Origin of the sequence: Lentzea sp. NPDC058436 (assembly GCF_042721515.1) — a bacterium.
Lineage (GTDB): Bacteria > Actinomycetota > Actinomycetes > Mycobacteriales > Pseudonocardiaceae > Lentzea.
On sequence record NZ_JBHXLF010000013.1, the window covers coordinates 109,973 to 167,203 of the forward strand.

Here is a 57,231-nt window from a genome sequence, read left to right on the forward strand (position 1 = left end):
GCCCGGTCTGTCCGCGGCCGAACTGCCCGCGTTGCTGCCGCAGGCGGACGTGGATCCCGGCACGCCGGGGCCGTACGCCACGACCAGCGGTGAGTACGCGCTCGACCCGATCCGGCTGCCCGAGTACGCGGCGCCGGTCGAGATGGAGGCCGTCGTGGTCGCGCCGCAGGGTGCGCCCGGTCCGCGGCCGCTCGTGCTCTTCCTGCACGGCAGGCACTTCACGTGCTACAGCAAGTCGGATCCGAACCGGATCGCGATGGAGTGGCCGTGCTCCAGCGGGTTGACGGCCGTGCCGAGCCACAAGGGGTACCTGAAGGCGCAGCGGTTGCTGGCGTCGCAGGGATATCTGACGGTGTCGATCTCCGCCAACGGTGTCAACGCGCAGGACGCGCTGACCGCCGACGCCGGTGCGCAGGGGCGTTCGTCGCTGGTGCGCCACCACCTGGCGAAGTGGGCTGACTGGTCCGCTGGCCAGGGTTCCGTGCCCGGTGGGGTGCCGGCCGACATGACGAACGTGCTGCTGGTGGGCCACTCCCGCGGTGGTGAGGGTGTCAACCGCGCCGCGACCGACAGCCTCGCGCCGCCGCCCGGTGACACCGGGTTCAGCGGGCCCGTGCGCTGGAACATCCGCGGTGACGTACTGATCGGCCCCACGATCTTCGGTCACAACCCGGCGCCGGACGTGCCCTCGGTGACGTTCCTGCCCGGCTGCGACGGGGATGTGTCCGACCTGCAGGGGCAGATGTTCGTGGACCAGACGCGCGGCCTGAGCCGCGGCGAGGCGTTGCACAGCGCGCTGTACATGATCGGTGCGAACCACAACTACTTCAACAGCGAGTGGACGCCCGGCCAGGCGGAGGCGCCGGCGTCCGACGACTTCTGGCCCGGCCAGCAGCCCGACCCGGTGTGCACGCCCGGCACGGCGACCCGGCTGACCGCCGACCAGCAGCAGACCATGGGCGCCACGTACGTCGCCGCGTCCGCCCGGCTGTTCCTCGGACGTGACGAGTCCGTGCTGCCGTTGCTCGACGGCTCCGGCGTGCGCGCGCCGTCCGCCGACCCCGCCCGCGTTCTCTCGCACGCCATCGGTGGCGCCCGCAAGTCGTTCGTCGTGCCCGGCGGTTCCACTGCCGTGTCCGGCAGCGCGCGCGTCTGCCAGCAGACGTCCCGTGACGTCGCGGTCGGGTGCAGCACCGCGCGGTCGCCGCACTTCGTCGGCTTCCGCGGTGCGGTGGCGCAGCCCGAACGCCTCGCGGTCGCGCTGAAGTGGTCGGCCGCGGGGCAGGCCGGTGTGGTCACGCCGGCCGAACCGGTGTCGCTGAACGGTTCGCGCGAACTGGCGTTGCGCCTGGCCGTTCCGGCGAACGCGGCGGCGTCCAAGTTCGGCGTCGCGCTGACCGACCACAACGGACAGAAGCACTCGCTCGGGTCGGTGTCGGTGACCGGGCTTCCCGGTACCGATCGCACGACTTCTTTGTGGGCGCAGGAAGTCCGTGTGCCGCTTCCATCCGGTGTGGACAGCTTCGCCTCGCTCGAACTGGTTCCCGAGGCCGCGTCCGGTGAGGCGTGGTTGATCGACGCCCACGGCTGGGACAAGGGCCTCGTTCCGCTGAACCCGACGCAGCTGCCCAGGGTCGACGCCGTCGTCAACGCCGTGGACGAGGGCGATTCCGGCACCCAGACCCACAACATGGTCGTCACCGCGACCGGTGACGGGACCCGTGTGATCCGGCTCTTCTACACCGACCCGGTGACCAAGCAGCCCACGACGAAGCTCGTGACGTTGCAGACGGGCCAGGACCGCGCCGAGGTCCCGGTGACCTACACCGCCAACACCAGGTGGAGCGGGGACGTCCGCTACCCCGTGTCGGTGCAGGCGATCTCCAACGCGGTGGTCGGGTCCGCGACCGGCGGACTGCTGGTGCGCAACGACGACCCGGCGCCGAAGGTCACGGTCACGCCCGTCGCCGACAGCGTCAAGGAGGGCGGCGCGCTGAAGTGGAGGCTGACGCTGTCCGAGACCGCCGACTCGGCGTTCGCCGTCCTGGGCGCACCGGTGGCACCGGCCTCCGGCACCGAACTGTCCACAACGGACGTCAACGCCCAGTGGCTGCTGCGCAACTCGGGTGAGGAGGCGTTGCCGTCGCGGCCGTTGTCCGCGACCGGGCTCACGCTCTACACCTTCGTCCCGGCGGGCCAGACCTCCGTCGAGTTCGAGGTGCCGACCATCACCGACACCGAGGCGGAGGGCGAGGAGCAGGTCAGGCTGAAGTTCGAGGGGCAGTCGCCGACCGGCGTCAGCTTCGAGGTGACCGGCAAGGTCACTGAGGCGGTGTGACCGCGCGCGGGTGGTCGTCGTTCTGACGGCCACCCGCCGTCCAACTGCTGAGCAGGCGCAGCTTCTCCTCCGACGGCGATCCGGTGTCGGCGCTGTAGACGACGATGGTCTGCCCCTGGGCGTCCGGCAGGCGCAACGTCTGCCAGTTGAGCCGCAGGTCGCCGACGGCCTCGTGGAAGAAGCGCTTGACGCCGTGCTGGTGCTCGGACAGCCGGTACGTCGCCCACATGCCCGCGAACTCCTCCGACCGCGTGCTCAGGTCGCCGACGATCCGGGACAGGGCGTCGTTGTCGCGGCCGGGGATGACCGACGCGCGCAACGTGGCCACGATGTCCGAGGCGATCTCGGTCCAGTCGCGGTAGACGACGCGGGCGCGGGGGTTCAGGAACATCCACCTGGCCAGGTTGCGGTCCTCGACCGGCATGGCCTCGAAGTCGTCCAGCAACGCCCTGCCCGCGTGGTTGATGCCGAGGATCTCCAGGTACGGCCCGTGGATGACGGCGGGCACCTCCATGGCGCGGATCATCGACTGCAGCGCGGGCCTGGCTCGCGGAATGCCGGCCGGGCGGGACGGCTCGGACTGCAGCAGCGAGGCGAAGTAGCGGCTCTCGACGTCGTTGAGCCGCAACGCCCGCGCGACCGCGGAGGCCACCTGCTCGGAGACGTTCCTCGCGCGGCCCTGTTCGAGCTTCACGTAGTAGTCGACGCTGACCCCGGCGAGGATCGCGACCTCCGCCCGGCGCAGGCCCTTGACCCGGCGGGCCGTGGTGGCGGCGGGCAGGCCGACCTCCTCCGGCGACAACGCCGCGCGGCGTGAGGTGAGGAAGTCGCCGAGTTCGTCACCGCTGGTCATGAGATCGAGTATGGCCGTGGTGGCGGCGGGTCGGCAGCTCCTGGGTGGTACTGCCGGAGCCACGACGAGAGGTACCAGTTCTCCCCTTCGAATCGGGGTCGCGGTGGGACGTAATGGAAAGCGTCAACCACGTCCTGATGAGGAGAACACCGTGTCCGTTTGGTTCGTCACCGGAGCGTCCCGAGGCCTGGGTCTGGAGATCGTGAAGGCCGCGCTGACGCGGGGTGACTCGGTGGTGGCCACCGCCCGCGATCCCCGTGCGATCGAAGAGGCGCTCGGCCACTCCGACACCCTGCTCGCGCTGCCCCTCGACGTCACGTCCCAGGAGCAGGCCGACGCTGCCGTGCGGGCGGCGGTCGCCCGGTTCGGCGGCATCGACGTCCTCGTGAACAACGCCGGCCGCGGCCTGGTCGGCGCCGTCGAGGAGACCAGCGACGCCGAGGCCCGCGCGGTCTTCGACATCAACGTCTTCGGCCTGCTGACCGTCCTGCGCGCCGTCACGCCGGTCATGCGCGCCGCCCGGAACGGCCGCATCCTCAACATCAGCTCGACCGGCGGCGTCGTCGCGTGGGCGGGCTGGGGCGTCTACAGCGCAACGAAGTTCGCGCTCGAAGGCATCACCGAGGCCCTGCGCCTCGAACTCGCGCCCCTCGGCATCCAGGTCACCTCGGTGCAGCCGGGCCCGCTGCGCACGGACTTCCTCGCCTCGTCGTCGCTCGGCCAGGTGGAGCGGGTGATCGACGACTACGCCACGACGGGCGGCGCGTCCAGGGAGTGGGCCGGGGAGAACCACGGCCTGCAGGAGGGCGACCCGGTGAAGGCAGCGGAGGCGGTCCTGACGGTCGCGGGGCTGCCCGAGATGCCCGCGCGGCTCCCGTTGGGCACCTCCACGCTGACCGACATCCGCACGAAGATCGCGGCCGTCGGCGCAGACCTGGAGACCTGGCAGGAGCTCTCGCGCTCGACCGACGTCGTGCCCGCCTGACCACACCCGCCGCCTATGCTCCACGCGAGCAAGGGCGGCGTTGTGGAACCGGGGGCGGCACATGGGCAGGGGCGTCTTCCTGCTGGTCGTCGCGGCCCTGCTCGTCTACCTCGTGACGCCGGACCCGTCCCCGCGGAGCTGGACGACGCAGGCCGCCGAGATCCACCAGACCGAGGCCGCGCTCACCTCGGACGGCGTCACGCTGCCCCACCGCGAGTGCGCCACGCCGCAACCGGTCGCCGCACACCCGGCCCCGGTCGCCGCACCCCGCCCCGCGGAACGCAGCCGCCCCGCGGCCCACCGTTGCCCCCTGAGCCTCCTGCAGGTCCTACGACGCTGATCGGTCGCGCCCACGACCCCAGCCCCTCAAGACCTGAAGGAAACCTCGTGAACCTGGGCACCATCGGCCAGGCGGCAGGCCTGTTCGCCGTCACCAACATCGACGACATCGTGATCCTGGCGCTCTTCTTCGCCCAGGGAGCAGGCCACGCGGCCACGACCCGCAACGTCCTGCTGGGCCAGTACCTCGGCTTCGCCGGCATCCTCGGCGCCGCGGTGGCAGCGGCGTTCGGCGCCACCTTCCTGCCCGCCGCGGCCCTGCCGTACCTCGGCCTGCTGCCCCTGGCCCTCGGCATCAGGGCGGGCGTCCAGGCGTGGCGGCACCGCGACGACACCGAGGAGGAACGGTCGGCGGAGGGCGGCGCTCCGGGGATCCTCGCGGTCGCCTCCGTCACCTTCGCCAACGGAGGCGACAACATCGGCGTGTACGTGCCGGTCTTCGCCACCGCGGGCACCGGCGGCATGGCCGTCTACGTGGTCGTGTTCCTGCTGCTGGTCGCCGTGTGGGTGGCGGCGGGCCGCTTCTTCGCCACGCGCCCGGCCGTCGCGCGGGCGTTGTCGAAGTGGGGCCACGTGCTGCTGCCCGTGGTGCTGATCGGCATCGGCGTGCTCATCCTCGTCGAGGGTGGCGCGTTCGGGCTGTAGAACGACGAACGGCGCCGCCCCCTGCCCAGGGGAGCGGCGCCGTTCGAGACCTGAGAAGGGCTCAGCCCTGCTTGGTCTCCCAGAAGATCTTGTCGATCTGGGCGATCAGGTCGAGAAGAGCCTGACCCGAAGCCGGGTCCATCGAACCCTTGGTGCCCGACGCACCCGCGGCCTTGGTGGCGCGGTTGAACAGGTCGTGCAGCTCGGGGTACTTCTCGAAGTGCGGCGGCTTGAAGTAGTCCGTCCACAGCACCCACAGGTGGTGCTTGACGAGCTCGCTGCGCTGCTCCTTGATCAGGACGGCGCGCTCCCGGAACTCCGGGTCCTCGTTGGCCTGGTACTTCTCCTGGACCGCCTTGACCGACTCGGCCTCGATGCGGGCCTGCGCGGGGTCGTAGACACCGCACGGCAGGTCGCAGTGCGCGGTGGCTTCGACGCGCGGGCGGAGAATGCGCGACACGAGTCGCATCGTTCCTCCCAGAAATGAAAAGACAGTGGATGCTCCGACAGGTAGGACCCTACTCCGGCGGACCGAAGGGTGATCGTTGAGACCGCGTCTCTCCACCGTGCTCGTCAAGGGGCCGTCGATGGTCCCTGCCCTGCGCGACGACGACATCGTGCTGGTCAGGTGGGGTGCGACGCCCCGGCCGGGGCAGGTCGTGCTCGTGAAGTGGGCCAGCCGGCCGGACCAGCTGTCGGTCAAACGTGTCTCTCATCAAGTGGACGGCGGGTGGCACGTGGTGGGCGACAACCCGTTCGCCAGCACGGACTCCGAGCACCTCGGACCTGCGGAGGTGCTCGGAGTCGTCAAAGCTCGACTATGGCCGAGGCCTGCTTTCAGGCTTTGAGGGACGCGTACAGCGCGAGGCAGTCCTCGTAGCGCGGCAGGACGCCGGCCTCGTAGGCCTCGGCCAGGGTGGGGGCGGAGGTGTCCTTCTCCGACAGCTGGAACTCGAGCTCGCGCGGCCACGGGAGGTCCAGCGCCGGGTCGAGCGGGGTGAGGCCGTGTTCGCCGGTCGGGTTGTAGACGGTGGAGCAGAGGTAGTTCATCGTCGTGTCGTCTTCGAGGGCGATCATCGCATGGCCCAGGCCCTCGGAGAGGTAGACGGCGTTGCACTTCGTCGAGTTGACGAGCACGGCCTCCCACTGGCCGAAGGTGGGGGAGCCGACGCGGATGTCGACGATCACGTCGATGAACGAGCCGCGCGGGCAGAAGACGTACTTCGCCTGGGACGGCGGGACGTCCGCGTAGTGGATGCCCCGGATCGTCCCCGCGCGGGAGACGCTGTGGTTGGTCTGGGCGACGCGGAGGGGGTGCCCGACCGCCTCGACGAAGGCCGCCTCCTGGTACGGCGAGACGAACACGCCTCGGTCGTCGGGAAATGTCCGAGGGGTGAACTCGAACGCGCCGTCAATTTTCAGCGAACTCGCCAGCATGTCCGTCACTCTAAGGCGTCAATCTTCTTGAACGATTGGGTGCTTCCTGCCTGCAGAAACTGACCGGTCGGTTCAGAAAACCGGACGGACGTCTTGCTACATGCCCTCTGACCTGCGGAAAAAGTGTGATCCCCGCCGCAGACAGCGCCGCGCGACCCTGCCACACTTCCGTCACCCGCAGCACTCGGGCGGTTCAACGGTGGAAAACTCACTGGTGAAGTCGACCGAGTTTCAAGGCCCCGTGTACCCGGCGTGACAACGCTGGGCCGGTGCGCCGTTTGGTGATGAGCCCAAGTTGGGGCAAATACGCCGCCCGCACCGCAGGAGGGACCCCGTGACAGCAGTGAACGAAGCCCGTACCGAGAACTCGGATCCGACTCAGTTGACGGATGACGAGATCTTCAACGCGCACCTGGGCGGGAAGCTCGAGGTCGGTGCGACCGCCTCGCTCGCTGACCCGAAGGCGCTGTCCATCGCCTACACGCCCGGTGTCGCCCGAGTGAGCAAGGCCATCGCGGAGGACGCGTCGCTGGCCGCGAAGTACACGTGGGCGCACCGCCTGGTCGCCGTCGTCAGCGACGGCACGGCGGTGCTCGGTCTCGGCGACATCGGCCCGAGCGCGTCGCTGCCCGTCATGGAGGGCAAGTCGGCTCTGTTCAAGACTTTCGGCGGCCTCGACTCCATCCCGCTCGTGCTCAACACGACGGACGTGGACGAGATCGTCGAGACGCTCGTCCGGCTGCGCCCGTCGTTCGGCGCGGTCAACCTCGAGGACGTCTCCGCGCCGCGCTGCTTCGAGCTGGAGCGGAAGCTGATCGAGGCGCTCGACTGCCCGGTCATGCACGACGACCAGCACGGCACGGCCGTCGTGTCGCTGGCCGCGCTCAACGGCGCGAACGAGGTGCTCGGCAAGAACATCGGCGACCAGCGGGTGGTCATCTCCGGTGCGGGCGCCGCGGGCATCGCGATCGCCAAGATCCTCATCGCGGCCGGCGCCGGTGACATCACGCTGCTCGACTCGCGCGGCATCGTCCGCACGGGCCGCGCCGGTCTCAACCCGGTCAAGGAAGAGATCGCGGCCGTCACCAACCGGTCGAACCTCGACGGCGGCATCGACGTGGCCCTGCGCGGCGCGGACGTCTTCATCGGCGTGTCGTCGTCCAAGGTGTCCGAGGACCTCATCGCGAGCATGGCGAACGGCTCGATCGTCTTCGCGCTGTCGAACCCGGACCCCGAGGTGCACCCGGAGGTCGCCGCCCGGCACGCCGCGATCGTCGCGACCGGCCGCAGCGACTTCCCGAACCAGATCAACAACGTGCTCGCGTTCCCCGGCATTTTCCGCGGGGCTCTCGACGCGGGTGCGCGACGGATCACGGAAGGCATGAAACTCGCCGCCGCGGATGCCATTCTCGCGGTCGCGAAGGATGATTTGGGCCCAGACCGAATTGTTCCCTCGGCATTGGACCCGCGCGTCGGACCCGAGGTCGCGGCGGCTGTGGCCCTGGCCGCGAAGGCCGACGGCGTCGCCTGATCACGCTCTCCTATTCGCCACCGATTTGCATCTTCACGGAGACCGGAACCACGAACGTGGCTTTTCGTTAACCCGTGCAGGGGTGGGCGATGACGCTCTGAAGCGCTACCGTCCCTCTCCTCGGGTGTTCACCCGAGGAGAGGGTTCGTGTTTGCCGCCGTTCGGGTGCCGTTGTCGTGTCCACCCGAATTGCCGCGGGCGGTGAATGCGGGAGAGGGTGGGTCGGTGCCCAAGTGGGTGGGACGGGCGACGGTGGTGAACGGCCGTGCACGGACGGCTGCGAAACCTCCGATGACGCTCGACGGGCTGACGCTGCCCGATGCGCCGTCGTTGCTGGTCGACGTCAAGGGCGTCGTGATGCAGGCGAATCCCGCCGCCGTGGAGCTCGCGGCCGCGCAGGGAGCCGACGACCTCGTCGGGCACCCGCTCGGTGAGCTGCTCCTGGGCAACTCCTCCGACCTGCGGCTGTTGCGCGCGGACGGCTCCGAACTGCCGGTGCGCGTCGCCCGGCACGCCGTACCGGGAACGGGCCTGCAGGCCGTTCTGCTGATCGACGTCTCCGACCTCGCCTCCGCCGCGGACGCGTTGCGCGACGAGCAGCGCCGGCTGCGCAAGGTGCAGCGGGTCGCCGAGCTGGGCTCGTGGGAGTTCGACCCGAGCACCGGCCTGACCGTCTGGTCGGACACGCACTACGGGCTCCTCGGCCTCGAACGCGGCACCGTGGTGCCCGGCGCGCAGGCCGTTCTCGACGTCGTGCACCCGGACGACTACCACATGGTCGAGACGTACTGGCACGGTCGCGAGATCACCGGCGACCCCATCGACATCGAGTACCGGATCGTCCGTCCCGACGGCCAGCTGCGGTGGATCCGCGGCGTCGCCGAGGCGAAGCTCGACGACGCGGGCTCCCTGGACAAGATCACCGGCTACATCCGTGACATCACCGAGGCCAAGCGCGCGGCCAGCGAGCTCGCCCAGGAACGGGCGCGGCTGCTGGAGGCGCAGCGCATCGCCCGCATCGGCAGCTGGGCGTACGAGACGGGCACGCGCGCCGTGCACCGCAGCGAAGTGCTGGTGGAGATGTTCGCCGAGCTCGGCATGACGCCGGACGAGGACCTGCTCAGCGGCGTGCACCCGGACGACCGCGAGGCCGTCAAGGAGCTGCGGCACCGGCTGCTGCACACCTCCGACGACGCCCCGGTCGAGATCGAGGTCCGCAGCGAGATCGGCGACCGCGTCTACATGTGCCGGGCACGCGCGGAGATCTCGCCGTCCGGCCGCATCGAGCGCTACCACGGCACCATCCAGGACGTCACCGAGGCGCGCGCCCTGGAACGTCAGATGCGCGAGGACCGCCGAAGACTGGCCGACGCGCAGCAGGCGGCCCGCCTCGGCATGTGGGAGTGGAACCCCTCGTCCGGTGCCGTCGTGTGGTCGGACATGCTGAGCGAACTCTTCGGCGTCGCGGGCGAGGCCGTGGGCAGCTACGAGGCCTACCTCGAACTGGTGCACCCCGAGGACCGCAACTGGGTCGACGACCTGTGGCGTCAGCTCGCCGTCGACGAGGTCGCCGTGCAGTGCGAACACCGCGTGGTGCGACGCGACGGCTCGATGCGGATCTTCCGCTGCCACGGCATGATCGTGCACGACCCGCACGGCAAGCAGCTGGCCGTCGGCACCGCGCAGGACGTCACCGAGCAACGCGCCGCCGAGGCGCGCATGAAGCGTTCGTCGCAGCGCTTCACCGACCTCGTGTCCGTGACGCCCGTGGGCATCGGCCTGTTCGACGAGGGCGAGCGCCTGGTCGACGCCAACGACGCGTTGTGCGACCTGCTCGGCATGGAGCTGGAACAGCTGCGAGGCATGACCGCCGAGCAGCTCACCCACCCCGAGGACACCTCGCCGGGTCTGCAGTGGGCCGCCGAGCGCACGCAGAAGATCCCGCAGCGCATCCTCGTGCGCCCGGACGGCGAGAAGGTCTACTGCGAGCTGCACATCGCGCTGTCCGTGCAGGACGACGGCCGCAGGTTCTGGCTGATCGTGTTCCTGGACATCACCGAACGCCGCCGCGCCGCCGAGGCGTTGCGCCACCAGGCGACGCACGACGAGCTGACCGGCCTGCCGAACCGCGCGCTGGTGAAGGAGATCCTCGGCAAGCTGCTCGACGGCCCCGGCCGCGCGAAGGTCGCCGTCTTCTTCTGCGACATCGACAACTTCAAGCGCGTCAACGACTCTCTTGGCCACGACGCGGGCGACGAACTGCTCGTGGCGCTGGCAAGGCGGCTGGAGGGCGGCCTGCCGGAAGGCTGCACCGCCGCCCGCCTGTCCGGTGACGAGTACGTGATCATCTGCGACGACATCGACTCGGTCGGCGGCGTCGACGCCCTGGCCACGCGGGTCGCCTCGTTGCTGCGCACCGCCGTTCCGGTGCACGGCCAGCTCGTCCGGGTCTCGGCCTCGATCGGCGCGGCCGTCCCGAACGGCTCGCGCGCCAACGGTGCCGACCTCCTGCGGTTCGCGGACGCCGCGATGTTCGAGGCGAAGCGCGCCGGCGCCGGACGGGTTTCGCTGGCCTCCGCCGCGCTGATCGCGTCCGCAGACCGCCAGGTGCACCTCGAAGGCCAGCTGCGCGAGGCCCTGCAGCACGACGGACTGGCGTTGCACTACCAGCCGGTCGTCGGCGTCGACGGCGCCGTGCTGACCGCCGAGGCCCTGGTGCGCTGGCCGCACCCGGACCGCGGCCTGCTGCCCCCGGACGTGTTCCTGCCGGTCGCCGAACAGGGCGACCTGATGCGCGAACTGGACCGCTGGGTGCTGCGCACGGCGTTGAAGGAGGCCGCGACCTGGCCCGCGCCCGACGGCCGCCCGGTGTCCGTCGCGGTGAACCTGGCCGGCCTGGTGCCGGGCGATCCCGAGTTCGTCGACATCGTGTCGACCGCGATCATGGAGTCCGGCGTCCCGTGGGAACGCGTGGTGCTGGAGCTCGTCGAGACGGCGTTCGTCGACCTGCCGTCCCGCGTCCGCCAGTCGATGGACGAGCTCGTGAAGCGCGGCGTCCAGTTCGCGGTGGACGACTTCGGCACCGGCTACTCGTCGCTGGCCCGCCTGAAGGACCTGCCGGCGCAGATCATCAAGGTGGACCGGCGCTTCGTCTCCGGCGTGGGCAACGACTCCTCGGACTTCGCCGTGGCCCGTGCCGTCGTCGACATGGCGCGTGCGATGGGACGCAAGTGCGTCGCGGAGGGTGTGGAGACCGCGACGCAGTTCCACGTCCTGCGCGGTGTCGGGGTGGACGCGTACCAGGGGTGGCTGTTCTCGCGTCCGGTGCCGCCCAAGGAGTTCCGGGCCGTCCTAGCCCTCGGGCCGCTCCACATACCGCGCGCTGGCTGAGATCTCCGGCAGCAGCGCCGCGATGCGGTGCTTCGGCAGGTCGATCAACCGCAGCTCCAGGTCCTCCGCGGCCGCGGCGGCGTTGTCGATGATCTCCGCCGCCTGCTTCTTGGTGAGCAGGCCCTGGGACGCGGTGATCAACGCTTCGCGCCAGGAGTTGCGGAGCTTGCCGTGCGCCTTCATCAGAACCTCGCGGACCGTGCGCTCGCCCAGCGACAGCGTTCCGGTGAGGACCTGATCGGCGACGACGATCGTGGTCCTGGCATCTGGGTTGTTGCGCAGGAACTTCAACTTGAACCGGGTCCGCACCAGCTCCTGCAGTTCCTTCTGCCCCGCCTCCGACGACACCGCCGGGTGGTTGTTCGGCACGAGGCACGCCAGCCGCGCGGGGGAGGACGCCAGCAACGTCCGCAGCAGCCACGGGCCCGGATCCGCGGACAGGTCGACGGCCAGCGACGCCGCGCCCTTGCCCACCGGTTCGGCCCAGCCGGCGGCGCGCGGCTTCGGCGGCGGTGAGGACTCGGGGCGCGGAGCCAGTTCGGACAACGCGGCGAGAGCCTCCTGCGAAGGCCCGGACGACTCGACGGACTGCGCGCCGTGCGTGTAGATCCGCGTGCCACCCGACACCGCGCGGCGGCCCGTGGGCCGGCAGACGTACAGATCCGCGGCCGAGCCGATGGCCTGCGCGCCGTCGAACCGGTGGAACGCGGGCAGGATCGCCTCGAACACCAGCCCGAGCTTCTGCAGCTCCTGCTGCACCTTCAGGCCGAGAGCGGGCGTGCGGTCGGAAAAGCCGTACGCAAGGAGGATTCGCCCGGACGCGATGTCCTCCAACGCCTCGATGCCGCGTCCGGCGAACAGGCCGATGCCCTCCGGCGTGTAGGGCGGGTCGCTGAAGACGAGGTCCACGGATTCGAGCACGGACTGGGGCAGCCCGAAACGCATGTCGCAGTGCAACGTCCGGATGTCGAGGCCGCGTGTCTCTGCGCGCGAGTCGATGAACTCCAGCAGGCGCTCGTCGAGGTCCACGACCGTGATCGACACGTGCGGGTTGACAGCGGCGACGGCCAGCGACGTCAGGTCGTGGTCGCCCAGGCACAGCAGGCGCTTGCCCTTCAGGTCGTACGTGGAGTTCAGCCACACAGCGCGGTTCAGCGCCGTTTCCGCCGTCGCCTGAACGTGGTCCAACGAGGACAACGGCGGTGGCACGTCCGCGATGTCCACGAGGATCTGCCGCAGCACGTCGGTGTGGTCGCGAACGCCGGAAACGCCGAACTCCGCGCGGTAGGAGGCGACCAGGCCGGGGGCGATGCGGTAACGATCGCCTGAAGATTCCGCGTCGTCACCGAGGGCCTTGAGCAGGTCCTGCACGGTGCGGCGGGGCACGGCGGGCAGGCGCACGAGCTCGGCCAGCGGGTGCCAGTCCTCGCTGAGCAGGGACAACACTTCGCGGAGTTTGCGGGCGTGCACGCCGCGCTCCGCCACCACCTGCCGAACCTGGTCGATCGTCACAAGCGGTAGACCATACGGCCTTCCGGGCGCCTGACCGCCTGAAGGGCCCGGCGGCCGCTCGTCACGGCACGCGACGGCCCCGCTGCGCAACGTTGATCTTTCGGCTCGTTCGGCCACTTTCAAACCTGCGGCCTGTCACATGGTGGAACGCTGTGCCGGGGTACGCCGAACGAGTTAAGGTCTTTGGGATCTACATCCAGGGCGGCCCAATCGGGGTGGTCGTCACGACCGGAGGGATCCGAAGGGTGATCGAGTTCCGGGCCGTAACCAAGCGGTTCGAGGACGGGACCATCGCTGTCGACGAGCTCGACCTCGCGGTCGAGGCGGGCACCATCACGGTGTTCGTCGGTCCTTCCGGCTGTGGCAAGACGACGTCCCTGCGCATGGTCAACCGCATGATCGACCCGACCTCGGGCACGATCCTGGTGGACGGCAAGGACGTCCTCACCGTCGACCCGCCGACGCTGCGACGCGGCATCGGCTACGTGATCCAGCAGGCGGGCCTCTTCCCGCACCGGACCGTGCTGGACAACATCGCGACCGTCCCTCTTCTGTCCGGTTGGGACAAGCGCAAGGCGCGCACGCGTGCGGCCGAGCTGCTGGAGATCGTCGGACTCGACGCGAACTTCGGCAAGCGCTACCCGGCCCAGCTCTCCGGCGGTCAGCAGCAGCGTGTCGGCGTCGCCCGCGCTCTCGCGGCCGACCCGCCCGTGCTGCTGATGGACGAGCCGTTCAGCGCCGTGGACCCGGTGGTCCGCGAGGACCTGCAGAACGAACTCCTTCGCCTGCAAGCGGAACTCGACAAGACGATCGTGTTCGTCACGCACGACATCGACGAGGCGCTGAAGCTCGGCGACCGCGTCGCGGTGTTCCAGACGGGCGGCCACCTCGCGCAGTACGCGAAGCCGACCGAGCTGCTCGCCGCGCCCGCCACCGACTTCGTGGCCTCGTTCGTCGGCCGTGACCGCGGCTACCGCACGCTGACCTTCCTGCACGCCGAGGTGCCCGTGCACCCCGTGACCACGGCGAAGATCGGCGAGCGCATCACCGTCACGGACTGGACGCTCGCCGTCGACGACCAGGGCAGGCCCAAGGGCTGGCTGTCCGGTGTGGACGGTGAGGTCGAGGTCGCCGAGAAGGACCTGATCTCCGGCGGCTCGCTCTACGACGGCTCGACGTTGCGCAGCGCGCTCGACGCGGCTCTCAGCTCGCCGTCGGCGCTCGGCGTGGTGGTCGACGACGCCGGCGCGGTCACCGGCGTGGTCAGGGCCGACGACGTCATCCAGGCGCTCGCGAAGGCCCGCGCGGCGGGTGAGGTCCCGAAGTGACCTGGATTTTCGAGAACTGGGAAAGGTTCTGGGAAGTCACCGCGGTGCACCTCCGGCTCTCCGTCGTGCCGGTGCTGATCGGGTTCGTGCTCGCCATCCCGTTCGGGTGGTGGGCGAGCCGGTCGCAGACGGCGCGCGCGGTGCTCTTCCCGTTCGCCAACGTCCTGTTCACGATCCCGTCCATCGCGCTGATCGTGATCACGCCGGTGCTGATCGGCGTGAAGATCCTCGACGAGATCAACGTCATCGTGCCGCTGACCGTCTACACGGTCGCGCTGATGATCAGGTCGATCGCGGACGCGCTGTCCGCGGTGCCGGGCAACGTGATCGCCGCCGCGAACGCGATGGGCTACCGGCCGTTGCGCCGGTTCCTGACCGTCGACTTCCCGCTGGCGCTGCCCGTCACGATCGCGGGCCTGAGGGTCGCGACCGTGTCGAACATCAGCATGGTGAGCGTCGGCGCGCTCGTCGGGCTCGGCGGGTACGGCCAGCTCTTCACCGAGGGCTACCAGACCGACCACACCGACAAGGTCCTCGCGGGTCTCATCGGGACGGTCGTGCTGGCGGTGCTCGCGGACGGACTGCTGTTGCTGATCGGACGGCTGCTCACGCCGTGGGCACGGGCGGGGAGGTGAGCTGAGTGTTCGGTTGGCTCTTCGATCCCGCGCACTGGTCCGGCACGACCGGGATTCCGGTGCGGTTGCTGGAACACCTCGGCTACACGTTGCTGACCCTGCTGATCGCCGCGGCGATCGCGGTCCCGCTCGGCGCGTTCGTCGGGCACACCGGCAAGGGCGGCTTCGTGATCGTCGGACTCTCCAACGCGCTGAGGGCGCTGCCGACCACGGCGGTGCTGATCCTCGTGGTGCTGTGGGCGGGTCTCGGCGACTTCCCGGTGTACGTCGCGCTGGTGCTGCTGGCGATCCCGCCGATCATGGCGGGCACGTACGCCGGCGTCCGCGCGGTGGACCCCGTGACCGTCGACGCCGCGAGGGGCGTCGGCATGCGCGAGTCGGGCGTGCTGCTCCAGGTGGAGATCCCGAACGCACTCCCGTTGATCTTCGGCGGTTTCCGCGGCGCCGCACTGCAAGTGGTCGCGACCGCCACCATCGCCGCCTACACGGGCGCCGGTGGCCTGGGCAGGCTCGTCTTCGACGGCCTCGCCCTGCAGGATTTCGGACAGATGCTCGCCGGCGCGGTGCTCGTGGCACTGCTCGCCGTTCTCGTCGACCTGGGGTTCGCCGGCCTGCAACGGCTGACGGTCTCGCCAGGGCTGCGTCCAGTGGGAACCGGAGGAACGAAATGAAGCGCATCGCGACAGCCGTCGCTGCGGTCATGCTTCTGTCGGCGTGCGGTGGCGATCCGCTCACCGGAGACGGCAAGAACGAGCCGGCCCCGACGGACACCATCGTCGTGGGCTCCGCGAACTTCCCCGAGTCGCGCCTGCTCTCGGAGATCTACGCGGAAGCGTTGTCCGCCAAGGGCGTCAAGGTCTCGAAGAAGCCGAACATCGGCAACCGCGAGCTGTACTTCAAGGGTGTGCAGGACGGCTCGATCGACCTGATCCCCGAGTACACCGGCGTGCTCCTCAAGCACGTCAACAAGGAAGCCCCCGAGGTCGGCGCGGACGAGGTCTACGCGGCGTTGCAGAAGGCGCTGCCCAAGGGCCTCATCGTGCTCGACAAGTCGTCCGCCGAGGACAAGGACGCGGTCGTCGTCACGAAGCAGATCGCGGCCCAGTACAGCCTGAAGTCGCTCGACGACCTCGTGCCGTACTGCAAGGACCTGGTCTTCGGCGGCCCGCCGGAGTTCCAGAACCGCCCCGACGGCCTGCCGGGCCTCAAGGCCAAGTACAGCTGCGAGTTCAAGGAGTTCAAGGCCCTCGACGTCGGCGGCCCGCTGACCGTCGCAGGCCTGAAGGACAACACCGTCCAGGCGGCCGACCTCTTCACGACGGACGCGGCCATCAAGGCCAACGAGTTCGTGGTGCTCGAAGACCCGAAGAACGTCTTCGCCGCGCAGAACGTGTTGCCTCTCATCAACGAGAAGAAGGCGACGCAGCAGGTCCGCGACACCCTCAACGCCATCTCGAAGAAGCTCGACACGAAGACGCTTCTGGAGCTGAACGAGAAGCTGTCGTCGCCGGACAAGCCGGAGCCGGAGAAGGTCGCCAAGGAGTGGCTGGCCTCCGCGGGCATCTGACCCGCTCTTGAGAACCGCCGATCCGCAGGCCTCACGCCTGCAGGTCGGCGGTTTTCGCTTGGACGGCCATGTACGTGTACTGGTCTTCGTAGCCCAGGGCGTGGTTCACGCGCAGCATGTGCACGTTCTCGCTGCTGGTGCGCGTGAACACGGTCTCGACGCCGTCCAGTTCGTGCAGCATGCGCGACTTGATCAGCAGGCCCAGCCCCTTGCCGCGGTGAGCAGGAAGCACGACGGTGTGCAGTTGCTCGGCGTACTCGGGCCTGGCGGACTTCCGTTCCACCACCGTGACTCCGGCTGCCGAGCCCTCGTGCAGCAAGAGCACGACCCACCGGTCCGAGAGCGCTTCGGCCTCGTCCTCCCGGATGCTCTCGACCGTGTTGTGCGCGTGGTCGAGCGCCGTCTCGCCGAACGGCGCGCCGGCGATCGCGTTGAGTCCTTCGACGTAGGCCTCGACGAACTCCTCCGGCGCCGCGCCCTTCCACGTCACCAGTTCGTACCCCGCCGGCAATTCGGCGACGTCCGGTGGACCGGTGAGCCGCAGCCGTTGCCTCGTCATGGACGTGACGACCCGGAACCCGAGTGCGGCGGCGAAGTGGTCGCCCGGTTCGCCGGGGCCGACGCTCCACGACTCGATGACGGTCTGCCGGTCCAGCAACGACGGGGTGGCGCGGAGCAGCGCGGTGCCGATGCCGCGGCGGCGGTGTCGGGGCCGCACCACGACGGTGACGAGCGCGAGGTGCGAGTTGGCCTCGGCCTCGGAGACCTCGGCCTGCGCGTAGCCGACGATCTTCCCGTTCTCGCGTGCGACGACGAAGCGCGCGGGCTCGAAACCGAGGTCGTTGCGGGACTCCCACATCGCGATGTACGCCTCGACGGGCGCCTGCTCGCGGTCAGGAGCGTCCTCAGCCGCCCATGCCGTCGCCACCTCGTACAGCCCGTGCCGGTCCACCTGCGCCGCGGCCGCGAAGTCCAGCTTTTCGACTACAACCCCCATGCACCCGATCTAAGCAAGGTCGTGCCGGCCTGCCCAGTCCGCGATGGCGGCGGCGATCTCCTTCGGCTTGTCCTCCGGCGCGTGGTGCCCGGCCTCGCCCACCGCCACGACCTCCAGCGAGCCGATGTTCTCGCGACACCACCCGGCCAGTTCGGGAGTGATGGCCAACGTCGGCGAGCCCTCGAAGGTGAGCAACAGCTTCGGAACCGGCGAGGCGGCAAGCCAAGCGGCATAAGCCTCCATGCGAGGCACCAAAGCAGGCGGGTCACCATCAACCGGAAGCTGCTGCACCCAAGCCAGCAACGGCCGCCGGCTCTCCCGGTCGGGATAAGGCGCGAGGTACGCGGCCATGTCCGCCTCCGAGACCGGCTTCAGCACACCGCCGGTGAACGCCTGACGCACCAACGTGTCCTGGTCCAGCACCAGTTCCTCGGCCAGGCCGGGGGTGCGGAGCCGACGAGTGCGCTCACGAGCCGCAGGTGGTAGGTCCGCACTCCGCATGGGCTTCAGCATGGCCTCGAAGAACACGAGACCCGCGACGCGGTCGGGATGCCTTGCCGCCCAGTCGAACGCGAGCGTGGCGCCCCAGTCGTGGCCCACCAGCACCACGCGCTCCGCACCCACGGCGTCGAACCACGCGTCGAGGTAGCGGGAGTGGTCGTCGAACGAGTAGCCGATGGCCGGCTTGCCGGATCTGCCCATGCCGATGAGGTCGGGGGCGAGACCGCCCAGCTCCGGGAGCACGTTGCGCCAGATGTGCGACGAGGCCGGGTTGCCGTGCAGGAACACGAACGGCGCGGTGCCGTGCTCCTGGTGGTGGATGGTCGAGCCGAGTACGGGGACGACGGGCATCGAGTGCTCCTCAGTCGAGGGGAACGGCGAGCAGCGCGCGGAGTTCGTCGGAGAAGGCCGAGGTGCGGTCGCCCAGCGGCTCCAGCAGGCGGTCCAGCAGTGACCGGACCACCTTGATGGCGGGCTCGACCGTCGATCGGCCGTGCGGGGTCAGCAGAAGTCGCATGGTCCGGGTGTCGACCGCGTCACGAGTGCGCGAGATGAAGCCGGCGGCCTCCAGGGAGCGCGCCAGCTTCGACACGTACAGCGGTTCGAGGCCGGTGTGGTCGGCCAGTTCGCGTTGTGAGGGGCGGTCGAGGGCGACCAACGACGACAGGACGACGTACTGCGCGTGCGTCAGGCCGAGGGGGTCCAACGCGCGGTCAACGGCTACTCGCCACTTCATCGCCAGACGCCACACGAGGTGCCCAGGCGTCGGTCCCGCACTGCTCATGGCAGATACGGTACATGGCTACTATGTACATGGCTACTAACCCGAGGCCGCGTGACCACCGATCCGCACGGTCAGTTCCTCGGCCGCTTTGCGCACCTCTTTGGCCAGGTCGGGCCACGCCTGCCCGCACGGCGTGTCGCACAGGTGCCGGAACGTCAGCGTGATCGCCGCGATCGGCCGCTCGCCGTGGTCGAACACCGGCGCGGCCACCGAGGCGAACCCCGCCGTCACGAACCCGTCCTCGACCGACCAGCCTTGACGGCGTTCCAGCGTCAGCAGCCGCCGCAACGCAGGCAAGTTGTGCGGGCCGCGTCCGGTCCGGTCGACGAAAGAGGACACCGACGGCAGCAGCGCCCTGACCTGCGCCGGAGGCAGGTGGGCCAGCATCGCGCGGCCGGAGGCGGTCAGGTGGGCCGGCAGGCGGACGCCGACGTCGGACACGATCGACTGCGGCTGCCTGGGTTGCTCGCGCACGAGGTACAGGGCCTCGGGGCCGTGCAGGACGCCCAGGTGCGCGACCTTCTCCATGCGGTCGGCGAGCTTGCGCAGCAGCGGGCGGGCCAGCCGTTCCAGCGGGTCGTGGCGCAGGTAGGCGGAGCCGAGTTCGAACGCGGCGACGCCCAGGCCGTAGCGCTTCTCCTCCGGGAAGTGCGTCGCGAAGCCCGCCTCGGTGAGTTCGGAGAGCAGGTGATAGGTCGTTGACCTGGGCAGATTCAGCTCACGGGCCACCGACGCCGCGGAGACGGGCCCCGGTCTGCCCGCCAGCAGCCGGAGGACCGCCAGCCCTCGCCGCAGCGCGGGAACGTCACTGCTGCTGCCCACAAAAGTGATTTTCCCACGTGATCCAGCCCACGCCGTTACGACATCAGGGCACACTCAACAGAACAGGCCCGAGCTGCGTCATAGGGGTGTGACGGTTTTGAAGGGGGTCGGGATTGACACCGAGTTTCGATGACTTCGTGGCAGAACAGGTGACCCCGTTGCTGCGCTACGCCACCGTGCTCACGTGCGACCCGCACCTGGCCCAGGACGTGGTCCAGGAAGTGCTGCTGCGCGCGCAGCAGAAGTGGGATCGCATCGGTTCAGTCGACCTCCCTCACGCCTACGTCAAGCGCATGGTGACCAACGAGTTCCTCTCGTGGCGCAGACGCAGGGCCGCCAAGGACGTCGCGCTGTGCATGACGACCCTGGAGTCCGTCACTCCGCCCGTCGCGGACAAGACGCACCACTACGACGAGCGGGAAGCCATGTTGCAGCGCATCGCGAAGCTGCCCCGCAAACAGCGGGCGGCCGTCGTGCTGCGCTACTACGAGAACTACGACGACTCGGAGATCGCACAGATGCTCGGTTGTGCCGAGGGAACCGTGCGCAGCCACATCTCACGTGCGCTGGCCACACTCCGCATGGATCACACGCCGGAACCCGCTGGTGTCGGGTCCCGGCTCGGGGAGGGCCTGTCGTGAACGACACCGAACAGCGGATCAAGGAGGCACTCGGCCTGCTGGCCGAACGCACTCCTCACCCGGGACCGACGCTGAACGCGCTCCGGCGCAAGCGGAAGCGGCAGCGGAACAACATCTTCCTGATCGCCACGGCGGGCGTGGCCGCGGTCGCGGTCCTGATCTTCGCGGGCGTCGTCGCCAGCGACAGGTACGCACCGCCGAACCCGAACGACGCCGGCGCGGCGCTCGTGGTCGAGCAGCCCTCACGCCTGCCGCTCAAGTACTCGCCGCACTGGCTGCCGGAGGGCTACGTCGAGGTCTACCGGGGCCTCCTGGACGGCGAGCGCGCCTACGTGCCCGCCGGGGCCCAGGGCTACCCGTTCACCGACGGCGGGCCGCTGACCAGGATCTTCAAGAGCAAGGCCAAGCCGGACACCGCGGGCTGGGACGAGATCTCCGTGCGCGGCCTCAGGGCGTGGGTGCAGACCAGGCAGGGCCAGTCGGCCGGTCTGACCGCCGAGGTGGTCTGGGACGCGCAGGACTGGCTGCACGTCACGGTGCGCGGCACCAGCGACGTGAAGCAGACGGCGATGCAGGTCGCCGAGTCGGTGCGCACGGACGCGAAGGTCGAGAACAGGCCGCTGTTCACGCTCGACGGCCAGGAGGCCACCGAGGTGTGGGGCAGCTCGCCCGGCGACTGGGGCGCGCAGTTCAAGAAGGACCCGCTCGTGATCCAGGTGTCGACCCGCTCGCCCGGCCTCACCGGGGGTGCTCCGGTCACCGTGCGCGGCAAGCAGGGCGTGCAGATCGACGGTGCCGTCGCGGTGCTGGACGGCTCCGTGTGGGTGACGGTCCGGGGCGCGGCGCCGCTGGAACAGCTGGTGAAGACCGCGAACGACGTCCAGCTCGCGTCCTCGCCCGACACGAACTGGATCGGCAAGGGCATCTAGTCCGTCTGGCATCTCAGACACCATCACCCGCTCCGGGGTCGCTGAGTCGGCCCCGGAGCGGTCTGATGTCTGCATGCGACAACCGGTGGAGCTGGGTCCGAAGCCTCTGACCCTCGAGGACGTTCATGCCGTCGCCCGCGACGGCGCTCCGGTGGAGATCACCGCGGCGGCCCGTGAGGCGGTCACCACCGCCCGCGGCCACATCGAACAGCTCGCCACGGCCGAACGCCCCACCTACGGCGTCTCGACCGGGTTCGGCGCGCTCGCCGTCCGGCACATCCCGCCGGACCGCCGTGCCCAGCTGCAGCGGTCGCTGATCCGCTCGCACGCCGCCGGTTCCGGGCCCGAGGTCGAACGCGAGGTCGTGCGGGCGCTGATGCTGCTGCGCCTGCGCACGCTCTCGACCGGCCACACCGGCGTTCGGCTGTCCACTGTGGACGCGATGGCCGGGATGCTGAACGCCGGCATCACGCCGATCGTGCACGAGTTCGGCTCGCTGGGCTGTTCCGGTGACCTCGCGCCGTTGTCGGCCAACGCTCTCGCGCTGATGGGCGAGGGCATGGTCCGCAACTCGCGCGACGAGCTGGTGCCCGCAGCCGAGGCACTCGCCGAAGCCGGTATCGAACCCGTGCAGCTGGCCGAGAAGGAAGGCCTCGCGCTGATCAACGGCACCGACGGCATGCTCGGCATGCTGTCGCTGGCGATCGCCGACCTGACCAGGCTGCTGGACATCGCCGACCTCACCGCCGCGATGAGCGTCGAGGCGTTGCTCGGCACCGACCGCGTCTTCGAGCCGGAGCTGCACGCGCTGCGCCCGCACCCCGGCCAGAACCTGTCCGCCGCCCGGATGCTCGCGTTCCTCAAGAACTCCGAGATCGTCGCCTCGCACCGCGGCCCGGACTGCACCCGCGTCCAGGACGCGTACTCGCTGCGCTGCTCACCGCAGGTGCACGGCGCGGCCCGCGACACCGTGGCGTACGCGGCGACGGTGGCCGACCGCGAACTGGCGTCCGTGATCGACAACCCCGTCGTGCTCGCGGACGGACGGGTCGAGTCCAACGGCAACTTCCACGGCGCTCCGGTCGCCTACGCGCTCGACTTCCTGGCCATCCCGCTCGCGGACGTGGCCTCGATCGCCGAGCGCCGCACCGACCGCATGCTCGACGTCTCGCGTTCGCACGGCCTGCCGCCGTTCCTCGCGGACGACCCCGGCGTCGACTCCGGCCACATGATCGCCCAGTACACGCAGGCGGCGATCGTGTCCGAGCTCAAGCGCCTCGCGGTGCCGGCGTCCGTCGACTCGATCCCGTCCTCCGCGATGCAGGAGGACCACGTGTCGATGGGCTGGTCTGCTGCTCGCAAGCTGCGCAAGGCCGTGGACGGTCTCACGACCGTGCTGGCCATCGAACTGCTCACCGCCGCACGGGCTCTCGACCTGCGCGCGCCCCTCAAGCCCGCCCCCGCGACGGCCGCCGCCGTGGCGAAGTTGCGCGAGACCGTCCAGGGCCCCGGCCCGGACCGCCACCTCGCCCCCGAGATCGCCGCCGCTGAGGCCCTCATTCGAAGTGGAGCTCTGTGATGACCACCGTTCGCGCTGACCGCGGCACCGAACTGTCCGCGAAGAACTGGTCGACCGAGGCCGCACTGCGGATGTTCCACAACAACCTCGACCCCGACGTCGCCGAGCGCCCCGAGGACCTCGTCGTCTACGGCGGCACCGGCAAGGCCGCGCGCGACTGGCCGTCGTTCGACGCCATCACCCGTGAGCTCAAGAACCTCGAAGCCGACGAGACGCTGCTCGTGCAGTCCGGCCGTCCGGTCGGTGTGATGCGCACGAACGAGTGGGCGCCGCGCGTGCTCATCGCGAACTCGAACCTCGTGCCGGACTGGGCGAACTGGCCCGAGTTCCGCCGCTTGGAGGCCGAGGGCCTCACGATGTACGGGCAGATGACCGCCGGGTCGTGGATCTACATCGGCACCCAGGGCATCCTCCAGGGCACCTTCGAGACGTTCGCCGCCGTCGCCACCAAGCGCTTCAACGGCACGCTCCGCGGCACGCTCACGGTCACTGCGGGTCTCGGTGGCATGGGCGGTGCGCAGCCTCTCGCCGTGACGATGAACGAGGGCGTCGCGCTGTGCATCGAGGTCGACCCGCACCGCGCCCAGCGTCGCCTGGAGACCCGCTACCTCGACGAGGTGGCCGAGGACCTGGACTCCGCGATCGAGCGCGTGCTCGCGGCCAAGGCCGCCGGTGAGGCCGTTTCGGTCGGTGTCGTGGGCAACGCGGCGGAGATCCTGCCCGAACTGCTGCGCCGCGACGTCGCCGTCGACATCGTCACGGACCAGACGTCGGCGCACGACCCGTTGGCGTACCTGCCCGTCGGTGTCTCGCTGGACGAGTGGCAGGACTACGCCGCCGCGAAGCCGGAGGAGTTCACCGACCGCGCCCGCAAGTCGATGGCGGACCACGTCGAGGCGATGGTCGGGTTCATGGACCGCGGCGCCGAGGTGTTCGACTACGGCAACTCGATCCGCGGTGAGGCGCAGCTCGGCGGCTACGACCGCGCGTTCGCGTTTCCCGGTTTCGTGCCCGCCTACATCCGCCCGCTGTTCTGCGAGGGCAAAGGCCCGTTCCGCTGGGCCGCGCTGTCCGGCAACCCCGAGGACATCGCCAAGACCGACAAGGCGATCCTGGAGCTGTTCCCGGACAACGAGCAGCTGCACCGCTGGATCAAGATGGCCGGTGAGCGCGTCGAGTTCCAGGGCCTGCCCGCCCGCATCTGCTGGCTCGGTTACGGCGAACGGCACCTCGCCGGCCTCAAGTTCAACGAGATGGTGGCGTCCGGCGAGCTGTCCGCGCCCATCGTCATCGGCCGCGACCACCTCGACTGCGGCTCGGTGGCCTCCCCGTACCGCGAGACCGAGGCGATGGCCGACGGTTCCGACGCGATCGCGGACTGGCCCCTGCTCAACGCCCTGGTCAACACGGCAAGTGGTGCGACCTGGGTGTCGATCCACCACGGTGGTGGCGTCGGCATCGGCCGCTCGATCCACGCCGGTCAGGTGACGGTCGCGGATGGCACCGAACTGGCCGCGCAGAAGATCGAGCGCGTGCTGACGAACGACCCCGGCATGGGCGTCATCCGGCACGTGGACGCCGGGTACGACGAGGCGAAGACCGTGGCAGCGGACAAGGGCGTCCGCATTCCTATGGAGGGCTGATGCTCGACCAGATCGCGGACGTCGGCAAGGACACCAAGCGCGGGGGCTACTCGCGCCACGGTTACAACAAGCCCGAACTCGAACTGCGGCACTGGTTCGTGGAGCAGGCGGTCCGGCGCGGTCTCAACGTGGAGACCGACCAGAACGGCAACCTCTGGGCGTGGTGGGGCGAGCGCGGCGACAACGCGCTCATCACCGGCAGCCATCTCGACTCCGTTCCTGGTGGTGGTGCGTTCGACGGGCCGCTCGGGGTGACGTCGGCGCTTGAGGCCGTGGACCTGTTGCAGGCCAAGGGGTTCACGCCCGCGCGGCCGTTCGCGATCACGGTCTTCGCTGAAGAAGAGGGCGGCCGGTTCGGTGTCGCCTGCCTCGGAAGTCGTCTCCTGACGGGCGCCATCTCCGCGGAGAAGGCGTTGAACCTCAGGGACCCCGACGGTGTGTCCCTGGCCGAGGCCATGAAGGCCGCCGGCTACAACCCCGATCTGGTGGGCCGCGACGAGAAGGCCCTGAAGCGCATCGGTCAGTTCGTCGAGCTGCACGTCGAACAGGGCCGTGGCCTCGCGGTTCCGGTCGGCGTCGCGTCGAGCATCCTTGCGCACGGCCGGTGGCGCTTCACGTTCTCCGGCGAGGGAAACCACGCCGGGGCGACGTTGATCGAAGACCGCCGCGACCCGATGCTGCCGGCCTCGCAACTCGTGCTGGCGGCGCGGAAAGCGGCTCGCGGTGGCGGGCGTGCGACCGTGGGGAGGCTCGTCCCCAACCCCGGTGGCACGAACGTCATCGCGTCCACTGTGGACGTGTGGCTGGACGCGCGGGACAGCGACGACGCGCGCACCCGTGCGATGGTCGCGGAGATCTCCGAGGCGGCTCACCAGGCCGCCAAGGAGGAGGGCTGCGAGCTGAGGATCACCGAGGAGTCGTACGGCGACACGGTGCACTTCGACAGCGGGCTCCGCGACGACATCGCTTCAGCGCTCGGCGGTGTTCCGGCGCTGCCGACCGGTGCGGGGCACGACGCGGGCATCCTCGCGGAGCACGTGCCGACCGCGATGTTGTTCGTGCGCAACCCGACCGGCGTGAGCCACGCGCCGGAGGAGTTCGCCGAACAGGCCGACGTGGACGAGGGCGTGCGAGCCCTGGCCGCGACGATCGAACACCTCGGCTCATGAACTTCTGGTGCGAGCGGGCCTGGTTGCCCTCCGGGCTCGCCGAGCGCGTCCTCGTCAGGGTCGAGAACGGCGTGATCGCGTCTGTGTCCACTGTGGACACCATTCCGCTGGGCGTACGGCGGCTGCACGGCGTCGTGGTGCCTGGCTTCGCGAACGCCCACTCGCACGCGTTCCACCGGGCGTTGCGCGGCAGGACGCACGACGGCGGCGGCACGTTCTGGACGTGGCGTGAGGGCATGTACGCGCTGGCCTCCCGCCTCACCCCGCAGTCGTACTACCGCCTGGCCCGCGCGGTCTACGGCGAGATGGCGCTCGCCGGGGTCTCGGCCGTCGGCGAGTTCCACTACGTGCACGACAGGTCGAACGAGTTCGGGTATGCCCTGCGCGAGGCGGCTTCCGACGCCGGCATCCGGCTGACGTTGCTCGACACCTGCTACCTCGCGGGAGGCATCGACCAGCCCGTCAACGAGGTGCAGCAGCGCTTCTCCGACGGCACGGCCGAGGCGTGGGCTTCACGCGTCGCCGAGCTGAAGTCCGACGACGTGATGCGGGTCGGCGCGGCGATCCACTCGGTCCGCGCCGTTCCGCGAGCCGAGCTTTCGACCGTGGCGCAGGCGTTCCCGGACGCTCCGCTGCACGTGCACCTGTCCGAGCAGCCCGCCGAGAACGAAGCCTGTCTTGCCGCTTACGGGCTGACGCCGACCGGTCTGCTGCACGAGGCCGGCGCGCTGTCGCCTCGGACGACGGCCGTGCACGCCACGCACCTGACGCCCGAGGACATCGGTCTGCTGGGCTCGTCGGGCACGGGCGCGTGCTTCTGCCCGACCACCGAGGCGGACCTCGCCGACGGCATCGGGCCTGCGCGCGAACTGGCCGACGCGGGCAGCCCGTTGTCGCTGGGCAGTGACCAGCACGCGGTGGTCGACCCGCTGCTGGAAACCCGCGCCCTGGAACACAACGAGCGGCTCAGGACCGGTCAGCGCGGCCGCTTCTCACCGAGCGAGTTGATGGACGTGGCCACCCGCCACTCGGCGATCGGCTGGGACGGTGGCCGCATCGAGGTCGGCGCCCCGTGCGATCTCGTGGCGATCAGCTGCTCGACCCCGCGCACCGCGGGGTCGTTGCCGCAGCAGGTCCTCCTGTCCGCGACGGCGTCCGATGTGGACACCGTGGTGGTCGGCGGCCGGGTGGTGGCCTCCGGTGGCGTGCACGAGAAGCTGGGAGACGTCGGCAGGCTGCTGGCGGACGCGATCGAGGAGCTGTGGGCATGAGCGTGCTGATCACCGGCATCGGTGAGCTGACCACGAACAGCGAGTCCGCCGGGGACGCGCTGGTGATCGACGGCGCGGAGATCGCGTGGGTCGGGTCGGCCGCGGACGCCCCGGCCGCAGACGAGCGCGTGGACGTCGAGGGTCGTGCGGTGCTGCCGGGCTGGGTCGACAGCCACACCCACCTGGTGTTCGCGGGCGACCGCACCGCCGAGTTCGGCGCGCGCATGGCCGGCAAGCCCTACACCGCGGGCGGCATCGCCGTGACCGTCAACGCGACCCGTGCCGCGACGGACGAAGAGCTGTCCGCGGTCGTCCGCAAGCACGTCGCGGAGGCGTTGAAGCAGGGCACGACGTTCGTCGAGACCAAGACCGGCTACGGCCTGAACGTCGCCGACGAGGTCCGGTCCGCACGCATCGCCGCCGAGCACGCCGACGAGGTCACGTTCCTCGGCGCCCACCTCGTGCCTCCGGGCGCGGACGCGGACGAGTACGTCGACCTGGTCCGCGGCGAGATGCTCGACGCCGTCGCACCTCTCGTGCGCTGGGCGGACGTGTTCTGCGAGAAGGGCGCGTTCGACTACGACCAGTCGAAGGCTGTTCTGATCGCGGCTCAGCAGAAGGGCCTCGGGCTGCGCGTGCACGGCAACCAGCTCGGCGAGGGTCCCGGTGTGCGGCTGGCCGTCGAGCTCGGTGCCGCGTCGGTGGACCACTGCACCTACTTGTCGGGTGCCGACGTCGACGCGCTGGCGTCGTCGGACACGGTCGCCACGCTGCTCCCGGCGTGCGATCTCTCGACCCGCCAGTCGTTGCCGCCCGCCCGCGCCCTCCTCGACGCCGGTGCGACGGTCGCGCTCGCCAGCAACTGCAATCCCGGCTCGTCCTACACCTCGTCGATGGCGTTCTGCGTGACGACAGCCGTCCTGCAGATGCGGATGACCGTCGAGGAGGCGGTGTGGGCGGCGACCGCAGGCGGCGCGCGGGCGTTGCGGCGGGACGACGTCGGGGTCATCAGGCCTGGTGCGCGGGCTGATCTGCACGTGCTGGACGCGCCCTCGATCACGCATCTGGCGTACCGTCCCGGCGTCCCGTTGACGCACTCGGTGTGGCGTCAGGGGCAACACGCCAATTGAGACACCGTTCTCGGCACCCGTCGTGTGGGCCTGTCGGCGGAAGGTGCGGGACCGTACGGTGTCCCCGTGGTGGATTTCGCGGAGGCGCTGACGAAAGCCGTCGACAACAGCGGCCTGAGTCTCGAACGCATCCAGCACCACCTCGCGGCCCGCGGCATGCAGGTGAGCATCTCGACGCTCAGCTACTGGCGCCGCGGCCGCAGCCGTCCGGAACGCCCCGAGTCGTTGAAGGTCGTCGCCGCGCTGGAGGAGCTCCTCGGGCTCGGTGAGGGCTTCCTGACCGACCGGCTGGGCGACAAGCGGCCGCGCGGGCGTTGGGTGGACCAATCGCTGTCCCTGGAGGACATGTGGGACTCGCGAGCCACCGACCTCGGTGAGGTCATGTCGCGCATCGACCGGCTGCAGCCGACCGGCACGACGTACCTGAGCGTGCAGGACCGGCAGGTGATCGGGCCGGACCGCCGTGAGGTCTCGAACCACTGCACCGGCGTGATCCAGGCGCTGGAGGACGGCGTCGACAGGTTCCTCGCGATCCAGCTGGCCGACGCCACGGACCTCGGCGTGCCGTCGATCGAGGCGGGGCCACCGTGCCGGCTCGGGCGGGTGAGGAGCGAGGACTCGACGGGGTTCCTCGTCGCGGAGATCCTCTTCGACCGGATGCTGCGGGCGGGGGAGACCGCGCTCGTCGACTACACGGTCCGGATGAGACCCGGCGCGGACAGCGAGGTCTGCGATCGCCGGTTCCTGCGCCCTGTGAACGAGTACACGCTGCAGATCGGCTTCCACCCGGACGCCGTGCCGGCGCGCTGCTTCCAGTTCGCCCGGCCGTCGCTGCACGAACCGGAGACCGCTCTGAACGACCTGTGGATCGGGACGACGGCGTCGACGCACATCCACGTGCGGAACTCGAAGCCCGGAATCTATGGAGTGCGGTGGGAGTGGGAGTAGCCGCTACTCCCACTCCCACCGCAAGCGCCCCCAGTCGATCGATGCTCTGGCCGAGCCGCATTCGGCCGTGGCATCGAGGGCGCCCAGGATGGCCGTCACCGCCGCAGGGAGGCGGCGACGGCAGGTTCCTAGACCTTCAGCAGCAGGTTCGGTGAACCCGTCCTGATGTCGGTCAGCTTGTTCGGCGTGGCCGCGCCGACCAGGGCGTTGCGCACCTGGGCGGGCGTCGCGGACGGGTTCGCGCTCAGGTAGAGCGCCGCCGCTCCGGCGACGTGCGGGGAGGCCATGGACGTGCCGCCCATCGAGCGCGTGCCGGTGTCGTTGCTGTGGGAGGCACTCACGATGTCGCTGCCCGGTGCCCAGATGTCGAGGCACCTGCCCCAGTTCGACGAGCCGGCCGACCAGATCGAACGCTTGTCGGCGCGGTCCGAGGCACCCACGGTGATCGCCTCCGGCGTGCGGGCCGGGGTGAAGTTGCAGGAGTCCTGGCCGCTGTTGCCGCCCGCCAGCACGTAGGTGAAGCCCGCGCTGATCGAGCGCTTGACGGCGTTCTCCAGCGAGGCGTTCGTGCCGTTGCCGCCGAGGCTCATGTTGACGACGGCGGGCTTCTTGCCGTTGGCCGTCACCCAGTCGATGCCGCGGATGATGCCGTCCCACGGGCCGCTGCCGTTGCAGTCGAGCACCCGGACGCCGACGAGCTTGGCCTTCTTCGCGACGCCGTACGTCTTGCCGCCGACCGTGCCGGCGACGTGTGTGCCGTGGCCTTGGCAGTCCTGCGCTGTTGCGTCGTTGTCGATGAAGTCGTAACCGTCGGTGGCACGGCCCTCGAATTCGGAATGCGTTTTCCTGATTCCGGTGTCGAGAACGTACGCCGTCACGTTCGACGCGGTGTTCGGGTACGTGTACGACTTGCTCAGCGGAAGATTCGCCTGATCGATCCTGTCGAGACCCCAGACCGGGTTCGACTGGGTGGCCTGGATCGTCGCGAACGTGTTCCGCTCGACGAATTCCACGTCGGGGTCGGCAGCGAGCCGCCGCGCCTGTCGTTCGGACATCCCGGTGACGGAGAACCCGTTCAGCGCGGAGCTGTAGGTGTGCTTGACGTTGCCCTGGTAGCGGGACGCCAACGCGCTGGCAGGGGTGCGCGCTCCGTCCTTCAGGACCACGATGTAGCTGCCCTCGACCGCCTGCGTGCCCGCACCGGGGAGCACCGCTTCCTCGGCGACCGCGGTGGGCGTCCACATCGCCGTGGAAGCGATGCCCAATGCCGCCGCGATGGCGACATGACGCCGAAGTGCCATGAGTTCCTCCTGGCAGGGAATGAACTGGGGAACACCAAGAAACTAACTCGACATGTGCTTCGGATAACAGGTTCGAAACTTCGGTTCTCAATACTGTCAAAACTGTGTTGTAAACCGTTTTCGAGCACTCGTCGTGGTCGGACGGGCCGAATTTGATCACTGGCCGTAGCATTGAGTTCGTGCAGGATTTCGCGTCGGCGTTGGCGAAGGCCGTGGAGACGAGCGGCCTCAGCCTGGAGCGGATCCAGCACCACCTGGAGGCGCGCGGCGTGCAGGTGAGCCTGTCGACGCTGTCGTACTGGCGCCGCGGCCGCAGCCGTCCCGAACGCCCGGAGTCGCTGCACGCGGTAGCGGTGCTGGAAGAGGTCCTGCGCCTGGCACCCGGCACGTTGACGGGTCAACTCGGCGACAAGCGCCCGCGCGGCAGGTGGATCGAACGCGTCGCCGCCCTGGAGGGCATCTGGCAGGAGGCCGCCCTCGACCTGGGCCGCGCCATCGCCCGCGTGGACCACCTGACCGCCGCACCGGCGAAGTACCTCGCAGTGCGCGACCTGACGGTGATCGGCCCCGACCGCCGCGAGGTCGAGATGCGGTCCAGCGCGGTGATCGAGGCGTTCGACGACGGCGTGGACCGGATCCTCGTCTCGAAGACGGCCGACGAGACGGACGTGTCCGCCGGCGAGATCGACGCCCTGAAGTCGTGCCGCATCGGCAGGGTGCGCCGCGACGAGGTGAACAAGCTGATCGTCGCCGAGGTCATCCTCGACCGCGTCCTGCGCGCCGGCGACACCGCTCTCGTGGACCTCCGGATGACCGCAGACCCCGGCGCCGACAGCGCGTCCGCCGACCGCACGTTCGTCCGCGCGCTGCGGGAGTACGTGCTGGAGGTCGAGTTCCACCCGGACGCGGTTCCCGTGCGCTGCAACAGCTTCTACCGCACCGCCCCCGACGCGCCGTGCGTGGACACCGGCGAACTCTGGATCGGCACCACCGCCTCAGCGCACATCGTCGTGCACGAGGCGATGGCAGGCCACGTGCACGGCATCCGGTGGGAGTGGGAGTAGCTGGAGCAGCTCCACGTGGCACACGGCGTTTCGAGGGGGCAGGGTGAGTGGCATGGAGTACACCCAGCTCGGTCGCAGCGGCCTGTCCGTCTCCCGCCTGTGCCTCGGCACGATGAACTTCGGCCCCGAGACCTCGGAGGCCGACAGCCACGCGATCATGGACCGTGCCCACGAGCACGGCCTGAACTTCTTCGACACCGCCAACGTCTACGGCTGGAAGATGGGCGAGGGCGTCACCGAGAACATCATCGGCAACTGGTTCGCCCAGGGCGGCACGCGGCGTGAGAAGACCGTCATCGCCACCAAGCTCTACGGCAGCATGGGCGAGTGGCCGAACGAGACCAAGCTCTCGGCCCTGAACATCCGCCGCGCCTGCGACGCGTCCTTGAAGCGCCTGCAGACCGACTACATCGACCTCTACCAGATGCACCACGTGGACCGCCTGACGCCGTGGGACGAGATCTGGGAGGCCTTCTCGGTCCTGCGCCAGCAGGGCAAGGTCATCTACTTCGGCTCGTCCAACTTCGCCGGGTGGCACATCGCCCAGGCCGCTGAGGCCGCACGCACGCGCGGGTTCCTCGGGCTGGTGTCGGAGCAGTCGATCTACAACCTGATGACCCGGTGGGTGGAGCTGGAGGTCCTGCCGGCCGCTAAGCACTACGGGCTCGGCGTGATTCCCTGGTCGCCGTTGCACGGTGGGTTGCTGGGCGGGGTGTTGCGCAAGCAGCGGGAGGGTGGGGTTTCGCGGTCTGCGTCTGGGCGTTCCGCTGATGCCCTGGAGAAGAGCCGGGATCAGATCGAGGCCTACGAGAAGTTGTGCGCTGAGATCGGGGAGGACCCGGCCAACGTTGGTCTTGCCTGGTTGTTGCACCAGGACGGGGTTACCGCGCCGATCATCGGGCCGCGCACTGGGGAGCAGTTGGACAACTCGTTGCGTGCTGCGGAGTTGAAGTTGGACGCTGAGGTGTTGGGGAAGCTGGATGAGCTGTTCCCGGCGCCGGCGCCGAACGGGTCGAAGCCGGCGCCGGAGGCGTACGCCTGGTAGGTCAGTCCTCGAAGTCGTCGTCATCGCGCGCCAGGAAGGTGGCGAAGCGCTCGATCGGCGTCTCGAAGTCGGGGTTGGCGTCGACGAACTCGCGCAGCTTGTCGGCCAGCCACGCGAAGGTGACCTCTTCCTCGCCGCGCCGCTTCTCCAGCTCTTCGATGCCGCGATCGGTGTGGTACATGCCAGAAACTCCTTGGTAGACCTAGAAAACGAGCCGCCGGACCCAGTGGATCCGGCGGCTCGTTCGCGTCATGCGGGCTTTACTCGAACGCGCGGGTGATGATCTCGCGCTGCTCGACCTCGTGCACCTTGCTCGAACCGGCCGACGGGGCGGCCATCGGGCGGCGGGACACGCGGCGGACGGTGCCCAGGTGCTCCGGGAGGAGCTCCGGCAGGGCGAGGCCGTAGAACGGCCAGGCGCCCTGGTTCGCCGGCTCCTCCTGGACCCAGCGGACGTCCTTCGCGTTCGGGTAGCGCTCCAGGGTCTCGGTCAGCTTGCGGGCCGGGACCGGGTAGAGCTGCTCGACGCGCACGATCGCCACGTCGCCGCCGCCGCGCTTCTCGCGCTCTGCGTGCAGCTCGTAGGAGATCTTGCCGCTGCACAGCAGGACCTTCGTGACCGCGTTCGGGTCCTTGATGGTCGGGTCGTCCATCACCGAGTGGAAGCGGTCGTTGATGAACTCGTCCGTGCCGGACACGGCGGCCTTGAGGCGCAGCATCGACTTCGGCGTGAACACCACGAGCGGGCGGTCGACGCCGTCGAGGGCGTGGCGGCGCAGCAGGTGGAAGTAGTTCGCCGGGGTCGACGGGACGGCGACGGTCATGGAGCCCTCAGCGCACAGCTGCAGCCAGCGCTCGATGCGGCCCGACGTGTGGTCGGGGCCCTGGCCCTCGTGGCCGTGCGGCAGCAGGATCACGACGTCGGAACGCTGACCCCACTTCGCCTCACCGGACGAGATGAACTCGTCGATGATCGGCTGCGCGCCGTTGACGAAGTCACCGAACTGCGCCTCCCACAGGACCAGCGCCTGCGGGTTCGCGACCGAGTAGCCGTACTCGAAGCCGAGCGCGGCGAACTCCGACAGCACCGAGTCGTAGACCATGAACTTGCCCTGGTCCGGCGCGAGGTTCTGCAGCGGCGTGTAGTCCTCGCCCGTCTTGCGGTCGATCAGGGTCGCGTGGCGCTGCACGAACGTGCCGCGGCGCGAGTCCTGGCCGGCCAGACGGATGTTGCGGCCCTCGATCGCGAGCGAACCGAAGGCGAGCAGCTCGGCGAACGCCCAGTCGATGCCGCCCTCGCGCGCCATCTTGGCGCGGCGGTCGAGCACCGGCTTGACGCGCGCGTGCGGCGTGAAGCCCTCCGGCAGGTTCACGTGCGAGTCGGCGATGTGCTCCAGCGTCTCGCGGCTGATGCCCGTGGGCAGCTTCGCCGGGATCTGCTGCTCGGCCTCGACGGACGGGCTGGCCTTCACCGGGTGCTTCTCCAGCTCGCGCACCTCGTTGAAGACGTGCTCCAGCTGGCTCGAGAAGTCCTGCAGCGCCTTCTCGGCCTCTTCGACCGTGATGTCGCCGCGGCCGATCAGGGACTCGGTGTAGGTCTTGCGCACCGAGCGCTTCTGGTCGATCACGTCGTACATCGCCGGCTGCGTCATCGAAGGGTCGTCGCCCTCGTTGTGGCCGCGGCGGCGGTAGCAGACCATGTCGATCACGACGTCCTTGGCGAACGCCTGGCGGTACTCGACGGCCAGCTTCGCGACCCAGTAGCAGGCCTCGGGGTCGTCGCCGTTCACGTGGAAGACCGGCGAGCCGATCATCTTCGCGACGTCGGTCGAGTACTTCGAGGACCGCGAGTGCTCCGGCGCGGTGGTGAAGCCGACCTGGTTGTTCACGACGATGTGGACCGTGCCACCGGTGCGGTAGCCGCGCACGAGCGCCAGGTTCAGCGTCTCGGCCACGACGCCCTGACCGGCGAACGCCGCGTCACCGTGCATGGCGACCGGCAGCACCGGGAAGAAGTCGCCGCCCTTGTCGAGCATGTCCTGCTTGGCGCGGACGATGCCCTCCAGGACCGGGTCGACGGCCTCGAGGTGCGACGGGTTCGCCGTCAGCGACACCTTGGTCTCGCCGTCGCCGAACATGCGGAAGTACTTGCCCTCGGCGCCGAGGTGGTACTTCACGTCGCCGGAGCCGTGCGCCTGGCCGGGGTCGAGGTTGCCCTCGAACTCGCGGAAGATCTGCGAGATCGGCTTGCCGACGATGTTCGCGAGCACGTTCAGGCGGCCGCGGTGCGGCATGCCGATGACGACCTCGTCGAGCTCGTGCTCGGCGGCCTTGTCGAGCACCGCGTCGAGCAGCGGGATGACGGTCTCGCCGCCTTCGAGCGAGAAGCGCTTCTGGCCGACGTACTTCGTCTGCAGGAACGTCTCGAACGCCTCAGCCGCGTTGAGCTTGCTGAGGATGTACTTCTGCACGGTGGCCGGAGGCTTCTCGTGCGGGACCTCGACGCGCTCCTGGATCCACTGGCGCTCTTCGGGTTCGAGGATGTGCATGTACTCGACGCCGACGGTGCGGCAGTACGAGTTGCGCAGCACACCCAGGATGTCGCGGAGCTTCATCCGCTCCTTGCCGGCGAAGCCGCCGACCGGGAACTCGCGGTCCAGGTCCCACAGCGTCAGGCCGTGGCTGAGCACGTCCAGGTCGGCGTGGGAGCGCTGGCGGTAGTTCAGCGGGTCCGTGTCGGCCATCAGGTGGCCGCGCGTGCGGAACGCGTCGATCAGCTCGATGACGCGGGCCGTCTTGTCGACAGCGCCCTCGGGGATGTCGGCGACCCAGCGGATCGGCTCGTACGGCAGCCGCAGCGACGCGAAGATGTCGTCGTAGAAGCGGTCCTCGCCGAGCAGCAGCTGGTGCACGCGCTTGAGGAACTCGCCCGACTCCGCGCCCTGGATGATGCGGTGGTCGTACGTGGAGGTCAGCGTGATGATCTTGCTGACGCCCATGTCGGTGAGCGCCTGCTCGCTGGTGCCCTGGAAGTGCGCGGGGTACTCCATGGCGCCGACGCCGATGATCGCGCCCTGACCGGCCTGCAGACGCGGCACCGAGTGGTTCGTGCCGATCGTGCCGGGGTTGGTCAGCGAGATCGTGGTGCCGGAGAAGTCGTCCGCCGTCAGCGAACCGCCGCGGGCCTTGCGGATCAGGTCCTCGTAAGCCTGCCAGAACTGCGTGAACGTCATGTTCTCGCAGCCCTTGACCGAGGCGACGACCAGCGTGCGGCTGCCGTCCTTGCCGGGCAGGTCGATCGCCAGACCGAAGTTCACGTGCTCCGGCGTGACGACGAACGGCTTGCCGTCGACCTCGGCGTAGTGCCGGTTCATGTTCGGGAACGCCTGCAGCGCCCGGACCACCGCGTAGCCGATGACGTGCGTGAAGGAGACCTTCCCGCCGCGCGTCCGCTTCAGGTGGTTGTTGATGACGATGCGGTTGTCGGCCAGCAGCTTGGCGGGCACGGCGCGCACGCTGGTCGCGGTCGGAACGGTGAGCGACAGCTCCATGTTCTTCGCGATCGCGGCGGAGGCACCGCGCAGCTGCTTCTGCTCGGGCTGCGCGCTCTGCGCGACCGGCTTGGCCTTGGCGGCCTGCTGCGGCGCGGGCTTGCCGGTCGACGGCAACGAGGCCGCCGGCTTCGGCTGCGACTGCGCGGCAGGCTTGGGTGCGGCGGCGGGCGCGGGCTTCGCCTTGTCGGCGGCCGGCGGCGTCACGGTCGCGGTCGTGGTGGCCGTGGAGCCACCCGCGCTGGCCGTGGCGGCACTGCCGTTGCCGCCCGCACGCTTGTAGTCGGCAAAGAAGTCATGCCATGCCGGGTCTACGGATGACGGGTCCGCGAGGAACTGCTCGTACATCTCCTCGACGAGCCACTCGTTCGGCCCGAATTGTGACGCAGGACTGCTGCTGGACACGGCTGGCGCTCGCCTCTATCCATCTCGCTCTTGGTGATGACTCATGCGGTAGTCAGGTTAGTCCCCCCAGCGAGGGCCTTCACACGCTGGAGGCACCTGGCAAGGAGTGCTCAGTCACAGGATCGATCAGGACGGGCCTGCCGTCACCCGCAGTTGAGCATTTCTTGAGGTGCGTCTCACCACGTCACCTCCTTTCGGGTATTGCGCACTGAGCTGTTTGACGGGCATACGCACCGAGCGCAGTGATCAGTTCACGATAGGTACAACCGCAGTGCTTCGTGGATTGATCTTGGGCGCGTGCTCTTCACCGTTTTGTTCAGGTCAGTGAACCGCGGATCGACGCCGTCATCGCCTCGACGAAGCGAGTCCTCGTCTCGTCGCTCGTGCGGTCCAGCGACAGGTACGGGTTCAGGTCCTCCAGTTCGACGAGGAGCAGGTCGCCGCTTTCCGTGCGGCAGGCGTCGACGCGCTGGATGCCGTGGCCGAGGTCGTTCCAGTGGACGAACTTCCGCGCGAACTCCAGATCTTCCGCGGTGGGCGTGTAGTTCGTGAGTTCCCAGCGCTGGTTCGGATCCGGGGCGTTCAGCGCGTACTGGAAGTCGTGGTCCACGAAGTAGAACGACACCTCGTACCGGAAATCGATCTTGGGCTGGATCAGGAATTCCGTTCGGGCCTTCTGCGCGACGTTGGCTTGGAGGTCGCCGGCTTCGACGAACTCCAGACCGTGGGAGTCGGCGCCCGCCTTGGGCTTCACGACGTAGGTGCCGGCCTGGGGGAGCCTGGCGAGGTCGGCCTCGTCGTCGACCGTGGGGATGACCGGGTAGCCCTGGGTGGTCAGGTCGACCAGGTACTGCTTGCCGGCCATGTCGGCCTTGCCGGTCAGCGGGTTGTAGACGCGTTGGCCGGTGGCTTCCGCCTGCTGCCGGAAGTGGGCGTAGGCGGTGGGGTAGTCGATCACCGGGCCGCTGTTGCGGGTGACGACCGTGTCGAAGTTCCGCATCAGGGCGGCGGCGTCTTCCGGGTGGCAGATGGCCAGGTCGAAGGCCTTTCTGAGGTGGGAGGTCAGGTAGATGTCCTCGTCGCAGTAGCGGCGGCCTTTGGCGGGGTAGGAGAGGTCGGAGACGTAGAGGACGGTGGGGCGGGGTGGCATGCGGTCTCCTTCGGGGTGCGGGGTGCGGGGGCGAGAGGGCCAGAGGTGGGTGGGGGAGGAGGCGAGGCGAAGGGAGGCGGGCGGGATGTAGAGGCGGGCGAGGCAGGCGGGGCGAGGCAGGCGGGGTGAGGGGAGGCGGGGTGAGGGGAGGCGGGGTGAGGGGAGACGGGGTGAGGGGAGACGGGGCGAGAGCGCGAGGGGAGGGAGGGAGGGAGGGAGGGAGGGAGGGAGGGAGGGGCTGGTGGGGCGAGGCTGTGTGGGGCGAGCCGGCCGGGCCGAGCCGCTGGGTTGGGCTGGACGTGCGGGGTGTGAGGCTGTGGCGTTGCGCAGTCGGGGCCGTGGGTGAGGTGCCTTGGGGTTGGGTCGGACCCGGCTGGGCCGGGGTCTGCGGGGTTGCCGGTGAGGGCGTTGGCGGGGCGGGTGTGGTGGCCGGCGCCGGTTGGGTGTGGTGGTGCGCCGTGTGTCGGCTTGCGTGGGGGTTGGCTTGGCTAGGCGGCTTCTGGGGTGTCGCCGTGGCGCCAGAGGCGGGCGTAGGTGCCGTTGGCCGTTAAGAGGTCGGCGTGGGTGCCCTGTTCGATCACTCGGCCGTTGGCCAGGACGACTATCCGGTCTGCCCTTGCCGCTGTCGCCAGGCGGTGGGCGACTACGAAGGTGGTTCTGGAGCCTGTCAGGTGGTCGCTGGCTGCCAGCACTGCCGATTCAGTTGCCGGGTCTAGGGCTGCTGTTGCCTCGTCGAGGAGCAATAGGTCTGGGTTGACCAGTTCTGCCCTTGCGAGGGCCACCAGTTGGCGTTGGCCCGCTGAGAGGTTGTTGCCTCGTTCGCCCACCGGTTGGCGGAAACCGTTGTGGAGGGTGCCGACCATCGGGAGGGCGCCTACGGCGGCTGTTGCCTTTTCGATCTCCTGTGGTGTTGCTTCCGGGCGGCCGTAGGCGACGTTGGTGGCCAGGTCGCCGCCGAAGAGGTGGGCTTCCTGGGGGACCACGCCCAGCCTTTGGCGGTAGGCGGAGAGGTCGTAGGCGCGCACGTCTGTGCCGTCCACCAGGACTTCGCCGGCTGTGGCGTCGTAGAAGCGGGCTATCAGTTTCACGAGGGTGGACTTGCCGGCACCTGTTTCGCCTACCAGGGCGACTGTTTCGCCTGGGGCCACGTGGAGGGTCACGTTGTCGAGCGCTGGTGCGTCGGCGCCCGCGTAGGTGAAGGAGACGTTGCGGAGCTCCACCTCGCCTCGCAGGCGGGGTGGGACCGGGGTCGGGTCTGCCGGGGGCTCGACCGTGCTCGGGGTGCGGAGCAGGTCGCCGATCCTGCGGAGACCGACCCTCGCCTGCTGGTAGCCGTCGAAGACGCCGGAGAGTTGCTGGATCGGGCTGAAGAACAGGCCCAGGTACAGGAGGAACGCCAGCAGGACGCCCGGTGTGAGGCTGCCCGTGGCGACCCGGTGGGCTCCCACGGCGAGGACCACGGCCTGGGCCACGCCGGAGAGCATCGCCACGAACGGGAAGTACGTCGCGATGTAGCGCTGGGCTCGCAGGCGGGTGCGGCGGTAGGCGTCGCTGCGTTCCGCGAAGGCCTCTGCTGAGCGGCGTTCCCTCGTGTAGGCCTGGGAGACGCGCAGGCCCGAGACGTTCTCCTGGAGGTCGGCGTTGACGGCGCTGACCCGTTCCCTGGCCTCGGCGTAGGCGGTGGAGGAGAGGCGTTGGAAGACCACCGTGGCCACCACGAGGATCGGGAGGACCGAGAGTGCGATCAGGGCCAGCGAGGCGTCGGTGAGGACCAGGGCCGCGGTGATGCCCAGGACGGTGATCAGACTGATCACGGCGGTGACCAGGCCTGTCTGCAGGAACGTCGAGAGGGCGTCGACGTCCGTCGTCATCCTCGTCATGATGCGGCCGGCCATCTCGCGCTCGTAGTAGTCGAGGCCGAGGCGTTGCAGGTGGGCGTAGCTGCGGACGCGGAGCAGGTAGAGCAGGCGTTCGCCCAGGCGGGCGGCGAAGACCGTGCTGCCCGCCGTCGTCAGCCAGCCGACCGCGACGAGACCGACGCCCAGGGCCACGGCCTGCCACAGCGACGACTCGGCGCCGCCGACCACACCGCCGTCGATGCCCAGGCGCACCAGCGAGGGCATGCCCACGCCCACCAACGCGTCCAGCACGACCAGGGCGGCCACACCGCCCAGAGCCCAGCGGACCGGACGCAGGAGGCGGGCCAGGCGGAAGGCCGGGTCGGGGGCGCGCGGGTCTTCCCCGTGCAGGACAGGGACCTCGGTGGCGGGCGGGAGCGAACGGACCTGGGCCAGCAGTTCGGGAGTGGGCGGGCCGCCGGCCAGGGCCGCCATGCTGCCGCCACCGGGACCACCGCCACCTCCGCCGCGTCTGCTGGACGCGGCGGGTGTCGAGGTCTTGGCTTCGGCGATCAGGCGGTCGTCCAGCTCCTGCTGCGACAGCTCCGGCCACAGCTCACCGGTCTGGACGGGCGCGGCCGACTCGATCGCCTCGCCAGGGCCCGCCAGCAGGTCGCGGTAGAGGGCGCAACGGGCGATCAGCTCGGCGTGCGTGCCCACGTCGACCACGCGGCCCGCGTCCAGCACCGCGATGCGGTCGGCCAGCGACAACGTGGAACGCCTGTGCGCCACCAGAAGTGTCGTGCGGTGCGCCGTCACCGACGCCAGCGTCGCGTGGATCGCGGCCTCGGTCGCGTTGTCCACGGCGGACGTCGCGTCGTCCAGCACCAGGATGCGCGGGTCGGAGAGCAGAGCCCTGGCCAGAGCCACGCGCTGGCGCTGGCCGCCGGACAGGGTGAGGCCTCGTTCGCCCACCACCGTGTCGTAACCGAGCGGCAGGGCGTTGATGAAGTCGTGCGCCTCGGCGGCCTTCGCGGCGCGCTCGACCTCCTCGCGCGACGCGTCAGGGCTGCCGTACGCGATGTTCGAGAACACCGTGTCGGAGAAGAGGAACGCCTCCTCGAACACCACGCCCACCGAGCCGCGCAACGACTCCAGCTTCAACGTGCGCACGTCCGCGCCGCCGACCCGGACCGAGCCCTCGTGCACGTCGTAGAAACGGGGCAGCAGCAACGACACCGTCGACTTGCCGGAACCCGCCGTGCCCACCAGGGCCAGCGTCTCGCCCGGCTCGACGGAGATCGAGAAGTCCTTCAGCACGGGCTCGCTGCGCGCGTACCCGAAGGTGACGCCGGAGAACGAGACCCCGAGCGGACCGTCGGGCACCTCGCCTGGCCCGTCCGTCACGTCCGGCTGCGAGTCGATCAGCTCGTAGACCCGCTCCACACCGGCACGCGCCAGCTGCGCGGACACCATCAGGCTCGACAGCAGCCGGGTCGGCCCCACGAGGTTCGCCACGTACGTCGTGAACGCGAGGAACGTGCCCAGCGTGACCTGGCCGTGCAACGCGAGCCAGCCGCCCAGGCCCAGCACCGCGACCTGGCCGAGCAACGGCAGCGCGGTGACGGTCGCGAGAGGCTTCGACGACAGCCGCGCCGCCCGCATCCGTTCCGCGAAAAGGAACTTGGCGTGCTTCTCCAGCCGGGCGACCTCGCGCGCCTCCTGGCCGAAGCCCTTCACCACGCGGACACCGGTGACGGTCTCCTCGACGTGCTGCGCCAGGTCCGCCGCCCGCTGCTGCGCCGACCACGTGGCGGGGAACAGCGTCAGCCGGGTGCGCCCGGCCAGCCACGCCACGAGCGGCAGCACGATCACCGCGATGATCGTCAGGGGCACGGACAGGTAGATCATCGCCGCGAGCGCGGCCAGCGCGAACACCACCGTGCCCACGGCCAGCGGCGCCATCATCAGCAACGACTGCACCAGCTGCAGGTCGGTGATCGACCGCGACACGATCTGCCCGGTCCGCAGCTCGTCCTGCTTCGCGCCGTCGAGCCGCTGCACCGCCGAGAACACGCCGAGCCTCAGGTCGTGCTGCACGCCCAGCGCCAGCCGCCCGCCCAGATATCGCCGCAGGAACGCCGACCCGAACGTGAGCAGCTCCAGCACGACCAACGCCACCATGAGCGGCCACAACCGGTCGGTGCGGCCGCCCGTCGAGTCGTCGATCGCCGTCTTGAGCAGTAACGGCCCCGCCGCCTGCAGACCCACGCCGACGACCGCGGCGAGCACCGACAGCACCACCAGTCGGGGGTGCTGCCAGCACGCGGCGGCAAGTCGGCGGATCCAGCCCTTCGTCACGGGACCCACAGTACGTTCGGGGTCCGACATAAATTTGTGACGTCAGAAACCGCAGGTCAGGTGATGTCCTTGGACTGCGTGACCGCCCAGCCGCCCGCGAACACGACACCGGCCCACGCGAGGAACACGATCCCCGACAGCCACCAGTCCTGCGCCCCGGCCGCACCGGCGATCGCCCGCAGCACGTCCTCGATCTCCGTCGGCACGACACCCGCCGACGACAGGAACAGGTCGACCGAGACCGACCCGGTGAGCCCGTTGATCGACCCGTTCGGCAGGAAGCCGATGATCGACGGCACCTCGAGGTACGCGAGCACGCCGTGCAGCACGTTCTCGATCACGACGAAGTAGATCAGCAGGAGCACGATCGCCCCGGCCACGTTCGGGACCAGCGCGCCCACGCCGACGCCGAACATCGTCATCAGGATCGACGACAGCACGCAGACCAGCGTCAGCATCGCCCAGCCACCCGCGTCCGGCAGCTGCCCGGAGTCGCTGGTGATCACCACGCCGATGCCGAGGAACAGCATGATCGCGAGGCCGTAGATCGCGCCCCACAGGACGTAGACCAGCATCTTCGCCAGCAGCGCGTGCATCCGCGACGGCGCCGTCAGGAACGTCGTCGTGATCGTCCGCCTGCTGATCTCACCGGAGATCGCCATCGCGCCGAAGATCATCGGGAAGATCGTCGAGATGTTGATCGCCCGCGCCATGCCGAACAGCGAGACCTTCCACTGGTCCGGCGTGACCCCGAGGAAGTCCGACACCTCGTCGACGTCACCGCTCGACGCGAAGTCCACGAAGAACTGTCCGAGCAGGCCCGTCGCGAGCCCCCAGCCGAGCGCCAGCACCGCCGTCGGGATCAGCAGACCCCACCACAGGCCGGTCGTCGTCGTCTTGCGGAGCTCCGCTCCCACGAGGTTGCCCATCAGGCCCAACCACCCTGCTGCTGGTACGGATTCGGGGCCTGCGCCGGCGGATGCCCGGCGTACTGGCCGCTGGTGAGCTGGAAGAACAGCCGTTCGAGGTCGACCTGCTCCTCCTGGATGCCGTAGATCGACACACCTGCCTGCAACGCGAGGTCGGCGACCTGCCGCGAGTCCACACCGGACACCGCGAGCCTGCCGTCCGGCAGCTGTTCGATCGCCTGCACACCGGCGTTGCGCAGAGCGTGTGCGAGAGCGTTGATGTCCGACGGCTGCACGAGCACGCGCCGCTGCTGCGACTGCCGCAACTGGTCCAACGGCCCGTAGAACATCGTCTGACCGCGCGAGATGATCACGACCTGGTCGACGGTCTGCTCGACCTCGGCCAGCAGGTGGCTGGAGATCAGCACCGTGCGGCCCATGCGCGCGTAGGACTGCAGGAACGTGCGCAGCCAGGCGATGCCCTCGGGGTCGAGGCCGTTCGCCGGCTCGTCCAGCACGAGCACCTGCGGGTCGCCGAGCAACGCCGTGGCCAGCGCCAGCCGCTGCTTCATGCCGAGGGAGAACCCGCCCACCTTGCGGTCGGCGGCGCTGCCCAGGCCGACCAGGCCGATGACCTGGTCGGCCTGCGCGTCCGGCACGCCGATGGCCGACGCGTACACGCGCAGGTGGTTGCGGGCGGAGCGGGAGGGGTGGAACCCCTGCGCCTCCAGCACCGCGCCCACGACGCGGCCGGGCTGGCCGAGCTGGTGGAACGGTCGTCCGTTGATCGTCGCCGTGCCGCCCGTGGGCTTGACGAGACCCAGCAACATCCGCAGGGTCGTCGTCTTGCCAGCGCCGTTCGGGCCGAGGAAGCCCGTCACGCTGCCGGGTGACACGGTGAAGCTCAGGTTCTGCACCGCGGTCACCTGACCGAACTGCTTGGTCAGGTTCTGGACCGCGATGAGGCCGCTGCCGTCATGCATGCGGCCCATCCTGCCTGAAAGGTCACTCCGGCAAGGCGTGCTTGGGACGAGACACGACGGGAGCGCGGTGCACCACGGGTGGTTCGTCGGTCAAGATCGGCAGCTCGGTGGTCATCTCGGCCGGGGTTTCGTCCGGCATCTCGATAACACCTGATCGAGTGAAGGGGTTGCGCAACGGCCGGCGCCGTTCGCGGTGCGGCAGCCCTTCTCCGATGAGGTGCTGGTGCGCCATGTTCCAGACCTGGCAAGGCCACCGGCGTCGGCGCAGCCAACCGGGACACGCCCTGCACCGGCCGTCCTCGTCGGGCTGGTGCACGGTGAGCAGCAGGCGCCAGCCGTCCGCGAGGCGGTGGATCTCCGCACGCGCCAACGGAACGAGCGCCTCGGCTTCACCCTGCTCAGCGACCTTGTCCAGCAGTGCCAGGCGTTGCAGCACCGCGTCGCGCAAGCTCGCGTCCATCACATCTTCGCCGTGGCCTGGTCGAGCAAAGAGCCCAGGCGGCGCGTCTGGGTGGCGGACATCACAGCGGTCTCGCCAGGAGGCGTGACCAGCAGGACGCGGTCGTTCTCCACCAGAACGGTCATCGATCTGTCGCGACCGAACGGGTCGTGGCAGTGGATCCATCCCTGTGGTTCAGCCATGGAATCTCCCTTCGAGGGACACCCGACTTGGTCTTCATCGGCCGAACCCCCTGCTCGCCGCACCGCGATCGGCGGAATTCACTCGTTTGCTGGACGGGCCGGACACGGGCAGTGGTCCACTCGGGGAAACTTTTGGGTCGCGTTTCGGCAGGGGTGCTGGGCGCGGCCCGACGAAGCCCGCTATATTTGGTGACGGCGGCCCCGCTCCCAGTGACCCCCAGGCTGGTTGAGCGCGGCCGCCCTTTATTTTTCCCACTTTCCGGCACGTCCTGCCTTCAAAACAGTTGCGCCCGGCGTTCTCGTACGCTGTAAGGTCCTCGTACACTGTAAGGGGGACCGGAGATGACTTCGACGACCGAAGAGGTCGGGGTGCGCCCGCACCCGCAGCGCTGGGCCGTTCTCGGCGTGCTGTGCCTGTCCGTGATGGTGGTGGTGCTGGACAACACCGTCCTCAACGTGGCGATTCCGTCCATCTCGACGAGTCTGGGCGCGAGCACCGCCGACATCCAGTGGATGATCAACGCCTACTCGCTGGCACTGGCGGGCCTGCTGCTCACGACCGGGTCGCTCAGCGACAGGTTCGGCCGCAAGCGCGCGCTGCTGACGGGCCTGGTCCTGTTCGGCACGGGCAGCGCGGTCGCGGCCTGGGCGAGCACGTCCGAGGCGCTGATCGCGGCCCGCGGCTTCATGGGCATCGGCGCCGCGGTGCTGATGCCGGGCACGCTCGCCGTGCTGACGCAGTTGTTCGACGACAAGGAACGCCCCAAGGCCATCGGCATCTGGGCCGCCGTCACGAGCCTCGGCTTCGCGGCGGGACCGGTGATCGGCGGCGCGCTCATCAAGCACTTCTGGTGGGGCTCGGTGTTCCTGATCAACGTGCCGGTGGCGGTCCTCGCGCTCGCTGCCGTCGCGTTCCTGGTGCCGGAGTCCAAGGACCCGGCCGTGCGCAGGCCGGACGTGATCGGCTCGATCCTGTCGATCATCGGCATGGTGTCGATCGTGTACGCGGTGATCGAGGTGCCGGAGCACGGGTTCGGCTCGGTCGAGTTCGGCGTGCCGGTCGCGATCGGCCTGGTCACCATGACCGGATTCGCGTTGTGGGAACGGCACACCGCCGACCCGATGCTCGACCTGACGTTCTTCCACAACCGCCGGTTCACCGGTGCCGTGGCCTCGGGCGTGCTGGCGGCGTTCGGCATGGCGGGCTCGCTCTTCCTGCTGACGCAACACCTCCAGGGCGTGCTCGGCTACAGCCCGCTGGAGGCCGGCGTGCGCGTGGCGCCGATGGCGATCGCGCTGCTGATCACCAGCAACACGTTGGGACAGCTCGTGATCAGGCTCGGCGCCGGCAGGGCGATGCTGCTCGGCATGACGATCGTCGCGAGCGGCGTGGCGTTGCTGTCGATCGGCACCACCTACCCGCCGACGCTGGCGGGGCTGGTCCTCATCGGCGTCGGAGTCGGTGTGTCGCAACCGGTCGCGGTCAACGCGCTGATGGGGTCGATCCCGCCGGAACGGGCCGGCGTCGCGTCCGGGCTGTCGGGGACGCTGTCGGAGCTGGGGTCCTCGTTCGGCATCGCCGTCCTGGGCGCGCTGCTGTCGGCGCGGTTCGCGGCCTCGCTGCCGGACGGCGTGCCGGGGCGTTCGCTGTCCGAGGCCCTGCACAGCGGCGCGGACGTCGCGGTGGTGCGCGAGGCGTTCTCGAACGGCATGACCGTCAGCCTCGTGATCGGCGCGATCGCGGTGTTCCTGGGAGGTGTTGTGGCCAGCGTGTTGCTCCGGCGTGCATAGGATCGTCGACGTGGAGAGCGTGTGGTTCAGCAAACCCAGGCCCGGCGGCGGCCAGCCCCTCGGCCTGAGCCGTGAGGTGATCGTCCGCAAGGCGATGGAGATGCTGGACGAACACGGTCTGCAGAAGCTGTCCATGCGCAGGCTCGCCGCGGAGCTCGGCGCGGCCCCCATGTCGCTGTACTGGCACGTGCCGACGAAGGACGCGCTGATCGAGCTGTGCCTCGACGAGGTCTACGGCGAGTTCCCCCTGCCGGGGCCGGACGACGACTGGGAGACCGCGGTGCGCGGGATGATGCACGCGATGCGTCAGATCGCGCACAAGCACCCGTGGTGGGTCAAGAACATCGGCGAGTTCAACAGCATCGGCCCCAAGGCGGTGGCGATGTCGGACTCGATGTTCGAACCGATGCTGCGGGCGGGTCTGCCCCTCGCGGCGGCGGCCAAGTCGGTCTCGACGGTGTCGAGCTTCGCCGTCGGGTACGTCATCGCCGAGGTCAACTTCATCGCCCGCGGCGGGATGGACTCCCCGCCGCCGGACCTGGCCAAGATCGCCGACCTGTACCGGGACAAGCACCCGAACTACGTCAGGATGCTGGACGAGCAGGAGATCTGGTCGCTGGAGAGCCAGTTCGAGTTCGGGCTGGACTGCGTGATCGACGGCATCAAGGCGCGCGTCGCCGCCCTCAGGTAGGCGAAACCCCCGCAGCGATTCACGCGTGCGGGGGCCTCATTCATTCAGTTGGTCTTCAGACGACGCTCTCCAGCGGCGTGTGCGGGAGGCCGGTCGCCTCGGCCACCGGGCCGTTGGTCAGCTGACCGGCGTGGACGTTCAGGCCCAGGGCCAGCGAACGGTCGTCCTTCAGCGCCTGCGTCCAGCCCTTGTCGGCCAGCGCGACCGCGTACGGCAGCGTCACGTTGGTCAGCGCGTAGGTCGACGTGCGCGGGACGGCGCCCGGCATGTTCGCGACGCAGTAGAACACCGAGTTGTGGACCTCGTAGGTCGGCTCGGCGTGCGTGGTCGCGCGGGAGTCCTCGAAGCAGCCGCCCTGGTCGATGGCGATGTCGACGAGCACCGAACCCGGCTTCATGTCCGCGACCAGCGCGTTCGACACGAGCTTCGGCGCGGCGGCACCGGGGACGAGCACGGCGCCGATGACCAGGTCGGCCTCGCGGACGGCCTGCTCGATGGCGAACGAGTTCGAGGCGAGCGTGCGGAGGCGGCCCTGGAACTGGGCGTCGATCTGGCGCAGGCGGTCGACGTTGGTGTCGAGGATCTGCACGTCCGCGCCCATGCCCACGGCGATGGTGGCGGCGTTGACCCCCGCCACGCCGCCGCCGATCACGACCACGCGGGCCGGGGCGACACCGGGGACGCCACCGGGCAGCACGCCGCGGCCGCCGGAGGGCTTCATCAGGCTGAACGCGCCGACCTGCGGGGCGAGCCTGCCCGCGACCTCGGACATCGGGGCGAGCAGCGGCAGCGCGCGGTTCGGCAGCTGCACGGTCTCGTAGGCGATGGCCGTGGTGCCGGACGCGAGCAGCGCCTCGGTCAGCGGCTTGTCGGCGGCGAGGTGCAGGTACGTGAAGAGGGTCTGGCCGGCCCGCAGACGCGGGTACTCCTCGGCGATGGGCTCCTTGACCTTGAGAACCAGGTCACCCTCCGCCCACACGTCGTCGGCGGTCGCGAGGATCTTGGCACCGGCGGCGAGGTACTCCTCGTCGGTGATCGCGGAGCCCAGACCGGCACCCTGCTCGACGAACACGTCGTGCCCGCGGCTCGTCAGCTCGTGCGCACCGGCAGGGGTGAGAGCGACGCGGTACTCGTGGTTCTTGATCTCGCGGGGGACTGCGATCCGCACGATGACTCCTCCGTTCGGTGGCCGACATCTCACAATGTGAGCCAGTCGCAAGGTCATGTCACTGTGCAGATAGCACTATCCGGTACCAGCTGGATTGTTCACTTGGGACAGAGCGACCTGAACGTGGTTCGCGTTCCACGCGCCCGTCCGGCGTTGACACCCGGCGGGGACCGCACATAGCGTGCGCGCCGAGAACTGAACACCGGCCGCGGCGCGAAAGCGTCAGAACCCGAGTGGGAGAGACCTCGACGAACTGGTCGGGGCGCCGAAGGGGCAAGCTCCCGCACACTCTCAGGCAGCAAGACCGCTCGGGGTAGGCAACTCTGCACGGCGGAGGGGGCGCTAGTTGTCCTGACCCGTCACAGCCAGAGGAGTCGCGCCGTGGAGTTCCCCGAGAACCTGCTCTACACCGTCGAGCACGAGTGGGTCGACTGGACGCCGGGCACCCAGGACCCGCTGACCTGCGGAATCACCGAGTACGCTGCCGACGCGCTGGGCGACATCGTGTACGTGCAGCTGCCTGAGGTCGGCACCAAGGTCGTCACCAACGCCGTGTGCGGCGAGCTCGAGTCGACCAAGTCCGTCAGCGACCTCTTCTCGCCCGTCACCGGTGAGGTCATCGAGGTCAACAACGCCGTCGTGGACGACCCGGCGGTCGTGAACACCGACCCGTACGGCGCCGGCTGGCTGTTCAAGGTCCGCGTCGAGTCGGCCGAGAACCTGCTGACCGCGGCGAAGTACGCCGAGCTCACCAAGACCGACTGACATGCGCCTGACTGACCGCTCCACCACCACGAAGGACTGATCAGTGGCGATCAGCGTTTTCGACCTGTTCTCCGTCGGCATCGGACCGTCCAGCTCCCACACGGTCGGCCCGATGCGCGCGGCGGCCATGTTCGTCGACAAGCTCGGCGACCGAACGTCCACAGTGGACCGCGTGCACGTCGAGCTGTTCGGCTCGCTCGGCGCGACCGGGCACGGCCACGGCAGCCCCAAGGCCGTGTTCCTGGGCCTCGAAGGCAACCTCCCGGAGGAGGTCGATCCCGCCGTCGCGGCCGGTCGCGTCGAGGAGATCATCTCCAGCGGACGGCTGAAGCTCGGCGGCACGCACGAGATCGGCTTCGTGCACGACCGCGACCTCGTCATGCACCGCCGCAAGTCACTCCCGTTGCACCCCAACGGGATGAGCTTCGAGGCGTTCGCGGACGGCAAGTCGGTCGAGCACGCCGTCTACTACTCGATCGGCGGCGGTTTCGTCGTCGACGAGAACGCCAGCGGCACCGACCGGATCAAGCCCGACTCGACGCCGTTGCCGCACCCGTTCCTGACCGGCGACCAGCTCCTCGCGCGCTGCCGCGAGACCGGCCTGTCGATCAGCGAGATCATGATGGCCAACGAGCTGTCGTGGCGCACGGAAACCGAGGTCCGCGAAGGACTTCTGCACATCTGGCACGTCATGCAGGAGTGCGTCGAACGCGGCTGCACCGAGCACGGCGTCCTGCCCGGCGGCCTCAAGGTCCGCCGCCGTGCCGCCGAGATGCGCAAACGCCTGGAGGGCGAGCACTTCGTCACCGACCCGCTGCGGGTCATGGACTGGGTGACGCTCTTCGCGCTGGCCGTCAACGAGGAGAACGCGGCAGGCGGCCGCGTCGTCACCGCACCGACCAACGGCGCGGCCGGCATTGTCCCCGCGGTCCTGCACTACTACACGAAGTTCGTGCCGGGAGCGTCCGACGACGGCGTCGTCCGGTTCCTGCTGACCGCGGGCGCGATCGGCGTGCTGTTCAAGGAGAACGCGTCGATCTCCGGCGCCGAGGTCGGCTGCCAGGGCGAGGTCGGCTCTGCCTGCTCGATGGCCGCCGGCGGACTCGCCGAGGTGCTCGGCGGCACCCCCGAACAGGTCGAGAACGCCGCCGAGATCGCCATGGAGCACAACCTCGGCCTCACGTGCGACCCGATCGGCGGACTGGTGCAGATCCCGTGCATCGAACGCAACGCCGTCGCGTCCATCAAGGCGATCACGGCCGTGCGCATGGCTTTGCGCGGTGACGGCTCGCACTTCGTGTCGCTCGACAAGGTCATCAAGACCATGCGGGACACCGGCAAGGACATGTCGGTGAAGTACAAGGAGACGGCACGCGGCGGGCTCGCCGTGAACGTCATCGAGTGCTGAGCCACTCCTCGACCTCTTCTTGAGGCGTGGGACCGGTCCAGCGCAACCACGTGCCGAACGTGCTGTTCGCACTGTTCACGTCCGACCACTCCTCGGCGAGGTGCTCGACGACCTCGTCGGGGAGCGTGTCGGCCAGCCGCAGCCACGGCGTCAGGCTCTGGTCGAGCTGCGCGGCCGCCTGGAGCAGTTCACCGAGGTCGCGCAGGCGATTTTCGTCCGCCGCTGCACGCAGAACGACGTCGGTGACCTGCTCGTACAGCGCGGTGCGTTCCGCCTCCGGCCAGTCCTGCCAGCCCGCCCACGTCAGTCCCATGGTGAGGCGGGAGTCGGGATCGTCGTCCAGCAGACCGATCACCCGGTACCCGAGCCGGCGCCAGGCAGGCCCGTACTCCTCGGGCTCGAAGTGGTCCTCGACCTCCCAGGCGAACTGCCACACGACCTTGTCCGGCACGAGCGCCGGATCACCGTCGAGCAGCGCCAGTTCGGCCTCGGTCCAGCAGAGCCCACAGCCCTTCAACGCGCGTCGTACGCCTTCTGCGCGTCCAGCACGTCGGGCATCCGCGCCTCCAGCAGGTGGATCAACGACAGCAACCGCTCCGCCGTCTCGCGGCCGAGCGGCGTGAGGCTGTAGTCGACCCGCGGCGGGTTCGTGGGCTGCGCGTCGCGGTGCACGAGGCCGTCGCGTTCGAGCGCCTGCAGCGTCTGGGACAGCATCTTCTCGCTGACCCCGTCGACGCGGCGGCGCAGCTCGTTGAACCGCAGCGGACCGTCGACGAGCACGCCCATCGTCAGGCCGCCCCACCTGCCGGTGACGTGCTCCAGCAAGGGACGTGACGGGCACGCCTTCGCGAACACGTTGTACTCCATGTCGACATCATAGCTGGTGGGGACGCTTACTGATAGTAAGTGTGAGGGTTCTCCGCGTCAGGAGAACCCTCACACCGTCAGAACGGCCAGGTGGCGTTCTGACCTGCTTCGAGAAGGGGGACCATGCGGAACGTCGCGTCCGTCAGGCCGCCGAACTCGTGCCTGTTGGCCTTTCCGGTCGCGTACGCGGCGTGCTGGTACCCGCCCAGGTTGAAGCCGTAGATCGGCACGTGCGCCGGCACGACGTCCGAGACGCCGTTGCCGTAGTACCCGGACATCGTCTGCATGTCCGAGATGATGAACACGCGGTCGTGCCGCTTGTACGAGCGCCGCAGCGACCCGACGATGTCGGTGCCGTGCCCGACCTCGCCGATCCGCTCGAGGAACCGGCCGACCTCGCGGATCACCGATGCCCCGCGCGCGACGTCGTGGCGGAACGTGCCGTCCGCGAACCCGACGACGTCGACCTGCTCGCCCTTCGCGCCCAGCGCCACGCCGAAGACCGCCGCGGCCTTGGCCGGGGTGACCTTCGAACGCGCCGAGATCGCGCCGCCCGTCATCGACGCCGAGGTGTCGATCAGGACCAGCGAACGGCCCGGCAGCGCGGGCAGGTTGCTCAACGACGCCTGCAGCGCCTGGTCCAGGGCGTGGCCCCAGCGCAGGCTCGGCGCCGCCTCGTACGCGGACAGGAAGCGGAACGGGAACTGCCGCGAGCGCGCGACCTGGCCGGGGTCGGCCAGACGCGTCGCGACGGCGGCCGCCGCCTCGTCGGACATGCCGGCCTCGTCGAAGTTCCTGAGGTTTCTCAAAAGGCTCATGTATCCCATGGACGGCGCCAGCGCCTCCCACACCTCACGGGTGAGCGGGCCCTGCAGCCATCCCGCCACGGCCTCCCACGTCATCCCCGCCGAGCGCAGCACGTCGGCCGCGTCGGGACGCGAGAACAACGCCCGGCGCTGCTCCAGCGGCCACGCCATCAGCTCACGCCGTGCCGCGACCACGCGTAGCGCCTCCGGCACCTCGACGTCGGGGGAGCGGCGGCGGTCCAGCACGTACTGGAAGAGCGAGCCCTGCCAGGACGCGCCGGGCGACGGGTGCGCGAGGTTGAGCACGTCGGCCATGCGGAAGCCGCGGGCGTCGCTGTCCCACTTGAGGACCGCGCGCTCGTCGTAGAGCCGCTGGACGGCGTCCGAGATGCCTCGCTTGATCGGCTTCGGCACCCGGCGGCCGTTCTGGCCGGTCCAGTACGCGAGGAGTTCGCCCGGCTCGTCCGCTCGCTGCAGCACGGAGTCCACGACGGCGCGGTTGGTGACGCCCGCGTCGGACTCGGCGACCAGGCGCGCGAGGACGAACTCCGCGGCGCCCACGAGGGACGCCGTGCGCATGTTCGCCTCGCTGCGCAGCCACTTGAGCAGGCGCGCGGTCCACTCGGGATCCGCGAGCGCCGCGGAGTGCACGAGCGCGGCGAAGCGGTTGTCGCGCTTGCGGCCGGACTCGTAGAACGTGTCCTCGCCGCCCATGTTCGACACGGCGAGCAGGAACAGCTCGGACTTCGTGTCGCGCGCGTAGCCGTCGCCGCCCTCGTAGGTGCGGGCGGTCGGTTCGGGCGCCGTGGCGACAGGGCTGGTGCCCGCCGGACGTGCGCGGAAGATGTTGAACTTCGCCATCGGCTCTTCCCCCTCGGAGAAACAAAAGGGGAGCCCACGAACTCCACACGTGTCCGAGATCAAAGTCGCGGAAGGTACGTTGCTGCTCTGCCAGTTGAGCTACAGCCGCCGAACGACTGACGGGACTCGAACCCGCAACCCGCCCATTAACAGTGGAAGTAACCCTCTGCTTCGCACCGGACACGTGTGAAGTTGTGCGCTCCCGAGGTCAAACGCGCCCACGGTCTGGTTTCAACTCGAATGAAGTAACCGTGGACTTTCGCACCGGGTGCGATTTCAATGCAACCACACCGCGCCAGCGAATTGATTTCGAAGCCGATGTGGAGTTTTGGACGCCCGAGATCAAATCGTGGAAGGTGACGTGCTCACCGAGGTGAGCAGAGACCGGCCGGAGCCGGCCTCAGGAGTTGAACCTGAGAATTCACCGGAAGTAACCCTCCACTGCGCACCGGGCGCTCATTCATACAACCACACCGCGCAAAGGGTTTTCCTAAGGCGCCGCCTTCACGAGCCGGCGCAGGAGGTAGAAGAGGCCGACCGTCAACAGGAATCCGGCGGCGCTGATCATCACGATCTGCTCGACGGTGTCGGCCTTCGATCCGGCGAACACGTACGCGGCGCAGATCGGCAGGGTTCCGATGAGCGTGTACGACATGAAAGTCCGGAACGACACCCTGGACACCCCCGCGGACACCGACACGGTCTCCGCCATCATCGGGATGCCGCGGGCCACGCCGAAGAACCAGGGCCCGAACTGACGGCCCCAGCGCCGCATCTCGGTCAGCTCCTCGATGGTCACCACCCGGCGCACCAGGAGCGGGCCCGCGAACCGCCCCAGGGCGTACCCTGCGGCTGAGGAACCCAGGGATCCGACGATCGCGAGTGCCAGTCCTAGGGGCAGGCCGAGTGCCGTTCCCGCCAGCACGATGAGCGGGGTGGACGGCACTGGTAGCAGCACGTCCACGACGAGCAGGGCGAAGATCGCCGCCGCCGCCCACACCGGGTCGATGCCGCGCACCCACGTCACGACACCGTCGAAGTCGATGAGGTCGAGTGCCTCGAACACGATCCAGCTCAGCAACACGAAGCCGAGCACGACGGCCGGTATCCACTTCCACCGGACGCCCGTCTCATAACTCATCGGGTGATGGTCGCCCACGTCGATCCGCCGGACAATCCGCCAGTGGCGCAGGTTCCGCGAAGGGACACACATGAGTGACGATCTCGTGCCTTTTCTGGGGCACTGGGTGCTCGACCCGGCACGCTCCGCGTACACCGGCGGTACGCCTCCGAGGAGCGGTCACTACGACCTGAGGCTGGAGAACGACCGTCTGGTCGTGAGCATCGAGGGTGTCCTGGGGTCCGGCGACCCCATCCGGACCGGGTACACATTGGACCTGTGGCAGGACACGCCGATGAGCGTCGGCCACGTCGACCGCGTGCGGACGGTCGTCGAGCCGCGCCGGTTCTGCACGATCGCCTACGCGGGCGCGCAAGCGGTTGCGCGGGCGTGGCGGGTGCTCGGGCACCTCAACGAGATGACGGTCGTCCAGTCCGCTCCCGACCAGTTCGGGGTGTGGCGCGACGACGTTTCGGTCTACCGCAGGCAGTTCTAGGAACGCGGCCTGAACACCGCGACAACAACCCGCAAACCCAGCAGCACGCTGATGATCATCAGGTTGTAGCCGAACACCTGGTACAGCCCCACGTCCGGCGAGATCTGCGGCCCGCCGGTCGAGCCGAGCAGCAGCACCGACATCACGCCGGCGGTCGCGCCCAGCGCCGTCAGCATCACCTGGTGCAGCAGGCTCGTGACGAACGACCGGTCGCGCTCGTCCGCGAACAGCCGCACCGACATGCTCAGACGTCCCTGCTCCATCGCGCCGGTGATCCGGTCGATCCGCCTCGGCAGCCTGCGCAGCATCGGCAGCACGGCCTGGAGCTCCTCGGCCATCGTGCGCTTCACCGACTCCGGCGTGAGCCGCTCGGTGATCTGCTCGGTCGCGAACGACCGCGACTCGACCACGATGTTGAAGCCCGGCGCGAGCACCGCGAGAGTGCCCTCCAGCGTCGCCAGCGCGCGGAACACCGCCGCGATCTCCGGCGGGATGCTCAGGCCGAACCGCGACACGATCAGGAACAGGTCGCCGAACATCTCCACGTCCGGGCGCATGCCCGCGCCGAGGTGCCGCGCCATGAACTGGCCGAGGGCGCGCTCCAGCCGTTGCTCGTCGATGTCCTCCGGCCGGGACGTGAGCTCCAGCAGCGAGTCCGTGAGCCCCGCCGGGTCGCTGCGGTCGATCGCGAGCAGCAGCCGTTGCAACGCCGAGCGCAGCGCGGAGTCGATCCTGCCGACCGAGCCGAAGTCGAGCAGGCCCAGGCGGCCGTCGCTGAGCAGCAGCACGTTGCCGGGGTGCGGGTCGGCGTGGAAGACGCCGTCGAGCATCACCTGGCGCAGCACGAACCGCAGCAACGTCCGTGCGAGCCCCTCGTCCTCGGACGCGCCGCGCAACGGCACGCCGTCGAGCCGGTCCATGACGAGCACGCGCGAAGTCGACATGTGGACATGAGGCAGTCCGACGGACGAGTCCGACGCCGCCGCGACGGCCGTGATGTTGCGGGCCTCGATCTTGAAGTCGAGCTCCTCGCGCAACGCCGCCGCGAACCCGGCGGCGAGGTCCCTGATCCCCAGCGCGGAGCCCCACCGCGTGCGCTGCAGGGTCTCGGCCAGCCGGGACACGATGTCGAGGTCACCCTCGGCGGTCGCCCGCACGTCCGGCCGTTGCACCTTCACGACGACCTCGGCGCCGGACTTCAGCACGGCGCGGTGCACCTGCGCGATCGAAGCCGCGGCCAGGGGTTCGGGATCGACCTCCCGGAACGCGTCGAGCCCGACCTCGGCGTCGAGCACCTCGCGGACCTGGTCCCACTTGGCCGCCGGCACCTTGTCCTGCAGCAGGCTCAGCTCGTCGACGAAGTCCTGCGGCAACAGGTCGGCGCGCGTCGACAGCACCTGCCCGAGCTTCACGAACGTGACGCCCGCGTCCTGCAGGGCGAGCCGCAACGACCGTGAGAGGCCGGTGGAGGTGCGTTCCCGGCCGCGCAGGTAGGGCCCGAGGCCGTGGCGGAACGCGATGGCGGTGATCCGCGAGTACCGGCGGGTCCGCGCGATCCGGCGCCGCGCCATGCCCCACCACTCGGTGGGCGGCGGGATCGAGCCGGTCGGGACGATGATCTCCGCGAACGCCAGCACGGCGATCACGGCGAGAATGGACAGTCCGAGTTGGAGCGTCACGAGGCCGGCGGACGGTTCGGCGGTGGTCTCGCCGAAGGCGCTCTGCGCCACCGACATCGCCAGCGCACACGCGAGCGCGGTGCGGATCAGGCCGATGCGCAGGCCGAGGATTCGCCGTGCGGCCAGGGCCATGCCCATGACGAGCAGCACGAACGTGACCGGAAAACCGATCGTGTAGACCAGGAAGTCCCCCATGGACGGCAGCCTAGGCCGTCGAAGCTGAACGCCACCGGGGTTCCAGCACGACGGCGGTGTGCTGGAACCCCGATGGCGCGGTCAGGGGATCAGAAGTCGAAGACCTTGCCGGTGTAGGCCCGCAGCACGCACGGGTTCGAGAACACCTGCTGGAAGTCGATCTTCTTGGTGCGCCACTTGCCGCGCAACGTGGCCTTGGTCGGGTTCAGCTCCATCGTGCACATCGCGCCGGTCTCTTCCAGTCTGCGGAAGTCGCCTTCGACGGGCATGAGCTGGTCGCACGCCTGCTGGGCGTTCTTGTGCAGCCCGCCCGCGGGTTCGCAGTTCAGCTGCGTGGTGCTGAGCGTGCCCATCTCCGGCTGGACGGACAGCACCAGGCCGGATTCGGGGAGGAGGTGCGCTGTCAGGGGTGCCGCCTGGGCCGTCGCGGGGACGAGCGGTGCGGCGAGCGCGAGACAGGCAAACAGAAGTCGGGTCCTTGCCATGCCACCACTCTGGCGCGACAAGGACCCTGTATTCCATTCAACCGGGCGGTAACACCAGATCGTGTAAACCGCCTTAACTGCGTGCAACTAGATGCGCGTGGACTCCGTCCCGGCGAGCGCCTTCGCCACCTGGTCACCCACCGCAGCCATGCCCTTGGCGTTCGGGTGAACGGGGAACGCGAGGCTCGTCGGGATGATGCCCTCGACCCACTTGTCCCACGGCGCCGCGCACGTGTCGCGTCCGGCGCTGATGTCGTAGGGGTTCACGAACGTGGCACCGGCCGCTTTCGCCTGTGCGCCCAGCATTCCGTTGAGCTGCTGCTGCACGTTGTCGAGGTACGGCACGTCGCCCCTGGAGATCGGCACGACCGGCCAGCAGCCACCCGACGGCGGCAGGATCCGCAGGTAGCCGACCACGACGATCTTGGCCTTCGGGCTGCGCTGCTTGATGCCCTGCAGGACGGCGGCCACCTTGGCGGCGGTGGCGTCGACGCGCTGACCGAGCGAGTCGCCGTAGTTCGCCTTGCAGGGAGCGCCGTTCGGGTCGGCGATGCTCTTGCCGGCGCAGGTCAGGATGATGTCGGAGAAGCCGATGTCGTTGCCGCCGATGGACACCGTGACGAGGTCCGTCGTGGCCTTGAGGGCGGAGAACTGCGCCACCGACTGGCCGGGGATGC

51 protein-coding genes and 1 riboswitch (2 of these 52 only partly in view) are annotated in these 57,231 nt (G+C 69.4%); of the genes, 26 read left to right on the forward strand and 25 right to left on the reverse strand.

The annotated features are described in order from the left end of the window. On the forward strand, positions 1-2,338 hold the 3' portion of the coding sequence (locus ACFWN2_RS33290; RefSeq protein ID WP_382434230.1) for an alpha/beta hydrolase family protein. 308 nt of this gene lie to the left of the window's left edge; the window shows 2,338 of its 2,646 coding nt (coding positions 309-2,646); its start codon lies beyond the left edge, outside the window; its stop codon occupies positions 2,336-2,338. Here the strand turns inward: ACFWN2_RS33290 and ACFWN2_RS33295 are convergent. Continuing rightward, on the reverse strand, positions 2,322-3,191 hold the full coding sequence (locus ACFWN2_RS33295) for a helix-turn-helix domain-containing protein (RefSeq protein WP_382434231.1): 870 nt from the start codon (positions 3,189-3,191) through the stop codon (positions 2,322-2,324). The genes ACFWN2_RS33290 and ACFWN2_RS33295 overlap by 17 nt on opposite strands. A gap of 151 nt (positions 3,192-3,342) precedes the next feature. Here ACFWN2_RS33295 and ACFWN2_RS33300 point away from each other — a divergent pair, with 151 nt between their 5' ends. From ACFWN2_RS33300 to ACFWN2_RS33310, 3 genes are all read left to right on the forward strand, one after another. After that, a complete protein-coding gene (locus tag ACFWN2_RS33300) occupies positions 3,343-4,176 on the forward strand; it encodes an oxidoreductase (protein WP_382434232.1) in 834 nt (277 codons plus the stop codon). A gap of 61 nt (positions 4,177-4,237) precedes the next feature. Beyond that, on the forward strand, positions 4,238-4,516 hold the full coding sequence (locus ACFWN2_RS33305) for a hypothetical protein (protein WP_382434233.1): 279 nt from the start codon (positions 4,238-4,240) through the stop codon (positions 4,514-4,516). A 47-nt stretch (positions 4,517-4,563) separates the two neighbouring features. After that, positions 4,564-5,160 (forward strand): cadmium resistance transporter, encoded by a 597-nt coding sequence (locus tag ACFWN2_RS33310; RefSeq protein ID WP_382434234.1) that lies wholly within the window; start codon positions 4,564-4,566, stop codon positions 5,158-5,160. 61 nt (positions 5,161-5,221) lie between these two features. Here the strand turns inward: ACFWN2_RS33310 and sodN are convergent, their stop codons facing one another. Further along, the gene (gene sodN, locus ACFWN2_RS33315; RefSeq protein ID WP_030476597.1) at positions 5,222-5,629 is read right to left on the reverse strand and encodes a superoxide dismutase, Ni; all 408 of its coding nucleotides are present in this window, start codon (positions 5,627-5,629) and stop codon (positions 5,222-5,224) included. Between the two features lie 76 nt (positions 5,630-5,705). Between sodN and ACFWN2_RS33320 the strand changes: the two genes are divergently transcribed. After that, positions 5,706-6,008, forward strand: a complete 303-nt coding sequence (locus ACFWN2_RS33320; protein WP_382434235.1) for a S24 family peptidase — start codon at positions 5,706-5,708, stop codon at positions 6,006-6,008. Here ACFWN2_RS33320 and ACFWN2_RS33325 read toward each other — a convergent pair. Beyond that, entirely contained in the window at positions 5,998-6,597 is a 600-nt protein-coding gene (locus ACFWN2_RS33325) for a dTDP-4-dehydrorhamnose 3,5-epimerase family protein (RefSeq protein ID WP_382434237.1), read from the reverse strand. The two genes, ACFWN2_RS33320 and ACFWN2_RS33325, sit on opposite strands and share 11 nt — an antisense overlap. A 334-nt stretch (positions 6,598-6,931) precedes the next feature. Here ACFWN2_RS33325 and ACFWN2_RS33330 point away from each other — a divergent pair, with 334 nt between their 5' ends. Next, a complete protein-coding gene (locus ACFWN2_RS33330) occupies positions 6,932-8,128 on the forward strand; it encodes an NADP-dependent malic enzyme (RefSeq protein WP_382434238.1) in 1,197 nt (398 codons plus the stop codon). A gap of 225 nt (positions 8,129-8,353) precedes the next feature. Next, the gene (locus ACFWN2_RS33335; protein WP_382434239.1) at positions 8,354-11,518 is read left to right on the forward strand and encodes an EAL domain-containing protein; all 3,165 of its coding nucleotides are present in this window, start codon (positions 8,354-8,356) and stop codon (positions 11,516-11,518) included. Here the strand turns inward: ACFWN2_RS33335 and ACFWN2_RS33340 are convergent. Beyond that, a complete protein-coding gene (locus ACFWN2_RS33340; protein WP_382434327.1) occupies positions 11,480-13,024 on the reverse strand; it encodes a bis-aminopropyl spermidine synthase family protein in 1,545 nt (514 codons plus the stop codon). The two genes, ACFWN2_RS33335 and ACFWN2_RS33340, sit on opposite strands and share 39 nt — an antisense overlap. Before the next feature lie 251 nt (positions 13,025-13,275). On the opposite strand from ACFWN2_RS33340, the gene ACFWN2_RS33345 reads away from it, so the two are divergent. The 4 genes from ACFWN2_RS33345 to ACFWN2_RS33360 are packed head-to-tail and all read left to right on the forward strand — an operon-like array spanning position 13,276 to position 16,560. Beyond that, a complete protein-coding gene (locus ACFWN2_RS33345) occupies positions 13,276-14,358 on the forward strand; it encodes an ATP-binding cassette domain-containing protein (protein WP_382434241.1) in 1,083 nt (360 codons plus the stop codon). After that, positions 14,355-14,993 carry an ABC transporter permease gene (locus ACFWN2_RS33350; RefSeq protein ID WP_382434243.1) on the forward strand — a complete coding sequence of 213 codons (639 nt, stop codon included), beginning with the start codon at positions 14,355-14,357 and terminating at the stop codon, positions 14,991-14,993. Before ACFWN2_RS33345 ends, ACFWN2_RS33350 begins: the two co-directional genes overlap by 4 nt. 5 nt (positions 14,994-14,998) lie before the next feature. Continuing rightward, positions 14,999-15,664 carry an ABC transporter permease gene (locus tag ACFWN2_RS33355; RefSeq protein WP_382434245.1) on the forward strand — a complete coding sequence of 222 codons (666 nt, stop codon included), beginning with the start codon at positions 14,999-15,001 and terminating at the stop codon, positions 15,662-15,664. Further along, positions 15,661-16,560, forward strand: coding sequence for a glycine betaine ABC transporter substrate-binding protein (locus ACFWN2_RS33360; protein ID WP_382434247.1), 900 nt, complete (start codon positions 15,661-15,663; stop codon positions 16,558-16,560). Before ACFWN2_RS33355 ends, ACFWN2_RS33360 begins: the two co-directional genes overlap by 4 nt. A gap of 31 nt (positions 16,561-16,591) precedes the next feature. Here ACFWN2_RS33360 and ACFWN2_RS33365 read toward each other — a convergent pair whose 3' ends face one another. Genes ACFWN2_RS33365 through ACFWN2_RS33380 form a run of 4 tightly spaced genes read right to left on the reverse strand, consistent with a single transcriptional unit; the run spans position 16,592 to position 19,664 of the window. Continuing rightward, positions 16,592-17,557 (reverse strand): GNAT family N-acetyltransferase, encoded by a 966-nt coding sequence (locus tag ACFWN2_RS33365; protein ID WP_382434249.1) that lies wholly within the window; start codon positions 17,555-17,557, stop codon positions 16,592-16,594. A gap of 9 nt (positions 17,558-17,566) precedes the next feature. Continuing rightward, positions 17,567-18,409, reverse strand: coding sequence for a haloalkane dehalogenase (locus ACFWN2_RS33370; RefSeq protein ID WP_382434251.1), 843 nt, complete (start codon positions 18,407-18,409; stop codon positions 17,567-17,569). Between the two features lie 10 nt (positions 18,410-18,419). Next, positions 18,420-18,842, reverse strand: a complete 423-nt coding sequence (locus ACFWN2_RS33375) for a MarR family winged helix-turn-helix transcriptional regulator (RefSeq protein ID WP_382434253.1) — start codon at positions 18,840-18,842, stop codon at positions 18,420-18,422. Between the two features lie 36 nt (positions 18,843-18,878). Further along, a complete protein-coding gene (locus ACFWN2_RS33380; protein WP_382434255.1) occupies positions 18,879-19,664 on the reverse strand; it encodes an IclR family transcriptional regulator in 786 nt (261 codons plus the stop codon). Between the two features lie 113 nt (positions 19,665-19,777). Here ACFWN2_RS33380 and ACFWN2_RS33385 point away from each other — a divergent pair, with 113 nt between their 5' ends. The 8 genes from ACFWN2_RS33385 to ACFWN2_RS33420 all read left to right on the forward strand — a co-directional run bounded on the left by ACFWN2_RS33385 (position 19,778) and on the right by ACFWN2_RS33420 (position 28,974). After that, a complete protein-coding gene (locus tag ACFWN2_RS33385) occupies positions 19,778-20,305 on the forward strand; it encodes a SigE family RNA polymerase sigma factor (protein ID WP_382434257.1) in 528 nt (175 codons plus the stop codon). Beyond that, entirely contained in the window at positions 20,302-21,234 is a 933-nt protein-coding gene (locus ACFWN2_RS33390; RefSeq protein WP_382434259.1) for a hypothetical protein, read from the forward strand. The genes ACFWN2_RS33385 and ACFWN2_RS33390 overlap by 4 nt, the downstream gene beginning before the upstream one ends. A gap of 73 nt (positions 21,235-21,307) precedes the next feature. Continuing rightward, positions 21,308-22,813 (forward strand): histidine ammonia-lyase, encoded by a 1,506-nt coding sequence (hutH, locus tag ACFWN2_RS33395; protein ID WP_382434260.1) that lies wholly within the window; start codon positions 21,308-21,310, stop codon positions 22,811-22,813. Continuing rightward, positions 22,810-24,456, forward strand: coding sequence for a urocanate hydratase (gene hutU, locus ACFWN2_RS33400; protein ID WP_382434261.1), 1,647 nt, complete (start codon positions 22,810-22,812; stop codon positions 24,454-24,456). Before hutH ends, hutU begins: the two co-directional genes overlap by 4 nt. After that, positions 24,456-25,625 (forward strand): allantoate amidohydrolase, encoded by a 1,170-nt coding sequence (locus ACFWN2_RS33405; RefSeq protein WP_382434262.1) that lies wholly within the window; start codon positions 24,456-24,458, stop codon positions 25,623-25,625. The genes hutU and ACFWN2_RS33405 overlap by 1 nt, the downstream gene beginning before the upstream one ends. After that, positions 25,622-26,896 (forward strand): formimidoylglutamate deiminase, encoded by a 1,275-nt coding sequence (locus ACFWN2_RS33410; RefSeq protein ID WP_382434263.1) that lies wholly within the window; start codon positions 25,622-25,624, stop codon positions 26,894-26,896. The genes ACFWN2_RS33405 and ACFWN2_RS33410 overlap by 4 nt, the downstream gene beginning before the upstream one ends. Continuing rightward, positions 26,893-28,026: an imidazolonepropionase gene (gene hutI, locus ACFWN2_RS33415; protein ID WP_382434265.1), complete on the forward strand. Its 1,134-nt coding sequence runs from the start codon at positions 26,893-26,895 to the stop codon at positions 28,024-28,026. Before ACFWN2_RS33410 ends, hutI begins: the two co-directional genes overlap by 4 nt. 66 nt (positions 28,027-28,092) lie before the next feature. Further along, positions 28,093-28,974 carry a hypothetical protein gene (locus ACFWN2_RS33420; protein WP_382434266.1) on the forward strand — a complete coding sequence of 294 codons (882 nt, stop codon included), beginning with the start codon at positions 28,093-28,095 and terminating at the stop codon, positions 28,972-28,974. 128 nt (positions 28,975-29,102) lie between these two features. Here ACFWN2_RS33420 and ACFWN2_RS33425 read toward each other — a convergent pair whose 3' ends face one another. Next, positions 29,103-30,275 carry a S8 family peptidase gene (locus ACFWN2_RS33425; protein ID WP_382434267.1) on the reverse strand — a complete coding sequence of 391 codons (1,173 nt, stop codon included), beginning with the start codon at positions 30,273-30,275 and terminating at the stop codon, positions 29,103-29,105. Positions 30,276-30,454: 179 nt separating this feature from the next. Between ACFWN2_RS33425 and ACFWN2_RS33430 the strand changes: the two genes are divergently transcribed. Together ACFWN2_RS33430 and ACFWN2_RS33435 are read left to right on the forward strand one after the other, a co-directional pair. Then, positions 30,455-31,339 (forward strand): XRE family transcriptional regulator, encoded by an 885-nt coding sequence (locus ACFWN2_RS33430; RefSeq protein ID WP_382434269.1) that lies wholly within the window; start codon positions 30,455-30,457, stop codon positions 31,337-31,339. A 52-nt stretch (positions 31,340-31,391) separates the two neighbouring features. Then, a complete protein-coding gene (locus tag ACFWN2_RS33435; protein WP_382434271.1) occupies positions 31,392-32,384 on the forward strand; it encodes an aldo/keto reductase in 993 nt (330 codons plus the stop codon). Position 32,385: 1 nt separating this feature from the next. On the opposite strand, the gene ACFWN2_RS33440 is transcribed toward ACFWN2_RS33435, so the two are convergent. From ACFWN2_RS33440 to ACFWN2_RS33475, 8 genes are all read right to left on the reverse strand, one after another. Beyond that, positions 32,386-32,565, reverse strand: coding sequence for a DUF6104 family protein (locus ACFWN2_RS33440; RefSeq protein ID WP_030471325.1), 180 nt, complete (start codon positions 32,563-32,565; stop codon positions 32,386-32,388). Between the two features lie 79 nt (positions 32,566-32,644). Then, positions 32,645-36,340, reverse strand: a complete 3,696-nt coding sequence (locus ACFWN2_RS33445) for a multifunctional oxoglutarate decarboxylase/oxoglutarate dehydrogenase thiamine pyrophosphate-binding subunit/dihydrolipoyllysine-residue succinyltransferase subunit (RefSeq protein ID WP_382434273.1) — start codon at positions 36,338-36,340, stop codon at positions 32,645-32,647. A 316-nt stretch (positions 36,341-36,656) separates the two neighbouring features. Beyond that, on the reverse strand, positions 36,657-37,490 hold the full coding sequence (locus ACFWN2_RS33450) for a hypothetical protein (RefSeq protein ID WP_382434275.1): 834 nt from the start codon (positions 37,488-37,490) through the stop codon (positions 36,657-36,659). 488 nt (positions 37,491-37,978) lie between these two features. Continuing rightward, a complete protein-coding gene (locus ACFWN2_RS33455; protein WP_382434277.1) occupies positions 37,979-41,719 on the reverse strand; it encodes an ABC transporter ATP-binding protein in 3,741 nt (1,246 codons plus the stop codon). Positions 41,720-41,745: 26 nt separating this feature from the next. After that, positions 41,746-42,618: an ABC transporter permease subunit gene (locus tag ACFWN2_RS33460; protein ID WP_382434279.1), complete on the reverse strand. Its 873-nt coding sequence runs from the start codon at positions 42,616-42,618 to the stop codon at positions 41,746-41,748. Further along, positions 42,618-43,580: an ABC transporter ATP-binding protein gene (locus ACFWN2_RS33465; RefSeq protein ID WP_382434281.1), complete on the reverse strand. Its 963-nt coding sequence runs from the start codon at positions 43,578-43,580 to the stop codon at positions 42,618-42,620. Before ACFWN2_RS33465 ends, ACFWN2_RS33460 begins: the two co-directional genes overlap by 1 nt. Before the next feature lie 22 nt (positions 43,581-43,602). Further along, the gene (locus ACFWN2_RS33470; protein ID WP_382434283.1) at positions 43,603-44,040 is read right to left on the reverse strand and encodes a hypothetical protein; all 438 of its coding nucleotides are present in this window, start codon (positions 44,038-44,040) and stop codon (positions 43,603-43,605) included. After that, positions 44,040-44,222, reverse strand: coding sequence for a hypothetical protein (locus ACFWN2_RS33475; RefSeq protein WP_045312139.1), 183 nt, complete (start codon positions 44,220-44,222; stop codon positions 44,040-44,042). Before ACFWN2_RS33475 ends, ACFWN2_RS33470 begins: the two co-directional genes overlap by 1 nt. Positions 44,223-44,564: 342 nt before the next feature. Between ACFWN2_RS33475 and ACFWN2_RS33480 the strand changes: the two genes are divergently transcribed. Together ACFWN2_RS33480 and ACFWN2_RS33485 are read left to right on the forward strand one after the other, a co-directional pair. Then, entirely contained in the window at positions 44,565-46,013 is a 1,449-nt protein-coding gene (locus ACFWN2_RS33480; protein WP_382434284.1) for an MFS transporter, read from the forward strand. 10 nt (positions 46,014-46,023) lie between these two features. Next, positions 46,024-46,704, forward strand: coding sequence for a TetR/AcrR family transcriptional regulator (locus ACFWN2_RS33485; protein ID WP_382434286.1), 681 nt, complete (start codon positions 46,024-46,026; stop codon positions 46,702-46,704). Positions 46,705-46,759: 55 nt separating this feature from the next. Here ACFWN2_RS33485 and ald read toward each other — a convergent pair whose 3' ends face one another. Beyond that, complete coding sequence (gene ald, locus ACFWN2_RS33490) at positions 46,760-47,872, reverse strand: alanine dehydrogenase (RefSeq protein WP_382434288.1); 1,113 nt, start codon at positions 47,870-47,872, stop codon at positions 46,760-46,762. Positions 47,873-48,096: 224 nt separating this feature from the next. Further along, positions 48,097-48,189: riboswitch (glycine riboswitch) on the forward strand. Positions 48,190-48,253: 64 nt separating this feature from the next. Here ald and gcvH point away from each other — a divergent pair. Next, a complete protein-coding gene (gene gcvH / locus ACFWN2_RS33495; protein ID WP_382434290.1) occupies positions 48,254-48,637 on the forward strand; it encodes a glycine cleavage system protein GcvH in 384 nt (127 codons plus the stop codon). A gap of 43 nt (positions 48,638-48,680) precedes the next feature. Continuing rightward, the gene (locus ACFWN2_RS33500) at positions 48,681-50,045 is read left to right on the forward strand and encodes an L-serine ammonia-lyase (protein WP_382434292.1); all 1,365 of its coding nucleotides are present in this window, start codon (positions 48,681-48,683) and stop codon (positions 50,043-50,045) included. On the opposite strand, the gene ACFWN2_RS33505 is transcribed toward ACFWN2_RS33500, so the two are convergent. The 4 genes from ACFWN2_RS33505 to ACFWN2_RS33520 all read right to left on the reverse strand — a co-directional run bounded on the left by ACFWN2_RS33505 (position 50,032) and on the right by ACFWN2_RS33520 (position 53,720). Beyond that, positions 50,032-50,562: a nucleoside-diphosphate sugar epimerase/dehydratase gene (locus ACFWN2_RS33505; protein ID WP_382434293.1), complete on the reverse strand. Its 531-nt coding sequence runs from the start codon at positions 50,560-50,562 to the stop codon at positions 50,032-50,034. The two genes, ACFWN2_RS33500 and ACFWN2_RS33505, sit on opposite strands and share 14 nt — an antisense overlap. Continuing rightward, on the reverse strand, positions 50,559-50,912 hold the full coding sequence (locus ACFWN2_RS33510) for a winged helix-turn-helix transcriptional regulator (RefSeq protein ID WP_382434295.1): 354 nt from the start codon (positions 50,910-50,912) through the stop codon (positions 50,559-50,561). Before ACFWN2_RS33510 ends, ACFWN2_RS33505 begins: the two co-directional genes overlap by 4 nt. A gap of 77 nt (positions 50,913-50,989) precedes the next feature. Further along, complete coding sequence (locus tag ACFWN2_RS33515) at positions 50,990-52,579, reverse strand: TROVE domain-containing protein (RefSeq protein WP_382434297.1); 1,590 nt, start codon at positions 52,577-52,579, stop codon at positions 50,990-50,992. A gap of 490 nt (positions 52,580-53,069) precedes the next feature. Next, positions 53,070-53,720 (reverse strand): TVP38/TMEM64 family protein, encoded by a 651-nt coding sequence (locus tag ACFWN2_RS33520; protein WP_382434299.1) that lies wholly within the window; start codon positions 53,718-53,720, stop codon positions 53,070-53,072. A gap of 70 nt (positions 53,721-53,790) precedes the next feature. Here ACFWN2_RS33520 and ACFWN2_RS33525 point away from each other — a divergent pair, with 70 nt between their 5' ends. Continuing rightward, positions 53,791-54,195, forward strand: a complete 405-nt coding sequence (locus tag ACFWN2_RS33525) for a hypothetical protein (RefSeq protein ID WP_143091943.1) — start codon at positions 53,791-53,793, stop codon at positions 54,193-54,195. On the opposite strand, the gene ACFWN2_RS33530 is transcribed toward ACFWN2_RS33525, so the two are convergent. The 3 genes from ACFWN2_RS33530 to ACFWN2_RS33540 form a co-directional block, all read right to left on the reverse strand. After that, positions 54,192-56,069, reverse strand: a complete 1,878-nt coding sequence (locus ACFWN2_RS33530) for an ABC1 kinase family protein (RefSeq protein WP_382434301.1) — start codon at positions 56,067-56,069, stop codon at positions 54,192-54,194. The genes ACFWN2_RS33525 and ACFWN2_RS33530 overlap by 4 nt on opposite strands. 89 nt (positions 56,070-56,158) lie before the next feature. After that, on the reverse strand, positions 56,159-56,554 hold the full coding sequence (locus tag ACFWN2_RS33535; protein ID WP_382434303.1) for an SSI family serine proteinase inhibitor: 396 nt from the start codon (positions 56,552-56,554) through the stop codon (positions 56,159-56,161). Between the two features lie 87 nt (positions 56,555-56,641). After that, positions 56,642-57,231, reverse strand: the 3' portion of a protein-coding gene (locus tag ACFWN2_RS33540) for an SGNH/GDSL hydrolase family protein (RefSeq protein WP_382434305.1). It continues 280 nt past the right edge of the window; the window shows 590 of its 870 coding nt (coding positions 281-870); its start codon lies off the right edge, out of view — the gene reads right to left on this strand; it ends in the stop codon at positions 56,642-56,644.

What these genes read in the sequence shown, in the direction of transcription:
- hutH (WP_382434260.1), top strand. Translation starts at nt 21,308, where the DNA reads ATGCGACAACCGGTGGAGCTGGGTCCGAAGCCTCTGACCCTCGAGGAC.
- ACFWN2_RS33465 (WP_382434281.1), bottom strand. Translation starts at nt 43,580, where the DNA reads ATGCATGACGGCAGCGGCCTCATCGCGGTCCAGAACCTGACCAAGCAG.
- ACFWN2_RS33440 (WP_030471325.1), bottom strand. Translation starts at nt 32,565, where the DNA reads ATGTACCACACCGATCGCGGCATCGAAGAGCTGGAGAAGCGGCGCGGC.
- ACFWN2_RS33325 (WP_382434237.1), bottom strand. Translation starts at nt 6,597, where the DNA reads ATGCTGGCGAGTTCGCTGAAAATTGACGGCGCGTTCGAGTTCACCCCT.
- ACFWN2_RS33530 (WP_382434301.1), bottom strand. Translation starts at nt 56,069, where the DNA reads ATGGGGGACTTCCTGGTCTACACGATCGGTTTTCCGGTCACGTTCGTG.
- sodN (WP_030476597.1), bottom strand. Translation starts at nt 5,629, where the DNA reads ATGCGACTCGTGTCGCGCATTCTCCGCCCGCGCGTCGAAGCCACCGCG.
- ACFWN2_RS33450 (WP_382434275.1), bottom strand. Translation starts at nt 37,490, where the DNA reads ATGCCACCCCGCCCCACCGTCCTCTACGTCTCCGACCTCTCCTACCCC.
- ACFWN2_RS33405 (WP_382434262.1), top strand. Translation starts at nt 24,456, where the DNA reads ATGCTCGACCAGATCGCGGACGTCGGCAAGGACACCAAGCGCGGGGGC.
- ACFWN2_RS33435 (WP_382434271.1), top strand. Translation starts at nt 31,392, where the DNA reads ATGGAGTACACCCAGCTCGGTCGCAGCGGCCTGTCCGTCTCCCGCCTG.
- ACFWN2_RS33535 (WP_382434303.1), bottom strand. Translation starts at nt 56,554, where the DNA reads ATGGCAAGGACCCGACTTCTGTTTGCCTGTCTCGCGCTCGCCGCACCG.
- ACFWN2_RS33460 (WP_382434279.1), bottom strand. Translation starts at nt 42,618, where the DNA reads ATGGGCAACCTCGTGGGAGCGGAGCTCCGCAAGACGACGACGACCGGC.
- ACFWN2_RS33425 (WP_382434267.1), bottom strand. Translation starts at nt 30,275, where the DNA reads ATGGCACTTCGGCGTCATGTCGCCATCGCGGCGGCATTGGGCATCGCT.
- ACFWN2_RS33365 (WP_382434249.1), bottom strand. Translation starts at nt 17,557, where the DNA reads ATGGGGGTTGTAGTCGAAAAGCTGGACTTCGCGGCCGCGGCGCAGGTG.
- hutI (WP_382434265.1), top strand. Translation starts at nt 26,893, where the DNA reads ATGAGCGTGCTGATCACCGGCATCGGTGAGCTGACCACGAACAGCGAG.
- ACFWN2_RS33515 (WP_382434297.1), bottom strand. Translation starts at nt 52,579, where the DNA reads ATGGCGAAGTTCAACATCTTCCGCGCACGTCCGGCGGGCACCAGCCCT.
- ACFWN2_RS33455 (WP_382434277.1), bottom strand. Translation starts at nt 41,719, where the DNA reads ATGTCGGACCCCGAACGTACTGTGGGTCCCGTGACGAAGGGCTGGATC.
- ACFWN2_RS33295 (WP_382434231.1), bottom strand. Translation starts at nt 3,191, where the DNA reads ATGACCAGCGGTGACGAACTCGGCGACTTCCTCACCTCACGCCGCGCG.
- ACFWN2_RS33370 (WP_382434251.1), bottom strand. Translation starts at nt 18,409, where the DNA reads ATGCCCGTCGTCCCCGTACTCGGCTCGACCATCCACCACCAGGAGCAC.
- ACFWN2_RS33305 (WP_382434233.1), top strand. Translation starts at nt 4,238, where the DNA reads ATGGGCAGGGGCGTCTTCCTGCTGGTCGTCGCGGCCCTGCTCGTCTAC.
- ACFWN2_RS33510 (WP_382434295.1), bottom strand. Translation starts at nt 50,912, where the DNA reads ATGGAGTACAACGTGTTCGCGAAGGCGTGCCCGTCACGTCCCTTGCTG.
- ACFWN2_RS33470 (WP_382434283.1), bottom strand. Translation starts at nt 44,040, where the DNA reads ATGGACGCGAGCTTGCGCGACGCGGTGCTGCAACGCCTGGCACTGCTG.
- ACFWN2_RS33475 (WP_045312139.1), bottom strand. Translation starts at nt 44,222, where the DNA reads ATGGCTGAACCACAGGGATGGATCCACTGCCACGACCCGTTCGGTCGC.
- ACFWN2_RS33520 (WP_382434299.1), bottom strand. Translation starts at nt 53,720, where the DNA reads ATGAGTTATGAGACGGGCGTCCGGTGGAAGTGGATACCGGCCGTCGTG.
- ACFWN2_RS33480 (WP_382434284.1), top strand. Translation starts at nt 44,565, where the DNA reads ATGACTTCGACGACCGAAGAGGTCGGGGTGCGCCCGCACCCGCAGCGC.
- ACFWN2_RS33360 (WP_382434247.1), top strand. Translation starts at nt 15,661, where the DNA reads ATGAAGCGCATCGCGACAGCCGTCGCTGCGGTCATGCTTCTGTCGGCG.
- ACFWN2_RS33375 (WP_382434253.1), bottom strand. Translation starts at nt 18,842, where the DNA reads ATGAGCAGTGCGGGACCGACGCCTGGGCACCTCGTGTGGCGTCTGGCG.
- ACFWN2_RS33525 (WP_143091943.1), top strand. Translation starts at nt 53,791, where the DNA reads ATGAGTGACGATCTCGTGCCTTTTCTGGGGCACTGGGTGCTCGACCCG.
- ACFWN2_RS33410 (WP_382434263.1), top strand. Translation starts at nt 25,622, where the DNA reads ATGAACTTCTGGTGCGAGCGGGCCTGGTTGCCCTCCGGGCTCGCCGAG.